General features: G+C 64.3%; 43 protein-coding genes. 17 read left to right on the plus strand and 26 right to left on the minus strand.

The genetic code is table 11. The features are described from left to right. The 11 genes from soxB to A985_RS0111660 form a co-directional block, all read right to left on the minus strand. Positions 1-1,325 (minus strand): thiosulfohydrolase SoxB (soxB, locus tag A985_RS25170; protein ID WP_232424603.1); only part of this gene is annotated, 1,325 nt, incomplete at its 3' end. 296 nt (positions 1,326-1,621) lie between these two features. Continuing rightward, the gene (locus A985_RS0111615) at positions 1,622-2,125 is read right to left on the minus strand and encodes a TlpA disulfide reductase family protein (protein WP_017233572.1); all 504 of its coding nucleotides are present in this window, start codon (positions 2,123-2,125) and stop codon (positions 1,622-1,624) included. Between the two features lie 300 nt (positions 2,126-2,425). After that, on the minus strand, positions 2,426-3,076 hold the full coding sequence (gene soxX / locus A985_RS0111620) for a sulfur oxidation c-type cytochrome SoxX (RefSeq protein WP_017233573.1): 651 nt from the start codon (positions 3,074-3,076) through the stop codon (positions 2,426-2,428). A 19-nt stretch (positions 3,077-3,095) separates the two neighbouring features. After that, positions 3,096-3,971: a sulfur oxidation c-type cytochrome SoxA gene (gene soxA, locus A985_RS0111625; protein WP_083902279.1), complete on the minus strand. Its 876-nt coding sequence runs from the start codon at positions 3,969-3,971 to the stop codon at positions 3,096-3,098. 165 nt (positions 3,972-4,136) lie between these two features. Beyond that, positions 4,137-4,448, minus strand: a complete 312-nt coding sequence (gene soxZ, locus A985_RS0111630; RefSeq protein WP_017233575.1) for a thiosulfate oxidation carrier complex protein SoxZ — start codon at positions 4,446-4,448, stop codon at positions 4,137-4,139. Between the two features lie 31 nt (positions 4,449-4,479). Further along, positions 4,480-4,947, minus strand: coding sequence for a thiosulfate oxidation carrier protein SoxY (gene soxY / locus A985_RS0111635; RefSeq protein WP_017233576.1), 468 nt, complete (start codon positions 4,945-4,947; stop codon positions 4,480-4,482). Between the two features lie 136 nt (positions 4,948-5,083). Further along, a complete protein-coding gene (locus A985_RS0111640) occupies positions 5,084-5,413 on the minus strand; it encodes a c-type cytochrome (protein ID WP_017233577.1) in 330 nt (109 codons plus the stop codon). Between the two features lie 83 nt (positions 5,414-5,496). Continuing rightward, a complete protein-coding gene (locus A985_RS0111645) occupies positions 5,497-6,690 on the minus strand; it encodes a c-type cytochrome (protein WP_017233578.1) in 1,194 nt (397 codons plus the stop codon). After that, entirely contained in the window at positions 6,674-8,041 is a 1,368-nt protein-coding gene (gene soxC, locus A985_RS0111650; protein ID WP_017233579.1) for a sulfite dehydrogenase, read from the minus strand. The genes A985_RS0111645 and soxC overlap by 17 nt, the downstream gene beginning before the upstream one ends. A gap of 157 nt (positions 8,042-8,198) precedes the next feature. Next, a complete protein-coding gene (locus A985_RS0111655) occupies positions 8,199-8,546 on the minus strand; it encodes a metalloregulator ArsR/SmtB family transcription factor (protein WP_017233580.1) in 348 nt (115 codons plus the stop codon). A 392-nt stretch (positions 8,547-8,938) separates the two neighbouring features. Further along, positions 8,939-10,573, minus strand: a complete 1,635-nt coding sequence (locus A985_RS0111660; protein WP_232424604.1) for a ShlB/FhaC/HecB family hemolysin secretion/activation protein — start codon at positions 10,571-10,573, stop codon at positions 8,939-8,941. A 605-nt stretch (positions 10,574-11,178) separates the two neighbouring features. On the opposite strand from A985_RS0111660, the gene A985_RS25175 reads away from it, so the two are divergent. Continuing rightward, on the plus strand, positions 11,179-12,441 hold the full coding sequence (locus A985_RS25175) for an O-antigen ligase (protein WP_157211435.1): 1,263 nt from the start codon (positions 11,179-11,181) through the stop codon (positions 12,439-12,441). A gap of 12 nt (positions 12,442-12,453) precedes the next feature. Here A985_RS25175 and A985_RS0111670 read toward each other — a convergent pair whose 3' ends face one another. From A985_RS0111670 to A985_RS0111690, 5 genes are all read right to left on the minus strand, one after another. After that, positions 12,454-13,749 carry an NAD(P)/FAD-dependent oxidoreductase gene (locus tag A985_RS0111670; protein ID WP_017233583.1) on the minus strand — a complete coding sequence of 432 codons (1,296 nt, stop codon included), beginning with the start codon at positions 13,747-13,749 and terminating at the stop codon, positions 12,454-12,456. A gap of 10 nt (positions 13,750-13,759) precedes the next feature. Further along, the gene (locus A985_RS27025) at positions 13,760-14,275 is read right to left on the minus strand and encodes a hypothetical protein (RefSeq protein ID WP_157211436.1); all 516 of its coding nucleotides are present in this window, start codon (positions 14,273-14,275) and stop codon (positions 13,760-13,762) included. 32 nt (positions 14,276-14,307) lie between these two features. Further along, on the minus strand, positions 14,308-15,075 hold the full coding sequence (locus A985_RS0111680; RefSeq protein WP_017233585.1) for a BON domain-containing protein: 768 nt from the start codon (positions 15,073-15,075) through the stop codon (positions 14,308-14,310). A gap of 118 nt (positions 15,076-15,193) precedes the next feature. Further along, positions 15,194-15,781: a phosphoheptose isomerase gene (locus tag A985_RS0111685; RefSeq protein ID WP_017233586.1), complete on the minus strand. Its 588-nt coding sequence runs from the start codon at positions 15,779-15,781 to the stop codon at positions 15,194-15,196. Positions 15,782-15,935: 154 nt separating this feature from the next. Next, positions 15,936-16,289: a YraN family protein gene (locus A985_RS0111690; RefSeq protein WP_017233587.1), complete on the minus strand. Its 354-nt coding sequence runs from the start codon at positions 16,287-16,289 to the stop codon at positions 15,936-15,938. Positions 16,290-16,384: 95 nt separating this feature from the next. Here A985_RS0111690 and rsmI point away from each other — a divergent pair, with 95 nt between their 5' ends. From rsmI to A985_RS0111705, 3 genes are all read left to right on the plus strand, one after another. After that, positions 16,385-17,269, plus strand: a complete 885-nt coding sequence (rsmI, locus tag A985_RS0111695; protein ID WP_017233588.1) for a 16S rRNA (cytidine(1402)-2'-O)-methyltransferase — start codon at positions 16,385-16,387, stop codon at positions 17,267-17,269. A gap of 178 nt (positions 17,270-17,447) precedes the next feature. Beyond that, on the plus strand, positions 17,448-17,690 hold the full coding sequence (locus tag A985_RS0111700) for a type II toxin-antitoxin system Phd/YefM family antitoxin (RefSeq protein ID WP_017233589.1): 243 nt from the start codon (positions 17,448-17,450) through the stop codon (positions 17,688-17,690). After that, positions 17,677-17,967: a type II toxin-antitoxin system RelE/ParE family toxin gene (locus A985_RS0111705; RefSeq protein ID WP_017233590.1), complete on the plus strand. Its 291-nt coding sequence runs from the start codon at positions 17,677-17,679 to the stop codon at positions 17,965-17,967. The genes A985_RS0111700 and A985_RS0111705 overlap by 14 nt, the downstream gene beginning before the upstream one ends. 59 nt (positions 17,968-18,026) lie before the next feature. Here A985_RS0111705 and A985_RS0111710 read toward each other — a convergent pair whose 3' ends face one another. The 4 genes from A985_RS0111710 to A985_RS27540 all read right to left on the minus strand — a co-directional run bounded on the left by A985_RS0111710 (position 18,027) and on the right by A985_RS27540 (position 22,013). After that, complete coding sequence (locus A985_RS0111710) at positions 18,027-18,821, minus strand: ABC transporter ATP-binding protein (protein ID WP_017233591.1); 795 nt, start codon at positions 18,819-18,821, stop codon at positions 18,027-18,029. Positions 18,822-18,823: 2 nt separating this feature from the next. Beyond that, positions 18,824-19,729 carry an ABC transporter permease gene (locus A985_RS0111715; RefSeq protein WP_026131877.1) on the minus strand — a complete coding sequence of 302 codons (906 nt, stop codon included), beginning with the start codon at positions 19,727-19,729 and terminating at the stop codon, positions 18,824-18,826. A 234-nt stretch (positions 19,730-19,963) separates the two neighbouring features. Next, on the minus strand, positions 19,964-20,950 hold the full coding sequence (locus A985_RS0111720; protein WP_017233593.1) for an ABC transporter substrate-binding protein: 987 nt from the start codon (positions 20,948-20,950) through the stop codon (positions 19,964-19,966). Between the two features lie 445 nt (positions 20,951-21,395). Continuing rightward, a complete protein-coding gene (locus A985_RS27540) occupies positions 21,396-22,013 on the minus strand; it encodes a septal ring lytic transglycosylase RlpA family protein (RefSeq protein ID WP_017233594.1) in 618 nt (205 codons plus the stop codon). Positions 22,014-22,247: 234 nt separating this feature from the next. On the opposite strand from A985_RS27540, the gene A985_RS0111730 reads away from it, so the two are divergent. After that, positions 22,248-22,904, plus strand: coding sequence for an MBL fold metallo-hydrolase (locus A985_RS0111730; protein ID WP_017233595.1), 657 nt, complete (start codon positions 22,248-22,250; stop codon positions 22,902-22,904). Beyond that, complete coding sequence (locus tag A985_RS25190; RefSeq protein ID WP_017233596.1) at positions 22,901-23,662, plus strand: hypothetical protein; 762 nt, start codon at positions 22,901-22,903, stop codon at positions 23,660-23,662. Before A985_RS0111730 ends, A985_RS25190 begins: the two co-directional genes overlap by 4 nt. A 73-nt stretch (positions 23,663-23,735) precedes the next feature. On the opposite strand, the gene arsC is transcribed toward A985_RS25190, so the two are convergent. Further along, on the minus strand, positions 23,736-24,092 hold the full coding sequence (gene arsC / locus A985_RS0111740) for an arsenate reductase (glutaredoxin) (protein WP_026131879.1): 357 nt from the start codon (positions 24,090-24,092) through the stop codon (positions 23,736-23,738). Between the two features lie 298 nt (positions 24,093-24,390). On the opposite strand from arsC, the gene A985_RS0111745 reads away from it, so the two are divergent. The 4 genes from A985_RS0111745 (at position 24,391) to A985_RS0111760 (ending at position 27,944) form a co-directional block, all read left to right on the plus strand. Further along, the gene (locus tag A985_RS0111745) at positions 24,391-24,897 is read left to right on the plus strand and encodes an energy transducer TonB (RefSeq protein WP_017233598.1); all 507 of its coding nucleotides are present in this window, start codon (positions 24,391-24,393) and stop codon (positions 24,895-24,897) included. A gap of 57 nt (positions 24,898-24,954) precedes the next feature. Further along, on the plus strand, positions 24,955-25,743 hold the full coding sequence (otnI, locus tag A985_RS0111750) for a 2-oxo-tetronate isomerase (RefSeq protein WP_017233599.1): 789 nt from the start codon (positions 24,955-24,957) through the stop codon (positions 25,741-25,743). A gap of 731 nt (positions 25,744-26,474) precedes the next feature. After that, positions 26,475-26,969: a CoA-binding protein gene (locus tag A985_RS25195; RefSeq protein WP_017233600.1), complete on the plus strand. Its 495-nt coding sequence runs from the start codon at positions 26,475-26,477 to the stop codon at positions 26,967-26,969. Positions 26,970-27,005: 36 nt separating this feature from the next. Beyond that, a complete protein-coding gene (locus tag A985_RS0111760) occupies positions 27,006-27,944 on the plus strand; it encodes an alpha/beta hydrolase (RefSeq protein ID WP_017233601.1) in 939 nt (312 codons plus the stop codon). 20 nt (positions 27,945-27,964) lie between these two features. Here the strand turns inward: A985_RS0111760 and A985_RS0111765 are convergent, their stop codons facing one another. Next, positions 27,965-28,786, minus strand: coding sequence for a transporter substrate-binding domain-containing protein (locus A985_RS0111765; protein WP_017233602.1), 822 nt, complete (start codon positions 28,784-28,786; stop codon positions 27,965-27,967). Positions 28,787-29,031: 245 nt separating this feature from the next. Here A985_RS0111765 and hemE point away from each other — a divergent pair, with 245 nt between their 5' ends. The 7 genes from hemE (at position 29,032) to A985_RS0111800 (ending at position 42,336) form a co-directional block, all read left to right on the plus strand. Next, complete coding sequence (hemE, locus tag A985_RS0111770; RefSeq protein WP_026131880.1) at positions 29,032-30,102, plus strand: uroporphyrinogen decarboxylase; 1,071 nt, start codon at positions 29,032-29,034, stop codon at positions 30,100-30,102. Positions 30,103-30,496: 394 nt separating this feature from the next. After that, positions 30,497-33,004: a primosomal protein N' gene (locus A985_RS0111775; protein ID WP_017233604.1), complete on the plus strand. Its 2,508-nt coding sequence runs from the start codon at positions 30,497-30,499 to the stop codon at positions 33,002-33,004. Positions 33,005-33,134: 130 nt separating this feature from the next. After that, a complete protein-coding gene (locus A985_RS0111780; RefSeq protein ID WP_017233605.1) occupies positions 33,135-34,448 on the plus strand; it encodes a molybdopterin-dependent oxidoreductase in 1,314 nt (437 codons plus the stop codon). Positions 34,449-34,462: 14 nt separating this feature from the next. Further along, complete coding sequence (locus tag A985_RS0111785) at positions 34,463-34,801, plus strand: hypothetical protein (protein WP_017233606.1); 339 nt, start codon at positions 34,463-34,465, stop codon at positions 34,799-34,801. Between the two features lie 174 nt (positions 34,802-34,975). Continuing rightward, entirely contained in the window at positions 34,976-38,899 is a 3,924-nt protein-coding gene (gene putA / locus A985_RS0111790; RefSeq protein WP_017233607.1) for a trifunctional transcriptional regulator/proline dehydrogenase/L-glutamate gamma-semialdehyde dehydrogenase, read from the plus strand. Between the two features lie 541 nt (positions 38,900-39,440). After that, a complete protein-coding gene (gene putP / locus A985_RS25200) occupies positions 39,441-40,985 on the plus strand; it encodes a sodium/proline symporter PutP (RefSeq protein ID WP_039830227.1) in 1,545 nt (514 codons plus the stop codon). A gap of 208 nt (positions 40,986-41,193) precedes the next feature. Beyond that, positions 41,194-42,336 (plus strand): branched-chain amino acid ABC transporter substrate-binding protein, encoded by a 1,143-nt coding sequence (locus A985_RS0111800; protein WP_017233609.1) that lies wholly within the window; start codon positions 41,194-41,196, stop codon positions 42,334-42,336. Between the two features lie 204 nt (positions 42,337-42,540). Here the strand turns inward: A985_RS0111800 and A985_RS25205 are convergent, their stop codons facing one another. The 4 genes from A985_RS25205 to gcvP all read right to left on the minus strand — a co-directional run. Further along, positions 42,541-43,956 carry a sodium:alanine symporter family protein gene (locus tag A985_RS25205; RefSeq protein WP_017233610.1) on the minus strand — a complete coding sequence of 472 codons (1,416 nt, stop codon included), beginning with the start codon at positions 43,954-43,956 and terminating at the stop codon, positions 42,541-42,543. Positions 43,957-44,239: 283 nt separating this feature from the next. Beyond that, positions 44,240-45,862 (minus strand): hypothetical protein, encoded by a 1,623-nt coding sequence (locus A985_RS0111810; protein ID WP_017233611.1) that lies wholly within the window; start codon positions 45,860-45,862, stop codon positions 44,240-44,242. A 250-nt stretch (positions 45,863-46,112) separates the two neighbouring features. Next, the gene (locus A985_RS0111815; protein WP_017233612.1) at positions 46,113-47,522 is read right to left on the minus strand and encodes an L-serine ammonia-lyase; all 1,410 of its coding nucleotides are present in this window, start codon (positions 47,520-47,522) and stop codon (positions 46,113-46,115) included. Between the two features lie 139 nt (positions 47,523-47,661). Then, on the minus strand, positions 47,662-49,542 hold a 1,881-nt coding region (gcvP, locus tag A985_RS25210; RefSeq protein ID WP_039830228.1), incomplete at its 5' end, for an aminomethyl-transferring glycine dehydrogenase.

The following is a 49,542-nucleotide window of genomic DNA, read 5'->3' on the forward strand; positions in this document are numbered from 1 at the left end:
GCCGTCTGATCAAGCAACTGCTCCATCGTGATCGTTTGCCCCGGCAGCAGCGACGTCCCCCAACGGAATCCCGGCGAGAACCCAATCTCGGCATCTTTCTCCGCCATCACCGCGTCGAGCAGCAGCTGATCGAACGTCCCGTTGAAGTTGCCTCGTCGATACAGCACGCCTTCCGTCACCGCCAGCGGTTCCGCCAGCTTCGCCGCAAATGGCGCACGCACGCGCTCGATGAGCGCCTGCATCGGCGCGTCGGCCGGGAGCAAATTGGAGAACACCGGCAGCAGCTTGTAACGGAAGTCCACCGGCTTGCCGCCCTTCACGTCGAAGTCCAGCACCGCCAGGAACTTGCCGTTCGACCCGGCATTCGTCACGAGCGTCTTGCCGCCAGCGTTTTCCACGGTGACAGGCTTCGGCACCCCGTCGTGCGTATGACCGCCCAGAATCGCATCGATACCCCGCACGCGCGACGCCAGCTTCAGATCGACGTCCATCCCGTTGTGCGACAACAAGACCACGACCTGCGCCCCCTTGCCGCGCACCGCGTCGACCATCGACTGCAGACGCTCCTCCTGAATGCCGAATGTCCAGTCCGGCACGAAATAGCGCGGGTTCGCAATCGGCGTGTAGGGGAACGCCTGTCCGATGATCGCCACCGGCACCCCGTTCATCGTCTTGATCGTGTACGGCGCGAAGACCGGGTCGCCGAAATCGTTCGTCTGCACGTTCTGCGCGACGAAGTCGATCTTCCCCTTGAGCTGCTCCTCGACGACGGACTTCACGCGATCCGCCCCATACGTGAACTCCCAGTGCGCCGTCATCACGTCGACACCGAGCGCCAGCGTGGCGTCGACCATGTCCTGGCCCTTCGTCCACATCGACGTGCCGGACCCTTGCCACGTGTCGCCGCCGTCCAGCAGCAGCGCGCCGGGGCGTGACGCCTTCATGCGCTTGACCAGCGTCGCAAGGTGCGCAAACCCGCCAACCTTGCCGTACGTGCGCGCCGCCGCGGCAAAGTCGAGATACGTGAACGCATACGCGTCTGGCGTGCCGGGACGCAAACCATATGCCTTCAAGAATGCCTCGCCCACCAGATGCGGCGGCTTGTTCGCCTGCTCGCCGATCCCCAGATTGACGCTCGGCTCGCGGAAGTACATCGGCAGCAACTGCGCATGGCAGTCAGTGAAATGCAGCAGATGCACATTGCCGAACGTCGGCAGATCGTAGAACACGTCTGCCGCCTTGGCCGCTGCCATCTCCTGATGCGACAGCGCCATCCCGCCCGCCGCCGCCACCGCCAACACCTGCATGAACTCGCGTCGATTCATTTCGTCTCCGTAACGCACACGTCGTGCGGCGCGCCTGCTTTGTCGTTAGCTAATGCATCCGTACCCGTCAGCTCGTACCGCGCCAGTACACCATCGACGCGATGCCGCAGCGAACGTCCCGCAGTGATACGGCAACGATCATCTTCCGTCTCGTCCCGCCAATTCACTGAGTCTTCAAATCACTGAGTTGTCGATTCACCGAATCACCGGATCTCTGATTCAAACCCTGATTCATCGGGTTGCCAAATCACCGAAACACCGATGGCACTTGGTCACCGTGTCACTTGGTCATCTGATCACTTCCCCGCGTAGTCCGCCAGCGCCGCCACGTCCTCGCCGAACATCTCGCCGACTTCCTTGCGCAGCACTTTGCCGTTACGTCCAATCACATACAACTCCGGCAGCCCGCGACGCTTGCCCAGCACCGCCCGCCAGGCGTCCGTTTCCATACCCGCAGGAAACGTGTAGCCATGCGTCTTGAGGTAGTCGATGGCTTCCTGCGGTTTCTTGTCGATCGATAGCGTGACGATCTGGATCGGCTTGCCGCGGGTGGCCTCGTAAAGCTTCTGCACATGCGGATTCTGCTGCGCACAGAACGGACACCACGACGCCCAGTACTCGACGATGACTGTCCGGTCCTTGAACGCGCTCGCGGGCAGCGTCTTGCCATCGAGCAGCGTGAGCGACGGCAGCGTGACCGTGTCGCCGACCTCCAGCGCGTGCGCCGGTGCGCCAAGGGTCATTGCTCCCACGACGAACGCCGCAATGATCGTCGCTTTCAAACGCCCGAACACGCCCATGCCACTTCGTCGTGCAACGTAGCTCGGTCGACGTACCCCGCAGGCCCCAAAAACAGCACCCACCCAACCCAGCATCGAGTGCGCCCCCATCTGCCAGACGGTCATTCGCGCAAGACGTGAATCCGAAACAGACGCAAACCCACACCCACCTCGCCAGTCCGCACGCGAGCGCGGCCATCGCGACGGTCGGCGACGATCAGCGACTTGATTCGTATATTCCAGGGATGTCATGCAGCGCTCCGGAAACCGGCGGCGACCGTCGATCAACGATCTCGGGTCGCCCGCCGGAACGACGGTGGCTTATTGATTGACGGGAGACGCGGGGTCGAGCAGCAACGCCATGACGTCCTTCAACTGTTTCTCGGTCAGAATGCCCGCCGCGCCAAACCTCGGCATGTTCGAGCAAGCCGCGTAGCTATGCGAGTCGTAGACCTTCGCCCACGTGTACTTGACCACTTCGGGCGAATCGCCGCGCAGCTTGCCGTAGTGATACAACGACGGACCGATGTTGCCGAACGAGATCTCACTCTTGGTCAACTGGTGGCACGCGTAACAGTTGCCGCCATTGACGGTATCGGCCTTGTCGGTGAACTGCAGGCCTCGACCGTTCTGGGCAACCTTCTCGCCTTCCTTCCAGTCACCAAGATATTGACCGTCGGCCGGTGCCTTGACCTTCGCCAGCTCGGCTTTTTGCAGCCGTTCAGCCACCTTCGCCGGCATCGGCTTGGTCGCGTACTGCGTGCACAGCTTCTGCAGCTCGCTCTGATCGATGCGGTCAAGCTGCGCGATGCCCGAGGCGCGGAACGAATCGCGCAATTCCTGCACAACGGCCGCATCGGTCGTGCCGCTCACCAGCTTCGGACTCTCGTCCTGCGCGAAGGCCGTGCCGACGACGAGTGCCCCGGCCGCTGCCAGCGCGACGCCCGTCGCGCGCAATGCGAATGATTTCATGGGTGTGCCTCGCAATCGGTCAGCGCTTCAGGCCAGGGGCGTCCATCTTGCCGCCATTGGCCATCACGCCGAGGAAGGTAATCAGGTCAATGGACGCCTGCGAGCCGTAATTCAGCACCGGCATGCGCTGCTGGCGGAAGCAATCGTTCATCCGCCACTGCATCGTGCGCAGCGCACCCTGCGAGACACGATAGCCCGGCCACGTCGCAAACGCCTGTCGCGCCGCCGCGGGCTTGGTCAGGTTCGGCAGATCCTGAAGACGGATACGCTTGTCATCCGCCCCGTGGCACGACGCGCATGAGAAATCGTACGGACCGGAACGGTAGTAGAAGATCTTCTGACCGCGCGCGTAGGCGTCCTTCTCTTCCTTGTGCGCCTGCGACACGTGAATGACGGCGCCGCGCGACTGACCCGCCACATAGGCGGTGAGCGCTTCGAGATCGGTCGGATCCTGCCCTTCCTTGGAGAACGGTTGCTTGATGACGTCCGCGCGCTTGAAGCCCTGCAGATGCACCATGCACTCGACGATGCGCGACTCGGCATCGAGCACGCGTTTCGTGTCGGGGAAGTAGCGCGGCAGTTGCGCGTAGGCGTTCTTGACGACACCCGCGCCAAGCCCCAGGTCGCACTGCGCCATCGATACGTTGTTCGGGCCGCGTGGTGTCTTCCAGAGTTCCTCGCCGCGCATCTCGACGAGTTCTGCTGGATTGCCGTCGGCGAGCATCTCGCGATATTGCGCGATGGCGTCGGCCGTCGAACTTTCTGCAGCGAATGCGGGGGCACTGACGCCCGCGATGACGAGCACGCCGCCGAGCACAGTCCGTCGCAGCCACGCTGCGTCTCCTGCCGTGCTCTTTCGTTGGCTCGCCCGTGCGCTATGTTGCGCCTCGTTCATCTCGATCTCCTCTTCGTGGGGTTGGTCCGCGCAACGGGGAATCTCCCGAAAGCGCTCGTGCTTGCACACTGCACGGCGCGGATTTCGCTTCACGCCGTCCCACCCGGCCGGATTCGCGTGGCAGCGCCTGTGACGCGCCGCCGCACGTCTGCCGACGTCCGCCCGTCAGGCGATGGCCGTCTCGTCGGTCCGCGAATCGCCCTTGTTGTCGACCCACATGACCGTGACCTTGTCGCCCTTCTTGGCGCCCTTGAACTTGAACGCCATGAACGGATCTTTCGACACCGCCGGGCCCCATTCGGCCGACAGCACCGTCTTCCCGTTGCAAGTCACCGTGACGTTCTGGATGAAGTGTGCCGGGACGATATTACCGGAAGCGTCCTTGCGCTGGCCGGTTTCCATGATGTGACTCATCAGCACCTTGACCTCGACGACACCGCCGGCCTCGGTTGCGCGAATGCGCATCGGATTACCCATGTTGTGGCTCCTCTGTTCTACGATGCGTCGCTTAACCGCCGCAGCCGCCCAGCGTGACCTTGATTTCCTTCTCGGCCACGAGGTACTTGTTGTCCGCCTTGACGAGCGCATAGACCTTCGAGGTCTGGCCCATCTTCACACGCGTGGTCACCGCCGGCTCGGTACCGTCGGGAATCTCGAACGACGCCGCAAGCGTATTCGGATTCTTCTCGATCAGAATCGCGATCATCTGCGTATTCGGCGCCTTGCTCGCCACCGCCACCGGCACAACCGCACCGTTCTCGGCGATGTCGGGCGCGGTCAGCACCACCAAATCGCTCGGGCTGGTGCCCGTGCCACCCAGGGCCTTGACCGTGTCGGCCACGCTCCGGGTCGAGAACGCCGCCTTGTTCCAATGCGCCTCTGCCGCGCGCGCCTCTTCGGGCTTGATCAGCCCGGCGGCTACCGCCAGTCCCATTACCGCGGAAAACCGCAGCATGTCGCGTCGCTGTTGGTTCATCTCTGTGTGTTTCCTTCTCTGAGGGCCGCCGATACGAAGTGGACCATCGATCCGCCACGTACCGGCCGCCGTTCGCTCGCCTGACCCGCCGCCCGATCCTGCCGGGCAGCCTGCCGGCGAGCCCCCTGCCCCGGTGTTACTTCGCCGGGGCGCCGGCCAGAACCCACTCAACGAGGATCTTGGCGTCGGCATCCGACAGGTTCGGGTGCGCCGGCATCGGGATCGGACCCCAGACCCCCGAGCCACCGCCCTTCACTTTCTTGACCAGCTTGGCCACCGCGTCCTTGTCACCCTTGTACTTGGCAGCCACTTCCTGATAGGCCGGGCCCACCAGCTTCTTGTCGACGGCGTGGCAACCCATACAGGCGTTGGCACCCGCGAGCTTGGTCGCCGCTGCGACATCGACACCGGCATGGGCCAGCGAGGTGCCGGCCAGCATGGCCGCGGCGATCAGCATCTTTTTCATCGTATCTCCTTCGATTTGTGTAGGGGACGGGGGTCCTGCGGCGGCCCGAAACCCTCGGCGCGTCCGTCGAACCTCCTGCCCGCTCAATGTGCACCACGGAGAATCCAGTCGACCATCGTACGGATATCGGTTTCGGCGACCTGCGATTGCGGCGGCATTGGCATGCTGCCCCAATTGCCGGCGCCTCCGGCACGTATCTTCGCCACCAGTTTTTCAGCCGCATCCGGCTGCCCATGGTACTTGGTGGCGACCTCCGAGAAGGCGGGTCCGATCTTTTTGTCGGTCACGCCGTGACACGCCAGACAACCGTTCTTGTCCGCAAGCGTTGCTGCCGATGACGTCGCAGCGGCGGAATGGGCCGGCGCGTCCGAACTCGCCATGCCGAGCGTGGCGAGGGCCGCCGTCTTGCGCACCGACGCGTTTTGCGCGGCAGTGCCCGACAGCGGCGGCAGCTTCGTATCGACACCGCGCACCGGACCGATGATCCGGTTTTGCGCGGCCAGATCCCCATGCGCGTCGCGGGCGTACGCAGGGAGTGCGGACGTCACGATACCAGCCTCAGGACAATCCTGCATACACGCCTTGTTATGAGTATCCGGTTTGTCGCCCACGCGCCACATGCCATGCGCGCGCGTCATCCCGTTGCGATTGGGCATCAGTTTCTGCACGTCGCCAATGGTCTTGTCCGACAGCACGAAGTCCGACGGCACGATCTCCGCAAGATTCAGGAGATAGGCGGTGACCGCGTATACCTCGTCGGGCTTGAGCGAACGCGGCGCGTTCCACGGCATGGCGCGACGGATGTAATCCCAGATCGTCGAGATCGTATCGACCTTCATGAAGGTGGTGCGCACCGGCTGATTGTTCGCGCGCAGCGATGCCACGTGCCCCGTCTTGATGTCGTCGGCGGTGGTGCCCCCCACCAGCGGATTGAACACCTCGTTGCTCTCGCCAAACGTGCCGTGACACGATGCGCAGCGCGCGTCGTACACCTTCTGGCCGTCGGCGACAGATCCCTGTCCTTTGGGCAACCCTTTGAAGTCGGGGCGCACGTCGATGTCCCACGCGCTCAATTCCGCCGGCGTGGCATCGCGTCCGATCCCAGGTGGCGCCTTGATGGCGGGCTGGACCGGCGCCGCCTGCGCCGGGGCCGAGAACCAGGCCGCGACGGTCAGGCCCGCGAGCGTCAATGCGGCCACCCAGAGCACGGCCAGGACCACCGACTGCGCGCGCCGACGCATGGGGCGCTGCAACTTAAGTTCAATCGACGTGGACATTGGTCACCTCCCCGTTCGTCGCCACTTGCCACGTCTGGATTGCGTTGTTGTGATAGATCGACTTCGTGCCGCGCACTTCCCGCAGTTGCCGATAACGCGGTTGCACGAAGCCCGTCTCGTCCATGGCCCGGCTTTGCAGGAGCGCCGGCGAGCCATCCCATTGCCAGTCGAAATTGAAGCGCGTGAGGCACTTCGGCAGCACAGGCGATTCGAGCCGCGCCGCGCGCCAGGTCTTGCCGCCATCGGTCGACACGTCGACCCGTTTGATGCGGCCCCGCCCCGACCACGCAAGACCCGTCACGTTGAAATAGCCGCGATCGAGCAACGCCTGTCCCCCGGAGGGCGACGTGATGACCGACTTGCACTCCTGGATCGACGTGTACTGGCGATGCTGGCCGTCCGGCATCAAGTCGACGTAATGGCTCGTTTCATCCTTGGTGTTCCACGGCGCGTCGCCGACCTTGATGCGACGCAGCCATTTCACCCACGACACACCCTGCACGCCGGGCACGACCAGCCGCAGCGGATAACCGTTTTCGGGGCGCAGCATTTCGCCGTTCATACCCCAGGCGACGAGCACGTCGGAGAGCGCCGCCTCCATCGAGATCGTTCGGGTCATACCGGAGCCGTCGCCGCCTTCGGCGAGCACGTATTGGCCGCGCTTGGTATCGGCGCCCACCTCGTCGAGCAGAACCGACAGCGGCACGCCCGTGAATTCGCAGCACGACAGCATGCCGTGCGTGTACTGGACGGTCGGCACGGCGGCATTGCCCCACTCCATGCCGGTGTTCGCGCCGCATTCGATGAAGTGCATACGCGACACGGACGGCAGGCGCATGATGTCGTCCATCGTGTACACCTTCGCTTCGCGCACGAGGCCATGCACCATCAGGCGATGCTGCGTTGGATCGATCTCCTGCCAGCCCTGATGATGGCGCTCGAAGTGCAGCCCGCTGGGCGTGATGATGCCGAACAGACCTTGCAGCGGCGTGAAGGCCACCGACGCCTGCGCCGTTTGCGTCAGTCCCGGCGACTGACGGCGTTGCAGGTTCGCTTCGAATTTCGACGGCATGCCGTACGGACGTGCCGCGACCGGCTGGCCGAGCGACGTGGCCCACGGACGCGGTTCGAGAATCATCGGATCCCCGGCGGTCTTGGGCGCGTCGGCGGCAAAGGCCGCACCGCCCGCGAGCGCGGCACCGGCGGCCAGGAAGCTGCGCTGCAGGAAATTGCGCCGGGTGGGATTCAACCCGTCGCGGGCAATGTCGTCGGCAAGCGTGCTGTCGACGAAGTTCTCCGGAGCCCGGCGCAAACGGCCGGCTCGCGATGCGCTATCGCTGGTCTTGCTCACCCTGTCTCCTCGCGTTTTGTGGCGTCCGCCAGCGTCGCGAGGACACGGACGGCTTACCGCTTGCGTTCGAATCGATATGTGCGGTCTGGTTGCCGCACTGACCTACGGGTATTGCCGTGCTGCAGTACTACGGTATTGCCACGGTCTGCTGCGTGCTTCAGTTGGCGCGTGGCATGAAGCCATCGACGGCACGCTCCGGCAGCGCCTCCTCCTCGAGTCGGCCAGCGACCTGCACGCACACCGCGCGGCAGATCTCGACCACCCCGGTATCCGCGATCGTGTAATACACCTGATTCCCGTCGCGACGCCGTGCCAACACGCCCGCCTGATACATTGCCCCGAGATGCCGCGATACATTCGTCTGCGACGATCCCACCTGCGTCACCACCTCGCTCACCGAGCGTTCGCCACCGCACAGCGCATGCAGAATCCGCAACCGCGTTGGCTCGGAGAGCAGGCTGAAGTAGTGCGACACCTTTTCGAATACGCGATCGAGTTCTTCCATGACGGTCAGTCTTTGAGTTCGTATGCTGGCACAAGGAATTTCGTATATGCCTAATGACGCATATACGGATAATCAAAACAATGCGCGTCGGACGCAAGCTGCACTGCAACACGTTGGCGACCGATGTCTCGTTGCGGAGGGCGCGCATTGGGCGTCGGTCAGACGCGCTGCCGTGTATATCCGGGGATATAGCGCTCCACCTCATATGCGTTTGCGCGACATGCAACGCCGAGCCTACCGTCAGGTGCAGCCGCATGCGCGACGACCCGACGGATTGGCGCATCAGGGAAAAACCCGATAAGAAAGTGGCGGGAGACAGCGTGCCAGAGCACGACATTTTGCGGACGTCGTCCGTGAGCGATGGCGGAATGGCGACGAATCGCCATCCCGTCTTACTCGAATTGATATGACCAGTTCGCATTGAACCGCAGCGGACGGCTCGGCGAGTTGGTCGGCGCGTCGGCCATCGGCTTGGCGACCGACAGGTCGAGCGAGTAGTACTTGCTGTCGGAGACCCGCACGCCCAGGCCCACGGAGGCGAGCTGGTTGTGGAACAACGGCCCCGAACTCAGATAGACGCGCGCCGTATCGAGCATCAGGTACGGCTGAATCGTCTTGAGGAAGCGGAAGTCGGTGCGGAACATCCGATTGAGTTCGATCGACGCCCCCCACCCCCTGTCCCCGGCGATTTCGCCGGCCGGATAGCCGAGGCCGAAGCGCTGACCGCCGAACGTCGCCTGCTCGGACGTCGGCAACGTGTTGGCACTGTACTGCGCGCCCGCCGCGACGACGACACCGAATTCCCACGGCAGCACGAGCCCCTGTTTGCCATCGAGCGTGAAGCGCCAGAAGCCGAGATCGTAGGGGCCGAGTATTTGCGCGACGCCCGCCGGCTGCGTCGTGTACGACTGGCTCGCCCCCATCCCGGTAAAGCCCTTGAACACGCCGAGCGTGGCGCTGCGGGTCTGCTTCTCGGTGACCTCGTTGTACGAGAGCTGAACCTGCGCGGCCCGCACGTTCGTCTGCGAATTGATGTTGTTCGGCGAATTCGGTACTTCGTAGCGATCGCGCGAATTCACGCCGTACATGCCGCCGCTGACCGTCAGGTTGCGCTGATTGTTGAGCAGGATCGGGTACGACACGGTCACGGCGACACGCTTGGTGTCGAGGTGTCGCGTCAGACCGGCCAGCGCCTGATCGTCTGGCTGTCCGCGATAGTGCGACGCGTCCACGCGCGCCTGCAATCCGTTCGACCCGAGCGGCTGGATGTACGACCCCGCATAGAACTCTTCGTCGTTATGCCCCTTCGGGGCGATGGCCGTGAGCTGAATCTGTTCGCCGAGCGGGGTGAGCGCGTTGCTTGTCACCGTGAACACACCGCGAATACCGGGGTTGTTATAGGTGAGCGACGTGCCCAGCGCTACGGGTTGACGCGTAACGTCGAGCGAGAGTTCGGTCGCGCCGTCGGTCTGCGTGGGCGGTTGCACGTCGGCCTTGATCTTCATGCCGGGCACGAGCGTGAGCAGGTTCAGATAGCGCTCGAACGTGGCGCGCTTGAGCGGACGTTCCGCCTCGATGTGCGCAGCGATGTCGCGCAACCGCTGTTCCGACGGCCCCGGCTTGCCCGTGATTTTCGTGCTCGAGATGTAGCCTTCAACGATCGTCACGCGCACGAAGCCGTCTTTGAAGTCTTGCGCGGGGACGAAGGCGAAGGACAGCAGATAGCCCGCGTCCTGGTACATCTTCGTGACCTGATTGGCCTTTTCGACCAGATCGCCAATGGTCACTTCCTTGCCCGCCAGCGGCGCGAAGACCCCGGCCACGTCGGCGAACGGCAACGACTTGACGCCTTCGATACCGAAACGCTGTGGGGTCATCTTGCGCGCGAGCAGCGATTTGAGCGCGTCTTCCTGCGTCGGTGGCTGAATGCGAAAGGTGGCGGCGGGCGCCTTGGGCACCTCGATTTTTGGAATGCTTTGCAGCGGGTCGCCACGCACGGGGCTGCCGTCGGCCAAGGCGTTGTGCACGCTTAGCAGGCCAATGGAGTACAACGATACGGCGACGACTCGAACGACCCTGCGGCTTTGCGCCGTCTTGACCGAATTACCACGCACAACGCGTAGCGCAAGACGGGCTCCTCCCTGGCGATGCGCCATCCCTATGCCCCTTGAATGCTTATTTTTTCGTGCGGCCAGTGTAACCGAGAGGCGTGAGGCCCCGTCAACAGGGGAAACAGGGTGAAATGCGGCGGTTATACAACATTCGGACCAGAACACTACCAGACAGGGTCTGGACCGCTTAGAGAAGAACCACTCCAAACGTACGAGGTATCAACGCGCCGCAAACGCATGGGTAGGCATCGTAAGGGGGCACGAGGCGCCGGACGAGGTCCTGCTGCGCGCCATGGGATATAATCCGCTGCGCTTTACCGCTTCTGTGCGCCAACAGGCACAACTGCGACGCAATGGCTCTGGGACCCGGCAACACCTCGCTGCGCACGAAATGTCACGGGCGATGCAAGGGTTGGTGTTGCCGCCGCAGAACCGGCGAGTCAACGTGTTTGTTGCGCCTCATGCTTTGCCCCCATATGAAAAGTACCCCAGTTGGCCCTTGGCCCAAGTCGTACGGCGCCGTGATCTACACACTCGCCGTCGCAGGCCTCGTCCTGGCTTTTCCCGCATTCTCCCTGAGCGCTCGCGGTGGTGCGAGCACGCTGTTGATTCTTGCCACAGCACTGTCGCTGATCTCGCTGTCGTTCAAAGAGGGGCGTCGGCTCCTGCTAGCTTCGGTGGGCCAGCTCTCCAGAATGGAGATCGTGCTATGTCTGTCGATGGCCGCACCGCTACTTTGCGCATTACTTATCGAACTCATTCATGGGCAAGTCGCGTGGGACACGCTCGACTCGCCTTCGCGATTCGTCGCAGCCATTCCCATCTTCCTAGCGTTGCGTAGCTCGCAGAGTGACAAGCTCCGCTGGAGCGATCTATCGTTTGCCTTGGGTGGACTAGCTGCGACCCTCGTTACCCTTCCCTATGCGAGCGAATGGGGCACTGACCGTTTCGGCAGCTACTTTCTGAACCCCATCCATTTCGGCGACATTGCGCTCATCTTCGGCGTCATGTCCTTAATGTCGCTTCACTGGCATCGCCGCGACTCCCTCGCCATCGTCGCGCTCAAGCTGCTCGGCACGGGGGCCGGACTTTTTGCGTCGTTACTCACGGGTTCGCGCGGCGGCTGGATCGCCCTGCCGGTAATGCTTCTCATCGTGCTAGGCTACAGATTCAAGTCAGCCCCCCTGAAGTGGAAGGTCGGCGCGTTCGTCCTGCTCGCAGCGGCGGCCACTGCGTCGTACTTTACGTCCTCGCTCGTGCAGGAGCGCATTGTTCAGGCCCAGTTCGACATTCGTAATTACGAGATGGGAAACCGGGACACGTCGATCGGCATCCGCCTCCAATTGTGGGAAACAGGTCTTCGGGAATTCGCCCGCAAGCCGTGGACGGGCCTGGGTGCCAACGGCTATAAGCTCGCCATGCCGCGTTTGCAGGCAGCGGGAGAACTGTCGTCCCGTGCTGCACAGGCCGGGGAAGGAGAAATGCACAACCAGATGATCGCGTATGCGGTCGATTACGGCGTTTTCGGGTGGGTTTCCCTAATGCTGGTCTATCTTGGCCCGATCGGCCTATTCCATTGCGCCATGCGCAGTGCCTCATCGGTAAGACGACGCGCCGCATTGTTGGGATTGTGCTTCGTGGTGGCATTCTGGATTTTCGGATTGACGGTAGAGACATTCAACCTGAAATCGACCGTGTCTACCTACGTCGTCATCGTGGCAATTCTGGCGGCGATCGTCACAGCGCCTGATCGCGAAAAGTCTCAAGAGACGACGTCAGGCTGATTTCCAACAAACTCACGCCAGCGTGTCGGCCCAGATGCCCTGTGCCCATGCGAGTCCCAGGGCGAATTCGTCCGGTGTGGCGCGCGACGACGCGCCACCTGTGCCCGGCACCGGGAGCATGGTGCGCTGCGCGGCGTCGTATCGGTGAACGCTGGCCACGTGCATCGCTTCGGTCGCCGAGACGAACGTGTAACAGGTGTTGCTGTAAAGCGGCTCCGGGTTGACCGCGCGCCCTGACAGGGCCGCCACGATGGCTGCGGCGCAAACCTTGCCGTGCTGGTTGGCCATATGGCCGGACTTGGGCATCTGCGGGGCGATCTGAATGGCGTCCCCCAGCACATGGATGTCGGGTTGCGCGGTCGACGCAAACGTCAGAAAGTCGACGTCGCACCAACGGCCGTTGGCCGTCGCCAGCCCACTGTCCACCGCGATATCGCCCGCCCGCATCGGCGGGATGACATTGAGCACGTCGGACTTGATTTCCTCACCCAGCTCGAAGCGCGCCAGCCACTTCGCACCATCGGCCGCGACTTCCGTGCAATTGAACTGCGGGTGATACTCAACGATTCCGGCATATTGGGTGCCCCAAATCGCCTGAAACTGCTCGGCTTCCGCGAGCACCTGATCGTTGGTGTCAAAGACGAGCACTTTGGCACGCGGCTTGTGACGTTTGAGCCAGGCGGCGACCTGACACGCGCGCTCATACGGCGCGGGCGGACAGCGAAACGGCGCCTCGGGGATCGTGATGGCGACGACCCCACCGTCGGGCATCGCCCGCAAACGCGCGTGCAACGCGGCGCTTTCGCGGGCGTCGGTCCATCCCACCGGCAAGGCGTCGCGCACCGCGGGATCGGAGAGTCCGGCAATGGCCTCCCTACGCAGCGACACCCCTGGGGCGACGATGAGCTTGTCGTAGGAAAGGCGACCGCCATCGGCGAGCCGCACCTGTTGGTTGGCGGCGTCGATGGCCTGGGCGCGTGTGCGTCGCCAGACCACGCCGTGCCGTTCGACGAGCCTGTCGTAGGGCACTGTCAGGTCGCTTACCCGCAAGTGGCCGCCCACTACGAGGTTCGACAACGGGGCCGAGACAAAGGCGGGATTCGGTTCGACCAAGGTGACGTCTATCGTGTTGCCCGAGAGCATGCGCAACGCCTTGGCCGCCGTCGCGCCACCGAATCCGCCGCCGATCACAACGACACGGACACGCGTCTTGAGCGGTGTCGGCCAGAGCGGCGCCGCCCATGCGCGGGTGACACCGGCCAGTGCGACCGTCGAGCCCATGCCAAGAAGAAAGTTGCGGCGGCGCATCGTGTCGGCCCTATCGAGGCGTTTGAGACGTTTGAGGCGTGCGCGGCGACGCTGACGCGCCCTTGCCCGCCGGCTGCGAGGCGAAGTACGCGGCGATGCGACGCAACTCGTCGTCGCGATAGCCTTTGAGCAGTTGGGGCATCAGCGTGGCGGTACGCTGCCCATCGCGCATGGCTTGCAACGCCGACATGAGTTCCGTCGCCGGGCGCCCGTCCAGCGCGGGCAGCGTTGCCTTGCCCGTGCTCACTGGCGCCGACGCGTTATGACATGTCATGCACGCCATCGCCCAGTCGCGGGCTTGCCAGTCGGGCTGGGGCGCCTGCGGCGCCGCCAGCTCGACGTAGACCGGGGAGGCGGCGCGCACGCCGGATACCGGTGCCGCCCATGCCGTCGCGGTGGCGACAACCCCGGTTCCGATCGTCAGAACGAGCGCCGCCGCGATGGCCGGCGTCACCCATCGCGCAGATGGACGAGGCAGACGATCGCGGCAGTCGGCCGCTGAGCCGGTAACGGCACGGGTGCGCACGCGCAGTGTCCGAGGCGCTCGGGTAGCGCGCGTCAGTTACCGGTCTTGTTCGACGGACCGGGCTTGATCGGTGCGTCGCTGATCGGCGCAGGCGAGGACAGCGGCTTGGCCGTGACCGTTTCGGTGTCGATCGGCGTGGTCGTGACCGCCGCGGCGCTCGAATCGTCAGTCACCGGGGCCGGGTTCTTCGAGGCCTCGGTCGAGAGGCGCTGCGCCTCTTCCGGCTTGATGTATTCGTACAGCTTGATGACCTTCTGCACCCCGTCGATACGGCTGGTCACGTTGGCGGCGATGCGGCCTTCCTCTTCCGACACGAGGCCCAGCAGATACACGTCGCCACGCTCGGTGACCACTTTGAAGACGTTGGCCGAGATTTCCTTCGTGTTGATCAGGTTGGCCTTGACCTTGCTGGTGATCCACGCGTCGTTCGAGCGCGAACCAAAGGAGCTGGCCGGTCCGATGGCAAGTTCGTCGACGATGCCGCGCACGTTGCTGATCTGCTTGACGATTTCGACGGCGCGCTGCTTGCTGGCGTCGTTCGGAACTTCGCCGGTGAGCAACACGCGACGGTTGAAGACCGTTACGTTGACGTGGGCGGCGTCTGGCAAGTTATTCGCGGTATTGGCTTCGGCCTTGATCTGAATTTCACGGTCTTCCGTCTGCGCGCCGACGGAACGGCGGTCGGTGGCGACGAGTGCGCCGGTCGCGGCACCGCCGAGAATGATGGGGGCACAACCGGCCAGGGTTGCAGCAATCAACGCCGCCGCGGCGAGCGGCTTGACCACGCGTTGGAAATTCATCGGGCATTCTCCTTGTTGGATGATCGAACGGGACGGCCCCCGCCGCGCCCAGCCGGCACCGCCCGCCCCCGCGGCGCAGTACCTGTCATGCTCTTGACGCCGAATGACGGCAATAGGTTCACGCTTCGCCGAACAGCATCGCGTCGACCAGGTCGCACAGGCAGTGAATCGTGAGCAGGTGAACTTCCTGAATGCGCGCGGTACGATCAGCCGGGACGCAGATGTGCACGTCCAGCTCACCCAGCGCCGCATTGACCTTGCCCCCGCCCTTGCCGGTCAGCGCGATCACGTGCATGCCGCGTTCGTGCGCCGCTTCAATGGCGGCGAGCACGTTGCCGGAATTACCCGACGTGGTGATGGCGAGCAGGACATCGCCCTCGTGCCCGAGCGCACGCACCTGCTTCGAGAAGATGGCGTCGAAGTTGTAGTCGTTGCCGATGGCCGTCAGGATCGACGAGTCCGTGGTCAGCGCGATGGCCGGCAATTCGGGGCGCTCGCGCTCGAAGCGGCCGACGAGTTCGGCCGCGAAGTGCTGGCAGTCGGCGGCCGAGCCGCCGTTACCGCAAGCGAGAATCTTGTTGCCGTTGGACAGCGCTTCGAACATGACGTCCGCGGCGGCGGCGATATATTCGGGCAGTGCGTCGCGCGCCGCCAGCTTGGTCTCGACGCTATCCGTGAAGTGTTGCTGAATTCGTTCGATCGACATGGTCGTTTGCCAGGGTGTCGCAAAAGCGGCCGGCCTTGCATGGGTGCCCGAGGGCACTCGCCTGCATCGGCCGGCGTTCAAAGGCCGTATCAGTCTTGAAAATCTTGAAAACGGCGCGTTCGCAAGTGTAACAGGCCGGCGGACACGGGTTTCGTCAGAGATCGTCGGCTCGGAAAGCGTCGGGCAGCCAGCGCACCACCGGCGGACGTCCGTCGAACGTCACCACGTCGAAACGACAACGCCCCGCGGGACGCCGCAGCAGATAGTGACGCGCGGCCAAGGCCAGGCGGCGGCGTTTGGCGCGCGTAATGCTCTCGGCGGCCCCGCCGAAGTCGCTGCGCGCGCGGGCGCGCACCTCGACGAATACCAGTACACCCGCGCAATCCCGCATAATGAGGTCGATTTCGCCGCCGCGACACCGATAATTGCGCGCGACGAGCCGCCAGCCGCGTCGCTCCAGCAACGTCTGAGCGTGGTCCTCGAACGATTCTCCTAACTGATTCGACATGGTTGTTCCGATGTTTACCGTTGCCGGCGCTGCCGGTGTTACCAACGCCTGTGTGCCCCGCACGGCAACGACGCCGTTTGCGGGAGTGCGACGCCATGGATGAGCGCCTGATGTCCCTGGCCGAGGGCCAGCATTACCCGGTGGGCACGCTGTACGTCGTCGCCACGCCGTTGGGCAATACCGCCGACATCACGGTGCGAGCGCTGTACATCCTCGGGATGGTTGACGCTATCGCCTGTGAAGATACGCGCAATAGCGCGCAGTTGCTCCAGCGGTATGGCATCGACAAGCCGTTGATTGCGGCCCACCAGCACAACGAAAACGAAGTGGCGACGCGGTTGGTCGAGCGTCTGCGGGGTGGCGAGCGCATCGCCTACATTTCAGACGCAGGCACCCCGGGCATCTCGGATCCGGGCGCGCGACTGGTCGATGCGGTGCGTGCGACCGGGCTCGGCGTGGTGCCGGTACCAGGCGCGAGCGCGGTGATTACGCTGCTCTCGGCGGCCGGCGCCTGGGTGGAGACGTTCACGTTCGTGGGTTTCCTGCCATCGAAGGCGCAGCAACGGGCCCAGGCGATTGCTGCGCTTGCAGGGGCGACCTCGGCGCAGGTCTTCTACGAAGCGCCGCATCGGATCGTAGAGACGGTCGCGGCACTCGCCGATGGATTGGGCGGTGCGCGCCGACTGTTGATCGGACGTGAGTTGACCAAGCGCTTCGAGGAGATTCACGAATGTGCGCTGAGCGAAGGCGTGGCCTGGCTGAAGGCGGACGCGAACCGTCAGCGTGGCGAATTCGTGCTGGCGGTATCGGGCGCGGCAGCGAGCGCTAGCGAAGATGGTGTCGACGCCGAAGCGCAGCGCGTGCTCGCGTTGCTGGTGGCTGAACTGCCGACGAAAAGTGCCGCGAAGCTCGCCGCCGCGATCACCGGCGCACCGAAGAACGCGCTTTACGAGCGAGCGCTGGCGCTCAAAAATGGTTGATCGCCCCGCGTGGGATACGTTTTTTGAGGCCTAAAGATTCGGACGTTTCTGGAGAAATTCTCAGCGACTCCCCAAACTCTCCCCTCGATATTCCCTCTATGATTGGCTCGATCTCAGGGTCTCGGCTGGTACGCGTCAGCGAATCGGCCGCCTCCCCCCGGGCCTGATGAGATGTCACATGAAAAACATCCTTGCCCGCGCATCGATCGGAATCAGCGAATTGAAATCGAACCCCAGTGCCGCCATCCATCGAGCCGATGGCCCCGTCGCCATCCTGAACCGGAACACGCCGGTCGCCTATCTCGTCCCCGCAGCGGATTGGGAAGCGATCTGCGAGCGGCTCGATGACGCTGAACTCGCCGACCTTATCCGTTCACGCGCCGGCGAAACGCCGGTGAGTACCCAGCTTGACGACCTATGACCTGCAGTTCCTACCCTCTGCCCTCAAGGAGTGGCAGGCGCTCGATTCCACGATCCAGCGCCAGTTCAAAGCGAAGTTGCAGCAACGGCTGCAAAGACCCCAAGTTCCCGGCAGTCGGCTAAGGTCGATGCCGGACTGCTACAAGATCAAACTCGCATCGGTGGGATACCGGCTCGTCTACCGAGTCGACGACAAAGCCGTCACCGTGTTGGTGGTCGCCGTCGGCAAACGAGAGCACCTTGCGACTTATCGCACGGCCCGAAAACGCGTTCAGTGACGCCGCCGATAATGAAACAAACCCGCCGAAGCGGGCTTGTGTCCTGACATTCCAACGCGTTAGCTCAGCAGCAGCGCGTCATCATCGAGCTGTTCGCCGCGGGTGCGTTCGAACATCTGCAGCAGATCGGGAACGTCCAGGCCCTTGCGTTCCTCGCCCGACACGTCCAGCACGACCTTGCCCTGATGCAGCATCACGGTGCGGTCGCCGTAGTCCAGTGCCTGACGCATGCTGTGCGTGACCATCATCGCCGTCAGCTTGCTCTCTTGCACGATGCGTGCCGTCAGTTCCAGCACGAACGCCGCCGTCTTGGGGTCCAGCGCGGCCGTATGCTCGTCGAGCAGCAAGATCCGCGACGGCTGCAACGACGCCATCAACAGGCTCACCGCCTGACGCTGACCGCCGGAGAGCAGCCCGATACGGTCCGAGAGCCGGTTCTCCAGCCCAAGGTTGAGCAGGCTCAGCTTCTCGCGGAACCGCTCACGCAGCTCCCGATTCAGCGCGAACCCGAAACTCCGGCGTTCGCCCCGCTTGACCGCCAATGCCATGTTTTCCTCGATGGTCAGCGCCTCGCAGGTGCCGGCCATCGGATCCTGGAACACGCGCGCCACCTGACTCGCCCGCTGCCACGCCGTCTTCTTCGTGACATCGTTACCGTCGATGGAAATCGTGCCCGAATCGACCCGCAAGTCGCCGCTGATGGCATTCAGGAACGTGGACTTGCCCGCACCGTTCGAACCGATCACGGTGACGAACTGGCCCGTCGGGATATCCAGCGACATGCCGCGCAGCGCACGGTTCTCGATGGGCGTGCCCGGATTGAAAGTGATCTTGAGGTCTTTTGCGCTCAACATGATCAGGCACCTCCGTTCTTGCGGGGGAACAGCTTGCGGCGCGTTGCCGGCAGCACCAATGCCACCGCCACGAGCAATGCCGTCACCAAATTCAGATCCTGCGCCTTCAGACCGATGAAATCGCTGTTGAGCGCGAGCGCGATGAAGAAGCGGTAAAGCACCGCACCGACGACCACCGCCAACGTTGTGAGAATGAGGCGTCGGGCCGGCAGAATCGTCTCGCCAATGATGACCGCCGCCAAGCCGATCACGATGGTACCGATCCCCATCGAGATGTCCGCGCCGCCCTGCGATTGCGCGAACAACGCGCCCGCAAGCGCCACCAGCGCATTCGAGAGCGCCATGCCCGCCAGAATCTCGTGACCGGTATTCACGCCCTGCGCCCGCGCCATGCGCGAATTCGCGCCTGTCGAGCGCATCGCCAGGCCCTGTTGCGACAGGAAGAAGTAATCCAGCCCAAGCTTCACCACGATGACCACGGCCAGCAGCAACAACGGACGCGTCACATAGTCCGGCAACCAGGACACGTTGTCCGGCAGGAGCATCGTGAAGACGGTCGGCGAGGTAATCAGCGGCACGTTCGGTGCCCCCATCACCCGCAGGTTCACGGAATAGAGCGCGATCATCATCAGGATACTGGCGAGCAGATCCATGATCTTCAGGCGCACATTGAGCCAGCCGGTGATGAAGCCCGCCAGCGCGCCCGCCGCCATCGCCGCCACGGTCGCGGCGAACGGATTGGTGCCGCCGGCGATCAGCGTAGCCGCGACCGCGCCGCCCAGGGCGAAGCTGCCGTCGACGGTCAAATCGGGGAAATTGAGGATGCGGAAGGAAATCAGCACCCCGAGCGCCACGAGACTGAAGATCAGACCGATCTCCAGGGCGCCCATCATAGAAAAAAGAGACATTGTCGTAATTCCACTGCGCAAGACGGCCCATGCCGGGTCTCGGCATCAGCGCTCACACGGCCGACGTCGGCCAGTTCGGGACATCGCCGGTCGTTGTGCGACCGCTGTCGGGGGAAGCCGTCCCACCCATTCGATAGGAAAAGAGCGGCGGGGACAGAGGGTGTCCGGGCGCCGCCCTGTCGCGCTGCGGTGAGCCGGGGAGGTACACCCCGCCTTACCGCGCTCACGCACGCTTTACTGCCTGATGACCGTCTTGGCTTCCTTCACCAGATCGTCCGACAGCGTCACGCCTTGCTTGGCGGCCGCCGCCGTGTTGACGAACAGTTCCAGATTCGAGCTGGTCTGCGAGGCAATCGCCCCCGGCTTCTCTCCCTTCAAGATGCGCCCGACCACCTTCCCGGTCTGACGGCCCAGGTCGTAATAGTTCACGCCCAGTGCCGCAATGGCGCCGCGCTTCACGCTATCGGTATCCGACGCGACCAACGGGATCTTGCGGTCGTTGGCCACCTTCACCAGCGATTCATACGCCGACACGACGTTGTTGTCCGTGTTCGTGTAGATCACGTCGACCTTGCCGACCAGGCTGTTGGCCGCCGAACTGATGTCGACGGTGCGGGGCGCGGCCGCTTCGACCAGCGTCAGTCCGGCAGCGGGCAGCAACTTCTTCAGCTCGTTGACGACCACGACCGAGTTCGCTTCACCCGGGTTGTACACCATGCCGACACGCTTGGCGTTCGGCACGACGCGCTTGATCAGGGCGACCTGCTTGTCCAGCGGCAGCTTGTCGGACACGCCGGTCACATTGGTGCCCGACGGCGCCCAATTCTTGACCAATTGCGCCGCGACGGGATCGGTCACGGCCGAGTAGACCAGCGGCACCGACTTGGTCGCGGCCGCCACGGCCTGCGCCGTGGGCGTGGCAATGCCGATAATCACGTCCGGCTGGTCGCCCACGAACTTGCGGGCGATCTGCGCGGCCGTACCGACGTTGCCCTGTGCGCTCTGGTATTCCCACTTGAGGTTCTTGCCGACCTCGTACCCTTCCGCCTTGAGTTCGTCGCGTGCGCCATCGCGGATGGCGTCCAGCGCCGGGTGCTCCACGATCGCCAACACGGCCACCGATTTTGTCCCCTGCGCGAAGGCCGCGCCGGTCGTGCCCAACAACGTTGCGGCCACGGCGCACAGCAGGGTGCGCTTGGCGAATTTGCCCATCGTCGACATCAAAACTCCTCCAGGAATGCTCTTTGATAGGTGCGCTGAGCCCGTGTCTCGCCGGGTCTCATTCGGATGCACACAAAACGTGCACCGGCGCGTGGGGCACAGTCTACCCACATCCCCCTGAGCGAACAACGGTTGCCAACGCAACCGCCTGAAAGGCCCGTGGAATATCGGGCTGCGCCGAATCGCTGGCAGATTGATGCGGCAATCGGAAAAAAATTAGTCGATTTGGTCGTCAAATTTCCGATGTGCGCACATTCGTGCGTGGCATTCGCCCTATCAGATGCAGCAAAAATCGGAATAATGCGCGATTTTTTACACAGAATAGATGGATTTTGCACAACAAATGTGCGGCGAGCATCCCCCGGCTTGGGAAGCCATCAACGCGATTTCAGAATTGGCCGTCGGGAAACGAGGCGCCGCGACGACGCGCGTACGCCGCGTGGCGTCAGGGCGCGTTCTTGCTGTCGTCCAGGCCGAGGGCAGCGACTTCGGTGCGGGAGAGGCGGCGGATTTCGACCTTGGCGTGGCCGGCGCGAATAAAGCCGAGCTGCTTGGCCGCCCCGTAGGAAAGGTCGATGATGCGATTGTGCGCGTAGGGGCCGCGATCGTTGATTTTGACGACGACAGTCTTGTTGTTGGCGATATTGCGCACGAGCGCAAAGCTGCCCAGCGGCAAGGTCGGATGCGCGGCGGTCGGTTCGTTCATGTCGAACGTTTCGCCGGTGGCCGTGCGACGTCCATGAAACTTCTTGCCATACCAGGATGCCATGCCAGTCTGGTAAAACGTGCCGGCGTCGGCGCGCAGATGCGCTTCGCCGTCGCGATCCGGCGCTTCGGGATCGCCCGGACTGAGACCTTCGGTACGATACGACTTGCCGGGCCACTGCAGATCGAAGTTCGACCCGACGGGCGCGTTGGCTTCGCGCGCACGGGCGCGCGCGCCTGTCGCCGAAGCGGCGGCAGCCGTGGGGCTGAGGGGTTCGAGCGGCGTTGTGCAGGCTGTCAACGTCAGGGCGAGGGCGCAGCCGACCGCGAACCGTGTGAGGATCTCGCGTGTTCGCATAGCGCGCAAGTTTAACACGACGCAAAATGCAACCTATCAGCGAGCGTTCACTTACGCGCCGAGACTCGCTGAATCAGCATCGCACAGGCTTGGTCAGTCTCATCGGACACGGCTCGCTCAAGCGCTCCGACCCGCTTGGCGAGCAGCGCTCAGGCGTGTCGTCGATTGCGACGCGCCCGGCGGGTCCCCTCGCGTCCGAATTACAATAGGCGAAAACTGCGTCCCCGATATCCCATGAACGTCACTCTGATTCCTGTCACGCCTTTCCAGCAAAACTGCACCCTGCTCGTCTGCGATGCGACGAAGCGCGCCGCCGTGGTCGACCCCGGTGGCGACATCGACCGGATCGTCGGCGAGATCGAACGCCAGGGCGTGACGCTCGAGAAAATCTTCCTGACGCACGGCCACCTTGACCATTGCGGCGGCGCGGGCGCACTTGCCGAAAAATACGACGTCCCCATCGAAGGCCCGCATCCCGACGACGCGTTCTGGATCGACCAGCTTCAGACACAAAGCGCGCGCTTCGGCTTTCCCGAACCACAGCCGTTCACGCCCGACCGCTGGCTGGGTGACGGCGACACGGTCACGTTCGGCGAGGTCACCCTCGACGTGCTGCATTGCCCGGGGCATACGCCGGGTCATGTCGTGTTCTTCTCGGCGGACGAGCGTCTGGCCAGCGTGGGCGACGTGCTCTTCGCCGGCTCCATTGGCCGCACCGATTTTCCGCGCGGCAACCACGCCGACCTGATCGCGTCGATCCGCAACAAACTCTGGCCGCTCGGCAACGACGTGACCTTCATTCCCGGACACGGCCCTGTCTCCACCTTCGGTCAGGAACGTCAGACCAATCCGTACGTGGCCGATACCGTGCTCGCCGGGAGCGCCGCATGAGCGAGGCCGTGTCGCGTACCCCCCCGCGCATCATCCCCGCCGACGAGGAAATTTTCGTCAGCACCGACGTCGAGGCCGACGGCCCGATCCCCGGCCCGCATTCGATGCTCAGTTTCGCGTCGGCGGCCTACACGGCCGACAAGGAGCTGATCGGCACGTTCAGCGCCAATCTCGAGTGCCTGCCCGACGCGAAGGGGCATCCGCTGACGATGAAATGGTGGAAGACCGAGCCAGACGCGTGGGCGGCCTGCCGCGTCGATCAGGAAGACCCGACCAAGGCGCTCAAGGCGTATGTGAAGTGGGTGGAGAAGCTGCCGGGCAAGCCTGTGTTCGTCGCCTATCCGGCAGGGTTCGATTTCACGTTCATGTTCTGGTACATGATGCGCTTCGTCGGTCGTTGTCCGTTTTCATGGTCGGCGCTCGACATCAAGACGCTCGCGTTCGCCATGACCGGCATGCCCTACCGCAAGTGCATCAAGCCGCGGCTGCCGTCCGTCTGGCTCGACCCGCTGCCGCACACGCACGTGGCACTCGACGACGCGCTCGAACAAGGTGCGCTCTTTTGCAACATGCTCGCCGAGCTGCGCGAGCAGCAGAAGACGTTGACCGAACTCCCCGGTTGGCGCGGCGCCGGACTCACGGCGAATGCCGACGCGCCGGTGTTCAGGTCGCCCGCAGCACAAGCGGCGGCCGAGGCGGTAGCGCACGCCGAATCGCCAGACACCGGCCCCGGCAAGGACAGCGCGGCGCACGGCTGAGCCAGGACCTCGCGGTGCCATGCGCGAGGGGCTCGACGCGCATGGCGCGGGGACCGCTTCCGCCGTCGGTCGATTACAGCACCTGACTCGCCAAGTCGGGCGGACGCGCAATCACGGCCTTGTCGCCGTTGACCACGATGGGTCGCTGCAACAACTTCGGATGCGCCGCCACGGCGGCGAGCAACGCGTCGTCGGTCATCGCCGCGTCGGCCAAGCCCAGCTCGGTGTACTCGGTTTCGTTGCTTCGGATCATCTCGCGCACCGGCACGCCGAGTAGGTTGTGCAAACGCTTGAGATCGGCGAGCGTCGGCGGGGTCTTCAGATACTCGATGATCTGCAGATCGCCCCCGCCCACCGCCGGCGACCCCTCCACCAGAGCCAGCGCTTCGCGCGACTTCGAGCAGCGCGGGTTGTGATACACGGTAATCATGATCCCTCCAATACGTTCAAAAGGCGTCAGTCGCGACGGCGTCGTGCGCGCCTGAAACAGGCGCTGGCGAGTATGCATGGTATCGCCGGATACCGCCACTTGCCGACATCCGGGTCCACATCGACACCTACGTGTTAACCGCGCTGCGCGGCGCGCGTGGGCCATCTAACATAGGCAATGAGGGCTTCGCGTTGTGTCGAGAGGCGCTTCGCGCGGACGAATTCGCGATCTGCGAGACCGCTCCCGCCCGGTAGATGAACAAGAAGACCCGTGTCGCGAATGTTGCGGGAGACGATGTATGTATGCGCAACCTTCTCAATGCCGGCGGACGCCGCATGCCGCCGGAGGCTTCACCGTCATCGCCTGTGTTCTGGCGGTGTCGGGCTGCGCCAATCCGGATTTCGAGCCCAAACAGCCGCTCATCCTCAACATGACGCCCGCCCGGGTCCCATACACGGCGCTCGATCAGTACAAGATCGCCGCGGCGCAACGCGTGACGGCGGTCAACGCCCGCCAGATCACGCCGGGCAATCCCCAGCCGATGCTGCGCTCGGTGGTGTCGCTCGAGTACTGGGTAGACCGCAGCGGGAACATCACGAGCGTGGCGCTGTATCGCAGCAATGGCGACCAGGAAGCGGAGCGCATCGCGGTGGCGAGCTTGCGACGGGCCAGCCCGCTGCCGATGCCGAGCCGTGCGCTGGTCGACAGCAGCGGCCGCGTACGCGCCGTCGAAACCTGGCTCTTCAACGATGACGGGCGCTTTCAGTTGCGCAGCGTGGCCGCGCCTCAGATCGACGGGCAGTGATATCGTGACAGGCATCGATCCACCCTGCCCGGCCCGCGCCGGGCGACGGAGATGCTCATGCCGCGATTTGCCGCGAACCTGACCCTGCTCTATCAGGAAGTGCCGTTTCTGGAGCGTTTCCGCGAGGCCGCAAGCGACGGCTTCCGGGGCGTGGAATGCCTGTTCCCTTACGATCATCCCGCACAAGAGGTGCGGGCGCGTCTGGACGACGCGGGGCTCACGCAGGTGCTGTTCAACACCCCCGCCGGTGACTGGGCCAACGGCGAGCGCGGGCTGGCAGCGCTGCCAGGGCGCGAAGCGCAGTTTCGGGACGGCCTCGAACGCGCGCTCGACTACGCCGATACGCTGGGCTGCCGCCAACTGCACGTGATGGCCGGATGCCCCGACCCCGCCGCGTCGCTTGAGCGCTGCCGCGACGTTTATCTCGACAATCTCGCCTACGCGGCCGGACAGGCTGCCGCGCATGGCGTCACGATTCTCATCGAACCGATCAATCCGCGTGACTTTCCGCGCTATTTCCTGACACGACAGGATCAGGCTCAGGCCATTCGCCAGGCGGTCGGCGCGAGCCATCTCAAGGTGCAGTTCGACGTATATCACTGTCAGATCGTCGAGGGTGACCTGGCGGTCAAGCTACGCCAGCACATCGACAATATCGGCCACGTGCAGGTGGCAGGCGTGCCTGCGCGTCACGAACCCGACACCGGGGAAGTCAACTATCCGTTTCTCTTCCGTCTGCTTGACGAACTCGGCTACGCGGGATGGGTCGGGTGCGAATATCGCCCGCAGGGTGCGACGCGCGCCGGACTCGGCTGGCTCAAACCGTGGCTCAGGGCCACCCGATAAGCTGTTGAGTCGCCGCGACGACCATGCCGACCACCGGTCGGCATGTCGCTTACCCATTTACGCAGGGATAAATCGATTTCCGAAAAGTAAATCGGAGAGCGAAATAATCGTTGGGATGACGACGAAAGGCGTAGGAAAGATGTAGGTGTGCGCAGGCAAAAAAAATGGCGGGACACGTAGGCCCGCCAAAACCACACGCTACGGGGTTAGCGCGAGGAGACCAGATTCAGAGCACTGCATCGAACCACCCTGCAGATCGCGCCGGGGGACGCGTTCCGCCGATACAGTCGCGCTGCGGTGTTACCGGGGGATAAGCACATCAGCGTTGAGAAGCATTTTGGTGGAAACGTATGGGGGGAGGGGTAACAAAGTGTTTCAGGTTGTAACACCTGAGACCTTCGCGCGACCCTTCATGCTGCCGCTTCGCCTTCTCCGGCATGGGTTTCCGGCGTATTGACGGATGCGCCATTTGGTTCGTGATCCTGAGTAACTCGCCCGGCGAAGCATCGACACGGACGATGCCCGCGCGAGCCGGCCCATCACATCGGTCGCAGCATCGGCGCCGCCGCCGCGTTTCACGTGCGCGCCGTCAATGTGCTAAGTTCATTCCTTGTGCGTGGCAACAAAGTGGGCATCTGACATCCGAAGACACGTCAACGCCGCGGATCGGCAGCGCACCGAGAGCAGCAATTCCGTCAACGACCGCACCGGCCCCGTCGGGCCGCATTCGCATGCAAATCATGGAACGTTTGGGGCAGATACTGGCGCGCGACCGCGTCATCGGGGTGGTGGGCCTGTCGCCGCGGCCGGACCGGCCGAGCTACACCACATCGCGCTACATGCAACAGCACGGATACCGGATCGTCCCCATCAACCCGCAAGCGGCCGGCGCGACGATTCTGGGCGAGCCCGTTTATGCGAGCCTGGCCGAGGCGGCCGACGCCTTGCGCGCCGAGGGCCTGCGGATCCAGATGGTCGACTGTTTCCGTCGCAGCGGCGACATTCCGCCCATCGCGGATGAAGCCGTCGCCATTGGCGCGACCAGCCTATGGATGCAGTTGGGCATCGAAAACGACGACGCCGCAGCCGTCGCGCTGGCGGCAGGGCTGGACGTCGTGATGGACCGATGCGTCAAGATCGAACACCAGCGCTGGCAGATGCAAGCGGGCCACCCCCGCGCCGGCGCGGACGCCCGCCCGCCGGGACAGCCGCTTCCGAAACGCTGAACCGCCGACCTCCAACGCCGCCAAAGACCCGCTGACATGACCATTGACGCCGATCTACTCGCCTATTACGACCAAATGGCGCGCAAGTCCCCCGCCACTGCCGACAACGGCGCGCCAAGCGCGCAAGACGTGCGTGCCCGGTTCGCCGCCGTCGCCAACGAGGCCTTGCGCCCGTTGCCGGCGGGATTGCGCAGCGAGACCTTCGACATTGCGCTGCCGGGCCGCACCCTGCGCGCAAGGCTCTATCGCCCGGTCGAACGCGAAGTGCCGCTGGTGGTGTTCTTCCACGGCGGCGGCTGGGTCGTGGGAGATGTCGACACCCATGGGACGTTGGCTGCCTTCCTGGCGCAGGACGGCGACGTGGCGGTGTTGAGCGTCGATTACCGGTTGGCGCCCGAGCATCCGTTCCCGGCGCCGATCGACGACGCGCGCGACGCCTTGGCCTGGGCGGCCGAGCAGCGCGCGCGGCTCGGCGTGCGCGTCGACCGTCTGGCCGTGGCGGGCGACAGCGCCGGCGGCCACTTGGCGGCGCAGGCGGCGGCGTGGTTCAACGATCGACATCCGGGGATTGTGGGGGCGCAGTTGCTGATCTATCCGGTGGTGCAGTACCGGTTCGATACGCCGAGTTACGAGCGTCTGGCGAACGGCGTGGGCCTGACACGCGACGAAATGCGCTGGTACTGGAAGGAATTTCTGGGCAACGTGGCACCGTCGGCAGACGACGTGCGGGTCAATCTCACCGCGCAAGCGCCGCGTCACGCCTTGCCGCACGCCTTGGTGATTGCGGCGGAATACGATCCGTTGCACGACGAAGCGGTGTCGTACGCCCAATTCGTGGCGAGTTCAGGTGGCCGGGCGGAGGTCATCGAGGCGCCCGGCCTGACGCATAGTTTCGCGAGGTTACAACCGTTCGTGCCGCAGGCGAGGCTGGTCATGCACGACGCGGCGCAGCGTCTGCGTGACTGGCTGGGATGACCCGCGCGGGACTCACGCCGTCACTTCAGCCACTTGTCGACGACCTTCTGATATTCCCCGGTCTTCTGCGCAAGATTCAGCCACTGGTCGACGTATTGCTTGAAGATGTCGTCGCCGCGCGGCAGCAGGTAGGCCTTCTCACCGAACTGCAACGGCTTGTCGGGGTTGACCGGGCACAGTGACGGATTGAGCTTGTGCTGCAACAGCGTTTCCGAGGCGTCGGTGACCATCACGTCGGCTTTGCCGTCGACGATCTGCTTGAAGATCGTGACATTGTCCGGATAGATCGTAAGCGTAGCGTTCGGCAGGTACTGGCGGGCGAAACGTTCGTTCGTGCCGCCCGGGTTGGCGATGACGCGCGTACTCGGTTTGTTCAGATCGGCGAGCGTCTGGTACTTCGCCACGTCGGCGCAGCGCACGATCGGCGATTTGCCGTCGACCATGACCACGTTGCTGTAATAGGCGCGCGCCGCCCGATCCAGCGTGACCGACACACCGCCGACGGCGATATCGCATTTGCCGGCGGTGAAGTCGTCCATCAGCCCCTTCCAGGTCGTCGGAACGATCACCGGCTTCACGCCGAGCGACTTCGCCAGCGAGGCGACCAGATCCACGTCGATGCCCTCGACCTGGCCATCCGGGCGTCGATACGAGTAAGGCTTGTAGTCACCCGTCGCGCAGGCGCGCAGCGTGCCCGATTTGACGATGTCGTCGAGCCGGGAGTGGATGGCGGGGGTCGCGGAAGGGCTCACGACAGCGGCCGATTGCGCGTGGGCCGCAGCGCCGGCGAGCACCGCCCCGGCCACGAAGGCCGCGCTGGCGGCCGTCAACATGACTTTCATGCTTGTCTCCTGAGGTTTGACGTGTTGGCGCACTGCGCTCCCGAACTGTCTGACGCAGCGCGTGGGGCTCAATACTAAAGACACTCCCGGCCCACGCCAATCGGAATGACGCCACTGTTCCGCGCGCGCCACGCCGACGTGTCGCCGATGGCTGATGTGCGGCATAACAGCCCGCCATGCGTCCGGGCCGAGGATACGCGAGTAAAATGATCGCTTGCCCCAACCCTCCTACCCACCGCCGCGACGTGTCCCAAGCTCTGCAAAACGATACTTTCCTGCGCGCACTGCTGCGCCAGCCGACCGAGTACACGCCGATCTGGCTGATGCGCCAGGCGGGCCGGTACCTGCCCGAATACAACGCCACACGCGCCAAAGCCGGTAGCTTTCTGGCGCTCGCCAAGAACCCCGCCTACGCCACCGAGGTCACGCTGCAGCCGCTCGAGCGCTTCCCGCTCGATGCCGCCATCCTGTTCTCGGACATCCTCACCATTCCCGACGCCATGGGCCTCGGCCTGTCGTTTGAGGCGGGTGAAGGGCCGCGTTTCGCCCACCCGCTGCGCACCGAGGACGATGTGCGCCGCCTGCGGGCGCCGGACCTCGACAGTCTGCGCTACGTCTTCGACGCCGTCGCCGAGATCCGTCGCGCCCTGAACGGACGCGTACCGCTCATCGGCTTCTCCGGCAGCCCGTGGACGCTCGCTTGCTACATGGTCGAAGGGGCCGGGTCGGCCGACTTCCGCACCGTCAAGACGATGATGTACGAGCGTCCCGACTTGATGACGCATATTCTGGAAACCAATGCACGCGCCGTTTCGGCCTACCTGAACGCCCAGATCGAAGCGGGCGCGCAGGCGGTCATGGTGTTCGACACGTGGGGCGGGGCGCTGGCCGACGGTCTCTACCAACGGTTCTCGCTCGCCTACATGCAAAAGGCGCTCGCGGGCGTGCATCGCGAGTGGAATGGCGCACGCATTCCCCACATCGTCTTCACCAAGGGCGGCGGTCAGTGGCTCGAAGCCATCGCCGACACCGGACCCGACGCCATCGGACTCGATTGGACCGTGGATCTCGCGGCCGCGCGCCGTCGCGTCGGCGATCGTTGTGCGCTGCAAGGCAACTTCGATCCCACCGCCCTCTTTGCAGCGCCCGAGGCCATCCGCGCAGAGGTTCGCCGCCTGCTCGACGCTTATGGCAACGCACCAGGCCACGTATTCAACCTGGGGCATGGTATTTCGCAGTTCACGCAACCCGATCACGTTGCGGCACTCGTTGACGAAGTCCACCGCTACAGCCGAAAGCTGCGCCAAACGGCGTAATTGGCGACACGCACCAGCGGCGGTGCGGCTCGCGGGGTCATTTGCCTTGCAAACCCAACCGCCGTTTCAAGCACCGAATGTCAAGCGTAAACCTGTCGAGTAACCCCTCCAATTTACGGAGTTGTCCCGAAGACTTATGCACAAATTCTCGCTGCGCCGCCGCAAGTGAGGGGCAACGGGGCGTACGCTTCGACGCCGCTCATAAGCTATTGATCAAAAAGCATTTTTGATTCGGGCAAAGTCGAAGCACGACACCACGCGAGGGCCGCCCGGTGAGGCTGACGAGCGATAATCCCCACAGTTCTCAACATAGTTATCCACAAGCACTTCAAGTCCACCGGAAACCCGACTTAAATCCGGGGTTTACCGACACTTCTCAGGATTCACTTTAAGTTTGACCTGCGCCGACGACCTGCCCGCCCCGTCTCTTGCATCGACTGCGGATGCCCTGCCCCCGGTCGCCCAGCCGCGCCTCGGTGCGCCCGCTATCGCCCGCGTGGCGCTCGATACGCCCCTGCTCACGCTGTTCGACTATCGGCTCGATCAGGCCGCGAGCCCTGGGCAACTGGTGCAGGTACCGTTCGGACGCCGACAGGTCGTAGGCGTCGTCTGGGAATTGACGCACCGCAGCGAAATCGCACCGGGCAAGCTGCGTGACGTCACCGCCGTCTGGCATGAATTACCGCCGCTCGGCGAGGATTGGTGTGAGCTGATGCAGTTCGCCTCGCGCTATTACCAACGCGGTATCGGTGAGGTGGCCCTGCCGGGCGTCCCGGCGCATCTGCGCACGCCGATGCGCTGGCCGCGGCTACTCGCCCAGCGTGGCGTGCAACGTTACCGGCTGGCCGACGGCGCCCTGGCCGCGCTCCTGGAGAACGTGCCCGCCCGGCTGCGCGCCCAGCGCCGTTTGGCCGAGGGTCTGGCGCAAGCCGGCACGCTCGATGCGGACGAGGCGCGCGCCCTGTGCGCAAAGGCCGCCGACGTGCTCAAACAGTGGGCCGCCGCCGGCTGGGTCGTCGTCGACACCGTGCCGTTCCACGAAGCGGTACGCCATGCCGATGAAGCTGACGATGAGGATGGCGAATCGAGCGCCGCTGACGCCAACGCTCCCACCGATTGCGCACTCGCCGACGCTTTGGCCAATATCGACCTCGGCACGCAGGACACGCCGCGCGCCACCAGAACGTTGACTGTCGGGCAAGCCGACGCCGTCGCGGCCATTCACGACGCGCTCGAAGTCGCCGGCGCCCAACGCCTCGACGCCACAGCGCCATTGGGCAAGCTCGACGCCGGCAATGCGGGCGACACGGGGGACCTCCCCGCCTGCCCCCCCTTCCTGCTCTACGGCGTGACCGGCAGCGGCAAGACAGAAGTCTATTTGCGCGCCGTGGCCGAGGCGCTTCGCGAGCGCGACGCCCAGGTCCTCGTGCTCGTGCCGGAAATCAATCTGACGCCCCAACTCGAAGGCGTCTTCCGTGCGCGATTCCCCGGCGAGACGCTCGTCACACTGCACAGCGGACTGGCCGAAGGCGAGCGAGCCCGGCACTGGCTGGCCGCCCATCGCGGCGAGGCGCGCATCGTGCTCGGCACCCGACTCGCGGTGATGGCGTCGCTGCCGCACCTGCGCCTCATCGTCGTCGACGAAGAGCACGATCCGTCCTACAAGCAACAGGAAGGGTTGCGCTACTCGGCGCGCGACCTCGCCATCTGGCGGGCGAACCGGTTGCGCATCCCCGTCGTCCTCGGCTCGGCGACGCCGTCGCTCGATAGCTGGCGGCGCGCCGAGCAGGGCCGCTACGTGCGCCTCGCGATGCCCGAGCGCGCCACGCCCGATGCCGTGTTGCCGCGCGTCTCGCTCATCGACATGGACATGGAGCGCAAACTTCAGCGCACGGTGCACGAGGGCTTGTCGCAATCGCTGCTCGCCGCCATTCGCGCCCGGCTCGAAGCGGGCGAGCAAAGCCTGCTGTTCCTGAACCGCCGCGGTTACGCCCCGGTGCTCAACTGCGATGCCTGCGGCTGGATCAGCGACTGCCGCCGGTGCAGCGCCCACATGGTGTTGCACAAGCCCGAGCGGCGGCTGCGCTGCCATCACTGCGGCGCCGAGTCGCGCATTCCGCATGCCTGCCCCGATTGCGGCAATCTCGATCTCGCGCCGCTGGGGCGCGGCACGCAGCGCATCGAGGAGGCGCTGGCTGAACAGTTCCCGGACGCCCGGCTCGCACGCATCGATGCTGACAGCACACGCCGCAAAGGCAGCGCGCAGGCGCTGTTCGCGCAGGTCCATGCGGGCGAAGTCGACATCCTGATCGGCACGCAGATGGTCGCCAAGGGCCACGACTTCCGTAACGTCACGCTCGTGGGCGTGGTCAACGCCGACAGCGCCCTCTTCTCCCACGACTTCCGAGCGGCCGAGCGTCTGTTTGCACAACTGATGCAGGTGGCCGGGCGCGCCGGGCGCGCCGCCCGTGCCGATGGCCCCGGCGACGTGCTGATTCAAACGCGCTACGCCTCGCACCCGTTGTTCGCGTCGCTCATGCGTCACGACTACGCGGGCTTCGCGGCGCAACAACTGGAGGAGCGGCGTGTCGCCCTGCTGCCGCCGTTCACGCATCAGGCGCTCCTGCGCGCCGAAGCCCGGCGCCTGGACGACGCCATGACGTTTCTCAAACAGGCCCGCGAGATCGCCGCCACGCCCGCGCTGCACGACGCGCGCATCTCCCTGTGGGATCCGGTGCCCATGACGATGGTCCGGATCGCGGGCACCGAACGCGCCCAGCTCGTGGTCGAGAGTCCGCATCGCGGCGCGCTTCAGCACTTCCTCACGCACTGGATGAGCGAGCTGCGCGCACTCAAGGCGCCCGTGCGCTGGCACCTCGAAGTCGACCCCCTCGAAATATAAATCGGTATATAGCGTTCCGGAAATTTGACAACGTCGCCCGAATCTCCGACGATGCCGATAGCAGTCGATCACCGCACGTCGAACGGTTCACGTCATCTGCACGATAAGAAGTCCTACAGGAGACATCCCGATGAAATCGCACGACCGGCGCGCCGCCCCTACGGCGCCACACATCGCCACACCGCCCCTCCCGCCCACCGAATCGCCTTTGGCCGAGGCTTCCCGGCGCCGCTTCCTGCGACGCGCGGGTGCACTGGGCGTTGGCGCCAGCCTTGCGGGGCGCGCACTTGACGTCCTCGCCGCCACCACCGCACCGCAGATGGTGACGCTGCCGTTTGCCAATGGGGAACGCGAACTCGTCGCGTATCCGCAGAAGCGCCCGCTGATCCGCTTGACGGCGCGCCCCCCGCAACTGGAAACGCCGTTCGCGATCTTCAACGACGGGCTCATCACACCGAACGATGCGTTCTTCGTGCGCTACCACCTCGCGGGCATTCCGACCGACATCGATCCGGCGAAGCATCGGATTCATGTGCGCGGCAGCGTCGCCAAACCGCTCGACATCTCGCTCGCGTCGCTCAAGAAGGACTACGGCGCCCCGGTCGAGATCGTGGCCGTCCACCAATGCTCGGGCAATAGCCGTGGCTTTTTCGAGCCGCGCGTCGCCGGCGGACAGATTGCCAATGGTGCGATGGGCAACGCGCGCTGGCGCGGCATTCCGCTCAAGCGGATTCTCGAACGGGCGGGCGTGTCGGCCAGCGCAAAGCAAGTGACGTTCGAAGGGCTTGACCGGCCGATCGTCCCCACGACGCCCGAGTTCGTGAAGGCGCTCGACCTCGATCACGCGATGGATGGCGAAGTGATGATCGCGTTCGCCATGAACGGCAAGGATCTGCCGATGCTCAACGGCTTTCCGGTGCGGCTGGTCGTGCCGGGCTACTACGGCACGTATTGGGTGAAGCATCTGGCGGACATCAACGTTATCGACAAGGTGTTCGACGGCTTCTGGATGGCCACGGCGTATCGCATTCCCGATAACGACTGCAATTGCGTCACGCCCGGCAAGGCGCCCGAGAAGACAAAACCGATCGAACGCTTCACCGTGCGCTCGTTCGTCACGAGTCTTGCCGACGGCGAGCACGTGGCGGCGGGCAAAGCGGTGCGCGTGCGCGGCATCGCGTTCGACGGCGGCGAAGGCATTCGCGACGTACAGTTCTCGGCCGACGGCGGCCAGACCTGGCAGGCGGCTCAGCTCGGCCACGAACTGTCGAAGTACTCGTTCCGCGAATGGACGGCGTCGTTCACGCCCCCCAAGCCCGGCGAGTACGCGCTCCAAGTGCGGGCGACGAATCGTGCAGGGGTGTCGCAACCGCTGCAATCGCTGTGGAATCCGGCCGGCTATCTGCGCAACGGGGTGGAAACCGTGCGTGTGATCGCGGCTTGAGACGGGGGACGATCATGAACCTTTCGAAGATTGCGCGCCGCGCGGCCCTGCTGTCCGGCCTGTTGGGTCTGTTCGGCGTCTTCGCCGCCCCCGTCCATGCACTCGAGATCAAGCTGCCGCAGGAGACATCGCAGTTGAAGGCCTCGACGCTGGCCGGTTATCAATCGGCGAACTCGTGGTGCGTCATGTGCCACTCGCTCGACTACGTCAACACCCAACCGCCTATGTCGGCGGCCTTCTGGAGCGCGGAAGTCACCAAGATGGTGAAAGTGTATGGCGCGCCCATCCCGGAAGATCAGGTCAAGCTGATTTCGGAGTATTTGGGAAAAACGTACGGCACCGACCAGAAGTAACGCCTCTCGCCCCGGCCCGCGGGCCGGGGCGCCACACGACGTTTCGCGTGTCGGCCTCACACCTAGGTGCAACCCTAATATCGACTCAGGTTGCACCTCTTTTGAAACCCGGTTACGATGCCGAAATTCACCCGCTATGGGTGTCACGTTTTCGCGTCATCAGGTAACCCTTCCATGGCTAACACTACCCTCGGCGTCAAGGTCGACGACGTACTGCGTACCCGGCTCAAAAGCGCCGCCCAGCAAATCGAGCGCACCCCGCACTGGCTCATCAAACAGGCCATCTTCGCTTACCTGGAGCGCATTGAGAGCGGCGCGCTGCCGCCCGAATTAAGCGGCGCGACCCAATCGGGCACCGAGGTGATCGACGGCCACGCAGGCGACGATACCGTGCCGCATCCGTTCCTCGAATTCGCCCAGAACGTGCAACCGCAATCGGTGCTGCGAGCGGCAATCACGGCGGCCTACCGCCGCCCCGAGCCGGAATGCGTGCCCGTGCTCGTCGGTCAGGCCAAACTGGCCCCGGCGACCGCGACGTCGGCCTCCGACCTCGCCCGCAAGCTCGTCGTCGCGCTGCGCGGCAAGAGCACCGGCGGCGGCGTGGAAGGTCTGATCCACGAATTCTCGTTGTCCAGCCAGGAAGGCGTGGCGCTGATGTGCCTGGCCGAAGCCCTGCTGCGCATTCCCGACAAGGCCACGCGCGACGCGCTCATCCGCGACAAGATCAGCAAGGGCGACTGGCACGCCCACATGGGCAATTCGCCGTCGATGTTCGTCAACGCCGCCACCTGGGGCCTGATGATCACCGGCAAGCTTGTGACCACCACCAGCGAAGCCGGTCTCACCAAGGCCCTCACGCGCCTGATCGGCCGCGGCGGCGAGCCGCTCATCCGCAAGGGCGTGGACATGGCCATGCGCCTGATGGGCGAGCAGTTCGTGACCGGGGAAACCATCTCCGAAGCCCTCGCCAACAGCCGCAAATACGAAGCCCAGGGCTTCCGCTATTCGTACGACATGCTCGGCGAAGCCGCGACGACCGAAGAGGATGCCCAGCGCTACTACGCGAGTTACGAGCAAGCCATTCAGGCCATCGGCAAGGCTTCGGCCGGCCGCGGCATCTATGAAGGCCCTGGCATCTCGATCAAACTATCGGCCCTGCATCCGCGCTACTCGCGCAGCCAACATGAGCGTACGGTCGCGGAACTGCTGCCGCGCGTGCAGGCGCTCGCCAAGTTGGCACGCTCTTATGACATCGGCCTGAATATCGATGCCGAAGAAGCCGATCGCCTCGAAATCTCGCTCGACCTGCTCGAAGCGCTGTGCTTCGATCCCGAGCTGGCCGGCTGGAACGGCATCGGTTTCGTGGTGCAGGCCTATCAGAAGCGTTGCCCGTTCGTGATCGACTTCATCATCGATCTGGCGCGTCGCAGCCGTCACCGCATCATGGTGCGTCTGGTCAAGGGTGCGTACTGGGATACGGAAATCAAGCGCGCGCAGGTCGACGGGCTCGAAGGCTATCCGGTCTATACCCGCAAGATCTACACGGACGTGTCGTACCTTGCCTGCGCGAAGAAGCTGCTCGCCGTGCCGGACGCCATCTACCCGCAGTTCGCCACGCACAACGCCTACACGCTTTCTGCCATCTATCACCTGGCGGGCAATAACTACTACCCCGGCCAGTACGAATTCCAGTGCCTGCACGGCATGGGCGAGCCGCTCTACGAAGAGGTCGTCGGCCCGATCGCCTCGGGCAAGCTCGCGCGGCCCTGCCGCGTGTATGCGCCGGTCGGTACGCACGAAACGCTGCTCGCCTACCTCGTGCGCCGTCTGCTCGAAAATGGCGCGAACACCTCGTTCGTGAACCGGATTGCGGATGAGACCGTCAGCGTCGACGAACTGATCGCCGATCCGATCTCGGAATCGGAGAAGGTGCAACCGCTCGGCGCACCGCATGCCAAGATTCCGCTGCCGCGTGAACTGTATGGTGTGGCGCGCGCCAACTCCTCGGGCTTCGACCTGTCGAACGAGCACCGTCTCGCGTCGCTGTCGTCGGCCCTGCTCGCCAGCGCGGGCACGCCGTGGCGCGCCGCGCCAATGCTGGCCGACGGTGAGCGCACCACGGGCACGCCACGTGCTGTGCGCAATCCGGCCGATCTGCGCGACACCGTGGGTCAGGTCATCGAGGCCACCTCGGCCGATGTGGATGCCGCGCTCGTCAACGCCGTAGCCGCTGCCCCGATCTGGCAAGCCACGCCGGTCGAGGAACGCGCCGACAGCCTGATGCGCTCGGCCGATCTGCTTGAGGCCCACATGCCCACGCTCATGGGCCTGTGCGTGCGCGAAGCGGGGAAGTCGCTGCCCAACGCCGTGGCCGAAGTGCGTGAGGCCGTCGACTTCCTGCGCTACTACGCCGCGCAGATCCGTCAGGGCTTCTCCAACGACACGCACCGCCCGTTGGGCCCGGTGCTGTGCATCAGCCCGTGGAACTTCCCGCTCGCGATCTTCGTTGGTCAGGTCGCCGCCGCGCTGGCCGCCGGTAACCCGGTCATCGCCAAGCCGGCCGAGCAGACGCCACTCATCGCCGCCGAAGCGGTTCGCCTGATGCACGCCGCCGGCGTTCCGGCCGGCGCGCTGCAATTGCTGCCGGGCACAGGGGAAACAGTCGGCGCCGCGCTCGTGGCCGACGCCCGCACGAAGGCCGTCATGTTCACCGGCTCGACCGAAGTGGCGCGCATCATCGCGCGCACGCTGGCCGAGCGCCTCGACGCCAATGGCCGTCCGATCCCACTGATCGCCGAGACCGGCGGGCAGAACGCGATGATCGTCGATTCGTCGGCGCTGCCCGAACAGGTCGTGTACGACGTACTCGCATCGGCCTTCGATTCGGCCGGTCAGCGCTGCTCGGCGCTGCGTGTGCTGTGCCTGCAGGACGACATCGCCGACAAGACGTTGCATATGCTCAAGGGCGCGATGCAGGAACTGGCCATCGGCAATCCGGATCGCCTGTCCATCGACGTCGGTCCGGTGATCGACGCCGAAGCGCAAAACGGCATCAACCGCCACATCGAGCAGATGCGCGACAAGGGCTTCCCGGTCGAACAACTGCCGCTGCCCGACGCCGCCCGCCACGGCACGTTCGTGCCGCCGACACTCATCGAGCTGACCGATCTCACGGCGCTGCAACGCGAAGTCTTCGGCCCGGTGCTGCACGTGATCCGCTTCAAGCGCGCGCAACTCGACAAGCTGCTCGATCAGATCAACGGCACTGGCTACGGCCTGACGTTCGGCGTGCATACGCGTATCGACGAAACCATTGCCTATGTGACCGAGCGCGCCCATGTCGGCAACGTCTACGTGAACCGGAACGTGATTGGCGCCGTGGTCGGCGTGCAGCCGTTCGGCGGCGAAGGCTTGTCTGGGACGGGTCCGAAAGCCGGCGGCCCGATGTATCTGCCGCGTCTGCTGGCGACGCGTCCGGCTTCGCTGCCCGCCGAGCTGAACCGCAACGAAGCCGCGCTCTCGCCGTTGGTGAGCTACCGCGACTGGCTGCGCGCGCAGGACAACTCGGCCGATAGCGCCGCCGCCATTCATCGCGTCGACCGTTATCTGGCCACGTCGGCACTCGACGCCACCGCCGTGCTGCCGGGACCGACCGGTGAGCGCAACACCTATGGTCTGGAGCCACGCGGCCCGGTCCTGTGCGTGGCTGCCACGCCGCTCGGCGCGCGCACGCAACTGGCTGCCGCGCTGGCGACGGGCAACGACGCCGTCTTCACGGAGAGCATTGCCGCCCGCGAACTGGTGAGCGCCCTGCCGGCCGCCCTCAAGGGACGCGCGTCAGTGTTGGCGGCAGGGGCGGACGCCGCCGCCGAGCCATCGCTCGCCGCGGTGCTGTTCGAAGGCGACAGCGACGAGCTGCGCGCCCTGAACCGTCGCATCGCAACCCGCAACGGTCCGATCCTGTCGATGCAGGGCCTCGCGCCCGAGGCGCTGGCCGCCGGTGACGACTACGCACTGGAGCGACTGCTGTGCGAACGCTCGGTGTCGGTCAACACGGCTGCCGCAGGTGGCAATGCCAACCTCATGACCATCGGTTGATCGAGGGAAACGGTCAGGTCTCGCGACGAATCCGATCGGATTCGTCCGAAATCTGACGGCTGAATCCGCGGGATCCGCGGGATCCGCAGGTTCCGACTGCCGATTCCGGCCCCCCGGACGCGCCGTCGCCCCGATCGCGTTGTCCTCAGCGGCTGCCAGCGTCCTGCCTTCCGGGACAATGGCGGCCGCGATGCGCTAACGGTTCAACCGCCCGCCGCATTCCAGCGCCTTCCTGCGCTTTTCCCGCGCTTCCTTCCCGCCCGTCATCCCCCCGCTCTCCCCGCCCCACCGTCTTACCTCCCCGATCAGCCCAACGCTTATCACGCCCCGCCGCACTTCCCGTACTCACGCACACCGCGCGCATTCGCGGTATCTTCGCGCCCGCCCCCGACATATCACGCGTCTCACCGCCATTGCGCGGTCAACCCGTGCCAGCGACACGTATCGCTGGCCATAGCGTTCGTCGTCCCGCGTCGCCGCCTCTTTCGTCATGCCGGCAGAGGCGCGCAACGCACGTGACACCGACGCTCGAGGAGGCTACATGTCCCTTTGGAATCCCACTGCGGTGTCATTCACCGTGTATTTGCTATTGATGCTGGTGATCGGATGGCTCGGCTATCGCGCCACCCACGATCTTTCCGACTACATTCTCGGCGGACGTCGCCTCGGCAGCTTCGTCACCGCGCTTTCCGCCGGGGCTTCCGACATGAGCGGCTGGCTCTTGCTCGGCCTGCCTGGGGCGATCTACATGGGCGGCCTGTCGGGTGTCTGGATCGCCATCGGCCTGGCGATCGGCGCGTGGGCCAACTGGCATCTCGTGGCCGCGCGCTTGCGTGTGCATACGGAGGTGTGCGGCAACGCGCTGACCCTGCCCGAGTACCTCACACAGCGCTTCGGTGACCGCAGCCACGTGCTGCGCATCGTCACGGCGCTCGTGATCCTCATCTTCTTCACGATTTATTGCGCGTCGGGGGTCGTTGCCGGCGCCCGGCTGTTCGAAACGATGTTCGGCCTGGAATACCGCACGGCGCTGTGGATCGGCGCTGTGGCGACCATTGCCTACGTCTTCATCGGCGGATTCCTTGCGGTGAGCTGGACCGATACGGTGCAGGCCTCGCTGATGTTCGCCGCACTGGTCGTCACCCCGATCGCCGTGATTGCGCTCGACGGCAGCCCTGCGGCGGCCGTGGACGCGGTCACCGCCGTGCACCCCGCCCATACCGATTGGTTCGGCGATCTCGCGCCTATCGGCGTCATCTCGATGCTCGCCTGGGGTCTGGGCTATTTCGGCCAGCCGCATATTCTCGTGCGGTTCATGGCCGCGCGCTCAGCGGCGGCGATTCCGCAGGCGCGTCGCATCTGCATGACCTGGATGGTGCTGTGCCTGACCGGTGCGGTCGCCGTGGGCTTCTTCGGACTGGCGTTCTATAGCGCGCGGCCCGATCTCGGTGCCGGTGTGGCGGCAAACCCGGAGACCATCTTCATGGCGCTCACGACCCAGCTCTTCACCCCGTGGCTCACGGGCGTGCTGCTGGCGGCGATTCTCGCAGCCGTGATGAGCACGTTGTCGTGCCAGCTGCTCGTGTGCGCCAGTGCACTGACGGAAGACCTCTACAAAACGTTTGCGCGCGGGCCGGTCAGCCAGGGCCGCCTCGTGTGGATCGGCCGGGCGATGGTGTTGAGCGTGGCAGTGATCGCCGTGGTGTTGGCCCTCGATCCGCAGAGCCGCGTGCTCGGCATGGTGAGTTACGCCTGGGCGGGTTTCGGGGCGGCCTTCGGTCCGCTGGTGCTGGCCACGTTGCTATGGCCGCGCGTCACCCGTAACGGGGCGCTCGCGGGCATTGTCGTGGGGGCGGCCACGGTCCTGATCTGGAAGCAGTTCGGCTGGTTCGACCTGTACGAAATCCTGCCGGGCTTTGTGCTGGGCGGCCTGGCGCTCATCGTGGTGAGTCGCTTTGACAAGGCCCCAAGCGCCGACGTGCTCGCCCGCTACGCCAGCGCCGAAGCGACGCTGCGCGCGATCCAGCAAGGCGCAAAGGGCGATTCGGGTAGCACCGGCGCTCCGACGGCGCAACCCTCGCCATAAGCGGGTAGCACCTTCCATCGGAACTTCTCCCTCTTGACCGGCGCGCGCAGCCATCCAATACTGCCGCGTCGGACGCATATTGCGTTTGATTGCGATTGAAGCCGTCCCGGGCCGACCGGCCTTGTGCAGACGGCGATCCAAGAAAGGCGTGCCGCGGCGATCCCGCAGGCATGCCACTCAACGACATACACATGCAAGGAGAGGGTTGATGCAATCGAAGCTTACGCTCAGCGCGGTCGCCGTCGCGGGACTGCTCGCGTTCGGTACGGCCAACGCGCAACAGGCGCAGGAAGTGAAGCTGGGTTTTGCCGCACCGCTCACGGGCGCCCAGGCGCACTACGGCAAAGACATGCAGAACGGCATCCAGCTCGCCATTGACGAGTACAACGCCACGAAGCCGACTATCGAAGGCAAGCCGGTGAAGTTCGTGTTGCAGTCGGAAGACGATCAGGCCGACCCGCGTCAGGGTTCGCTGGTCGCGCAGAAGCTGGTCGATTCGGGCATCAAGGGCATGCTCGGCCACTTCAACTCCGGCACGACGATTCCCGCTTCGCGCATCTATGCGCAGGCAGGCATTCCGGAAATCGCCATGGCGACGGCCCCGGAATACACGAAGCAGGGCTTCAAGACGACGTTCCGCATGATGACCTCAGACATTCAGCAAGGGTCGGTCGTCGGTACGTTCGCCGTCAAGAAGCTGGGCTTCAAGAACATCGCCATCGTTGACGATCGCACAGCTTACGGTCAGGGCTTGGCCGACGAGTTCGAGAAAGCGGTGAAGGCCGCCGGTGGCAAGATCGTGCGTCGCGAGTTCGCCAACGACAAGGCCGTGGACTTCCGCGCCATCCTGACTAACCTCAAGCGCGCCAATCCGGACATGATCTTCTATGGCGGTGCCGACGCACAAGCTGGCCCGCTCGCCAAGCAATTGCGCGAACTGGGCATGAAGAGCACGCTGATGGCCGGTGAAATGGTCAAGTCCGACGCGTTCCTGAAGATCGCTGGCGACGCCGCCAACGGCTCGGTGGTGTCGCTCGCCGGCCTGCCGCTCGACAAGATGCCCGGCGGCGCCGCGTACGAGTCGCGCTACAAGGCCAAGTTCGGCAGCGCGCCGGAGACGTACTCGCCGTACGCCTACGATGGTGCCATGGCCATGATGTCGGCCATGAAGAAGGCCAACTCGACTGATCCGGCGAAGTACCTGCCGACGCTCGCGAAGACCAGCATGCCCGGCGTGACCACGCGTGAGCTGGCGTACGACAAATCGGGCGATCTGAAGTACGGTTCGATCACGCTCTACAAGGTGGTCGGTGGCAAGTGGACCGTGCTGGAGACCATCGGCGGCAAGTAAGCGCCTGGCGATGGGCCGATAGCGGTCACGACGAGGGCCGGTGAGGATGACTCACCGGCCCTTGTGCTTGATGTGTGCCGCCGTGGCATGACGCCGTTACAGCGATACAGCGTTGGGGCGTTGGGGCGTTAGGGCTTTCCCGCCATACCGCTTCACCGCGTTAGCGCGCAACGGCGTTTCGCCATGACCGACGGCACGCCCCCGTCACCAGACATCCTTGGGCAAACGCTCACGCATCTCAGGCGGCAATGCGTCGCGCGTGAAAACCGGCTCGGCGACACCCGCACGGCGCTGGGCCTGATAGTCGCGCCACGCGAGCAACGCGTACTTCATCAACAAGCCGATGGCGACCAGATTGATGAACGCCATCAACGCGGTACCGACATCCGCGAAGCTCCACACCAACGGCAGGCTGGCGACCGACCCCAGCATGACGGCCAGCAGCACCAGCGCGCGGAAAATGTTGAGCAACCACAGACGCTGCGTCAGGTAGTCCATGTTGACCTCGGCATAGGCGTAATTGCCGAGCACGCTTGAGTAAGCGAGGAAGAACACCGTGATGCCGGTGAAGATCACCGCCCAATTTCCCACGTGAGCGGCCAGGGCGCGCTGGGTGAGCACGGCCCCTTCGGGTGCGGCACCCGGCATGAACTCGCCCGAGAGCAGGATCATGAACGCCGTGGCCGAACACACGACGATGGTGTCGAAGAACACGCCGAGCATCTGCATCAGGCCTTGCTGTACCGGGTGTTTGGTCGTGGCCACGGCGGCGGCATTGGGCGCGCTGCCCATGCCCGCTTCGTTGGAGAAGAGGCCACGCTTCACGCCCATCATGACGGCCTGGCTGACGGCATATCCGGCGATACCGCCGGCGGCCGGCTCAAGCCCGAACGCGTGCCGCAGGATCATCGCGATCATGCCGGGGATCTGATCGAGGTTGACGACACAAACATAGATGGCCAGCCCGACATAGGCGAGCGCCATGACCGGCACGATCCATTGCGCAAAGCGTGCGACGCGTCGCACGCCGCCGTAGATGATCGGTGCCGTCATCAGCACCAGCGCAACGCCGATCCAGATCCGCTCCCAGCCGAACGACGCTTCCAGCGCCTCGGCAATCGAGTGCGACTGCACGGAGTTGAGCGCGAACCCGAAGGTGAACAGTAGCGCCAGCGCAAACAGGACACCGAATTTGCGCGACCCAAGGCCGATCTGTATGTAATACGCCGGGCCGCCGCGAAAGGTGTTGTCGTGGCGCGGCACCTTGAAGATTTGCGCCAGCGTGGATTCGACGAAGGCGGACGCCATGCCGAGCAGAGCGGTCATCCACATCCAGAAGATGGCACCCGGCCCGCCGATCGTGAGCGCGACGGCGACACCCGCGATATTGCCGGTGCCGACACGGCTCGCCAGCCCGGTGGCAAACGCTTGAAAGGGTGAGATGCCGGAGGTACTCCCGGAGGTACGCAGCAAACAGATGCTGTGCCAGAGCGCCCGGACCTGGATTCCACCGAATCGGACGGTGAAGTAAAGCCCCGCCCCCAACAAGGTGATCACAAGCGGGTATCCCGACAGCACCCCGCCGAGGGTATCGACCAACGGCTTGAGCCAGCTCTCCATGTCACGTGTCTCCTGTCGCAACCACTTGTTGGCCCCGCAATGCCAGGGGGCAAGCGACGAAGAATCTCAAGGTTTGACCCTGCGCGATAGAAACCGGCAAATCTTTCCGCCAATTCCTATACGCAACAGCGCGACAAGAAAAAAGCCGCCCGGCAAACGCCGCGCGGCTCAAAGACAAGGCAAGGAGACATCGAAAAGTAGGTTAACAAGCGCTTGTGTCGGTTGCGTGACAGTCACGAAAGCGGGCACGAAAGTGGGTACGAAGCCGCGGTGACTTTCGCGCTCACAAGTCCTTTGCCATACGGCAGTTATTGGTCCGGCTATCGCAAACGGTGAACCCAGCTGCCTTGGCATCACGTTCCGAGGAAAACCCGCAGGCAATAACGCCGTAGGTGTTGCCAAAAAAGACGTATGGCGTGCCGCCAGTTGTCACTTGCCGCCCGTTGTTGTCCGCGTTATAGACGGTCGCCCTTTCGTTTGAACCGAACGCACTCCTGTCACACCAACCTTTCGCGACAATGCTGCAAAAAAGCGCGCCCTCTATTTTTCCGTAGTATCCCGTCTTCCATCCGCCCGACATTCGATAATCGTTGCACCTGTTGTAGTAGTAATCCCAAGTCGCCATGACGATAGGCCTGTCCTTCTCGACGATTCGCTCGACCTCTTTATGCACGATCCTGGTGACGTACTCGGTGGTACGAGCGAGTTGCCACGTCCAACTGCCACCAGAGTTCTGGCACGAGAGCATTTTGCCGTCGGCGTCTCTCCCAATTTCGCCAGCCTGGCACGACGCATTTTGTCGGTTGGATCGATCCAGGCGGATGACGCCCGAGTCGGATTGAAGACTCTGTGCGGTCACCCGCCCCGCGCGCTCGATATTGTGGCGTTCCATTTTCAGCGTACCGCCGACGGTGGCCCCGCGTTTCGCGTCCAGGCTGCCGAGAATGGTCGCGTCACCCTTCACCGTTGCGCCCTGCACCTCAAGGCCTTTCATCGTCAGCATGCCGTCGCCTTCGATATTTCGCGCCCCGACGATGTCCTGCCGGTTCTTGCCTTTGTCACTCAGATGCAGTGGACCTTTCATCGTGGCCTGGCCCGCGATCTCAAGCTCCATCATGCTGAGCTTTCCCACGCCGACGATGTTCTTGATCCCTTTGATGCTTTGATGCGAATTGCCGTTCTCGAAGTCCAGATCACCCGTAATGTTGCGCGATCCGTCGCGTCGAACATTGACGTCCAGACTGTGCGTCAGGTAACCGCCCCGCATGGCGACCAATCCCGGCTTTCCCAATGGATTCGGAACAGTATCGGGAATGGGCTTCATACTCTCGTCGACAAATCGGAATTCCTGCGGCTTATCCATCGTGGATGTCCCACCGAAGACACCGACCGTCTTCGCGACAATCGCCGCGAAAGCGTAATCCGGCTCCGACGAATAAGCACGCTTTGCCGGTTCAGTGAGATACGTCAGCGAATTGATCTGGCAGTTCGGTGGCTTCTCGCGATCGCACTTCCGATAAATCCGGATACCGTAATCGCCCAGGCCATGCGGCGGCTTGCTTCCCACCCCGGAAATATCCAACACCGCCAACAGCGCTGCCGCGTCCAGCCGACCTATGTACGAATAATCGAACGACGACGAAGCAGGCTCATGGGTGAACGTATGGCCCTTGATCGCAAAAGTTTTACCAGGCGTCGACAGCAGCGATTCAATGTCCTTGTAGTACTTTGCGACGATGGTATCTGCCGCGTTGCCAATGATCCTCAGCCCGTGCCCGGCGCGCTCTGCCCGCTCGATCCGCATCTGCCGCATCTGATTCACGCCCCAAAACGTAATCAGCATCCCCACGATGGTGATCGCGATCGCTGCGGAGACGAGAAAGATCCCCGACTGATTTCTTCGCATTGATATGCCCCTTTCGAATCGTCCGGCAAAGGCGCGACATCGCGTGTCAGCGATTGCGGGATCGTTGAGATGGAGCATTGTCTGCGACGTCACTCGCAGTGTGTTTGGGATTCTTCCGTTAAATTCCGGCAGAAGGTGCGAATCCGGAAGGGCCGACCAGGAATAGAAAAGCCGCGTGGCTCATTGCCTTCTTCATGCCTACCCATTGAACCCGGCTCGTTGACCATCCGCTGCACCGTTTAGAGAAGTGTCAGCACTCCACGATATTCACCGCCAAACCACCGCGTGCCGTTTCCTTGTACTTGGTCTTCATGTCGGCACCGGTCTCGCGCATCGTCTTGATGACGGAGTCGAGCGACACGTAGTGCGCACCGTCGCCGCGCAACGCCATGCGCGCCGCATTCACCGCCTTCACGGACGCCATCGCATTGCGCTCGATGCACGGAATCTGCACCAGCCCGCCGACCGGGTCGCACGTCAGGCCGAGGTTGTGCTCCATGCCGATCTCGGCCGCGTTCTCCACTTGCTCGACCGTGCCGCCCTGTACCGCAGCCAGTGCCCCCGCAGCCATCGAACACGCCACCCCGACTTCACCTTGGCATCCCACTTCCGCCCCGGAAATCGACGCGTTGAGCTTGTACAGAATGCCGATGGCCCCGGCAGTGAGCAGGAAGTCGATCACGCCCTGCTCGTTCGCGCCGTGCACAAAGCGGTCGTAGTAATGCAGCACCGACGGAATGATGCCCGCCGCGCCGTTCGTCGGCGCTGTCACCACGCGGCCGCCCGCAGCGTTCTCTTCATTGACGGCAATTGCGTAGAGGTTCACCCAGTCCATCACCGACAGCGGATCGGACAGCGTACGCTCGGCGCGTTGTGTGAGCTGACGATACAACTCCGGCGCGCGACGTCGCACATGCAACGGCCCCGGCAGTTCGCCGTCGGCATCGTCGTTCCCAATGCCGCAACCGCGCGTCACGCACGACTGCATCACATCCCAGATGTTGAGCAACCCGCGACGAATATCCGCTTCCGCCGTTGCCGCGTCGCCGTGGTGCCAGACCTTCTCGTTCTCCCACATCAGTTCCGCGATGGTCTTGCCGCTTGCGCGGCACATCTCGAGCAGTTCCTTGCCCGTGCGGAACGGATACGGCAGTTGGTCGTGCGCGGCGAGCACCTGCGCGTTCGACGCGCCGGCCGTCACGACGAACCCGCCGCCGACCGACAGATAACGCCCTTCGCGCAGTTTGTTGCCCTCGGCATCGAACGCGTGGAATTTCATGCCGTTCGGATGCTCGGCCATCGCCTCGCGACGGTAGAACACCATGTGTTCCTTCTCGACGAACGGCACCTCGTGCTTGCCAAGAATCGACAGCACCTTCGCCTGACGCAGCGTGGTCAAACGCCCCGCAATCGTCGCCGGATCGACCGTGTCGGGCGCCTCGCCCATGAAGCCGAGCAGCACCCCCTTGTCGGTGCCGTGGCCCTTGCCCGTGGCGCCGAGCGAACCATACAGCTCGGCACGCAGCGTCGCCACCTGCGGCAGCAGGCCGTCGCGCTCCAGACCTTGCACGAACATCAGCGCCGCGCGCATCGGCCCCACGGTATGCGAACTCGACGGTCCGATACCGATCTTGAACAAATCGAAAACTGAAACGGCCATGGGGCTTTCCTGAAGTTCTGAAACGTAGCGGTGACGCGACGAATGCCACCCATCCGGCGCATTCGCGTGACATCCATAAAGACAAAAAAGGGGCCGGCAACGTGTCTGCCAGCCCCTGATTGCCAAGCTTTCGCGACGCTTATTCGTAGTCGCTCATCGGCACGCAGGCGCAGAACAGATTCCGGTCGCCGTAGACGTTATCAGCACGTCCGACCGGCGGCCAGTACTTGCGCTCGCGCAGCGACTTCACCGGGTACGCCGCCTGACTGCGGGCGTAGGCGTGCGGCCATTCGTCCGCCGTCACCACGTCCGCCGTGTGCGGCGCGTGCTTGAGCGGGTTGTCCTCGCGATCGGCACGGCCCTCTTCCACGGCACGGATTTCCTCGCGAATCGCGATCATCGCCTCGATGAAGCGGTCGAGTTCGTGCTTCGATTCCGATTCCGTCGGCTCGACCATCAGCGTACCCGGCACCGGGAAGCTCATCGTCGGGGCGTGGAAGCCGAAGTCCATCAGGCGCTTCGCCACGTCGTCAACCGTGATGCCGCTGGTGTCCTTGAGCGGACGCAGATCCAGAATGCACTCGTGCGCGATCAGCCCGGCCGGGCCGCTGTACAGCACCGGGTAGTGCGGCGCGAGCTTCTTCGCGACGTAGTTCGCGTTCAGGATAGCCGTCTCGGTGGCGGCCGTCAGGCCCTGCGCGCCCATCATGGCAACGTACATCCACGAGATCGGCAGAATCGAGGCGGAACCATACGGCGCGGCCGACACGGCACCGATGCCGTTGGCGTCGCGCGAGTAGCCCGTCGAGTGCTGGTTCGGCAGGAACTGCGCCAGATGCGCGCCCACCGCGACCGGACCCACGCCCGGGCCGCCGCCGCCGTGCGGAATGCAGAACGTCTTGTGCAGGTTCAAGTGCGAAACGTCGCCGCCGAATTCGCCCGGTGCGCACAGGCCGACCATGGCGTTCATGTTCGCGCCGTCGACATACACCTGACCGCCGTTCGCATGCACGATCTCGCAGATCTGGCGCGCGCCGGCTTCGAACACGCCGTGCGTGGACGGGTACGTCATCATGATCGCGGCAAGACGGTCGCGATGCTGCTCGGCCTTCGCCTGCAGATCGGCCAGATCGACGTTGCCGTTGGCGTCGCAAGCGACCACCACGACCTGCATGCCGGCCATCTGGGCCGACGCCGGGTTCGTGCCGTGCGCCGACGCGGGAATCAGGCAGATGTCGCGATGCGCTTCACCGCGCGATGCGTGATACGCCTGAATGATGAGCAAACCGGCGTACTCGCCCTGCGAGCCAGCGTTCGGCTGCAGCGAGACGGCGGCGTAGCCAGTCGCGGCCACCAACATCTGTTCGAGCTGGTCGATCATCGCGCGGTAGCCGACCGTTTGTTCCGTCGGCGCGAACGGGTGAATCTGACCGAATTCGGGCCACGTCACCGGCAGCATTTCCGAGGTGGCGTTGAGCTTCATCGTGCACGAGCCCAGCGGGATCATCGTGCGGTCGAGCGCCAGATCCTTGTCGGACAGGCTGCGCAGATAGCGCAGCATTTCATGTTCGGAGTGGTAGCGGTTGAACACCGGGTGCGTGAGATACGCGCTTTGGCGCGCCAGTGCCACCGGGTAGCCGTTCGAGACGGTGGTCTCGATGGCGTCGAAGTCCAGCGAGACGGCGCTCTTGCCGAGGCCCTCGGCCACCACTTCCCACAGGGCGATCACGTCGTCGCGCGTGCTCGTCTCGTCGAGCGAGATACCGACAGTGTCGGCGTCTTCGCGACGCAGATTGAAGCGGCGTGCAGCGGCCACCGTGTGCACGGCATCGGCACGGCCGGCCACGGGCACGGTCAGCGTGTCGAAGAACGTGGCGTTGCGCGGCGCGGCGCCCAGTGCGGCGAGGCCGGCGGCCAGCACGGCCGTCAGACGATGCGTGCGCTCGGCGATGATGCGCAGCCCCTGCGGGCCGTGGTACGCGGCGTACATGCTGGCCATGATGGCGAGCAGCGCCTGCGC

Origin of the sequence: Pandoraea sp. B-6 (genome assembly GCF_000282835.1) — a bacterium.
Taxonomy (GTDB): Bacteria; Pseudomonadota; Gammaproteobacteria; order Burkholderiales; family Burkholderiaceae; genus Pandoraea; species Pandoraea cepalis.

Excerpts from the sequence above, each read along its gene's own strand:
- A985_RS0111615 (WP_017233572.1), bottom strand. The coding sequence starts at position 2,125 with ATGGGCGTGTTCGGGCGTTTGAAAGCGACGATCATTGCGGCGTTCGTC.
- soxX (WP_017233573.1), bottom strand. The coding sequence starts at position 3,076 with ATGAAATCATTCGCATTGCGCGCGACGGGCGTCGCGCTGGCAGCGGCC.
- soxA (WP_083902279.1), bottom strand. The coding sequence starts at position 3,971 with ATGAACGAGGCGCAACATAGCGCACGGGCGAGCCAACGAAAGAGCACG.
- soxZ (WP_017233575.1), bottom strand. The coding sequence starts at position 4,448 with ATGGGTAATCCGATGCGCATTCGCGCAACCGAGGCCGGCGGTGTCGTC.
- soxY (WP_017233576.1), bottom strand. The coding sequence starts at position 4,947 with ATGAACCAACAGCGACGCGACATGCTGCGGTTTTCCGCGGTAATGGGA.
- A985_RS0111640 (WP_017233577.1), bottom strand. The coding sequence starts at position 5,413 with ATGAAAAAGATGCTGATCGCCGCGGCCATGCTGGCCGGCACCTCGCTG.
- A985_RS0111645 (WP_017233578.1), bottom strand. The coding sequence starts at position 6,690 with ATGTCCACGTCGATTGAACTTAAGTTGCAGCGCCCCATGCGTCGGCGC.
- A985_RS0111655 (WP_017233580.1), bottom strand. The coding sequence starts at position 8,546 with ATGGAAGAACTCGATCGCGTATTCGAAAAGGTGTCGCACTACTTCAGC.
- A985_RS0111670 (WP_017233583.1), bottom strand. The coding sequence starts at position 13,749 with ATGCGCCGCCGCAACTTTCTTCTTGGCATGGGCTCGACGGTCGCACTG.
- A985_RS0111680 (WP_017233585.1), bottom strand. The coding sequence starts at position 15,075 with ATGAATTTCCAACGCGTGGTCAAGCCGCTCGCCGCGGCGGCGTTGATT.
- A985_RS0111685 (WP_017233586.1), bottom strand. The coding sequence starts at position 15,781 with ATGTCGATCGAACGAATTCAGCAACACTTCACGGATAGCGTCGAGACC.
- A985_RS0111690 (WP_017233587.1), bottom strand. The coding sequence starts at position 16,289 with ATGTCGAATCAGTTAGGAGAATCGTTCGAGGACCACGCTCAGACGTTG.
- rsmI (WP_017233588.1), top strand. The coding sequence starts at position 16,385 with ATGGATGAGCGCCTGATGTCCCTGGCCGAGGGCCAGCATTACCCGGTG.
- A985_RS0111700 (WP_017233589.1), top strand. The coding sequence starts at position 17,448 with ATGAAAAACATCCTTGCCCGCGCATCGATCGGAATCAGCGAATTGAAA.
- A985_RS0111710 (WP_017233591.1), bottom strand. The coding sequence starts at position 18,821 with ATGTTGAGCGCAAAAGACCTCAAGATCACTTTCAATCCGGGCACGCCC.
- A985_RS0111715 (WP_026131877.1), bottom strand. The coding sequence starts at position 19,729 with ATGTCTCTTTTTTCTATGATGGGCGCCCTGGAGATCGGTCTGATCTTC.
- A985_RS0111720 (WP_017233593.1), bottom strand. The coding sequence starts at position 20,950 with ATGTCGACGATGGGCAAATTCGCCAAGCGCACCCTGCTGTGCGCCGTG.
- A985_RS27540 (WP_017233594.1), bottom strand. The coding sequence starts at position 22,013 with ATGCGAACACGCGAGATCCTCACACGGTTCGCGGTCGGCTGCGCCCTC.
- A985_RS0111730 (WP_017233595.1), top strand. The coding sequence starts at position 22,248 with ATGAACGTCACTCTGATTCCTGTCACGCCTTTCCAGCAAAACTGCACC.
- A985_RS25190 (WP_017233596.1), top strand. The coding sequence starts at position 22,901 with ATGAGCGAGGCCGTGTCGCGTACCCCCCCGCGCATCATCCCCGCCGAC.
- arsC (WP_026131879.1), bottom strand. The coding sequence starts at position 24,092 with ATGATTACCGTGTATCACAACCCGCGCTGCTCGAAGTCGCGCGAAGCG.
- A985_RS0111745 (WP_017233598.1), top strand. The coding sequence starts at position 24,391 with ATGTATGCGCAACCTTCTCAATGCCGGCGGACGCCGCATGCCGCCGGA.
- otnI (WP_017233599.1), top strand. The coding sequence starts at position 24,955 with ATGCCGCGATTTGCCGCGAACCTGACCCTGCTCTATCAGGAAGTGCCG.
- A985_RS25195 (WP_017233600.1), top strand. The coding sequence starts at position 26,475 with ATGCAAATCATGGAACGTTTGGGGCAGATACTGGCGCGCGACCGCGTC.
- A985_RS0111760 (WP_017233601.1), top strand. The coding sequence starts at position 27,006 with ATGACCATTGACGCCGATCTACTCGCCTATTACGACCAAATGGCGCGC.
- A985_RS0111765 (WP_017233602.1), bottom strand. The coding sequence starts at position 28,786 with ATGAAAGTCATGTTGACGGCCGCCAGCGCGGCCTTCGTGGCCGGGGCG.
- A985_RS0111780 (WP_017233605.1), top strand. The coding sequence starts at position 33,135 with ATGAAATCGCACGACCGGCGCGCCGCCCCTACGGCGCCACACATCGCC.
- A985_RS0111785 (WP_017233606.1), top strand. The coding sequence starts at position 34,463 with ATGAACCTTTCGAAGATTGCGCGCCGCGCGGCCCTGCTGTCCGGCCTG.
- putA (WP_017233607.1), top strand. The coding sequence starts at position 34,976 with ATGGCTAACACTACCCTCGGCGTCAAGGTCGACGACGTACTGCGTACC.
- putP (WP_039830227.1), top strand. The coding sequence starts at position 39,441 with ATGTCCCTTTGGAATCCCACTGCGGTGTCATTCACCGTGTATTTGCTA.
- A985_RS0111800 (WP_017233609.1), top strand. The coding sequence starts at position 41,194 with ATGCAATCGAAGCTTACGCTCAGCGCGGTCGCCGTCGCGGGACTGCTC.
- A985_RS25205 (WP_017233610.1), bottom strand. The coding sequence starts at position 43,956 with ATGGAGAGCTGGCTCAAGCCGTTGGTCGATACCCTCGGCGGGGTGCTG.
- A985_RS0111810 (WP_017233611.1), bottom strand. The coding sequence starts at position 45,862 with ATGCGAAGAAATCAGTCGGGGATCTTTCTCGTCTCCGCAGCGATCGCG.
- A985_RS0111815 (WP_017233612.1), bottom strand. The coding sequence starts at position 47,522 with ATGGCCGTTTCAGTTTTCGATTTGTTCAAGATCGGTATCGGACCGTCG.